Here is a 56735-nt window from a genome sequence, read left to right as displayed (position 1 = left end):
CGGTGAGCAGTTTCGACAGACGTCCCGTTCCGCCTGAACCGAGATCGACCACCACCTGCGGCATCAGCGGGGTACCGCGCCAGAAATGCTCATGGCGCTGCAGACGAATATATTGCCCGGCGCGGTATTCGGCCAGCTGGAACGGACCTGTGCCGACCGGCTGACGATCGATTAACTCCTGACGATCCTTTTTCGTCAGGTTCGCCGCGTATTCAGCGGACATGACCGACGCATAGTGGGTCGCCAGGTGCCAGAGGAAAGAGGCATCCGGGCGCGTCAGCGTAAATTCGACCGTCCGGTTATCGAGCTTACGCACGCTTTTGACGGTGTCGGCAAACTGCAGGCTGTCGAAATAGGGGAAGTTGCTGCCGTTAACGTTATGCCACGGATGGTTGCGGTTAAAGATACGCTGGAACGTGAAGACCACGTCATCTGCGTTCAGCTTGCGCGTGGGGGTAAACCACGGTGTGCGCTGAAACGCGACGTCATCACGCAGATGAAAACGGTAGGTTGCGCCGTTATCCAGCACTTCCCAGCTTTCCGCAAGCTCAGGCACCAGACGGTAGGTATACGGGTCAACATCAAGCAGACGGTCGTATAGCTGTGCGGCCAGGGTATCCACGATCAGGCCGCTGCCCGCTTTTTGCGGGTTGAAGGTATCTACCTGGCCGCTTACGCAATAGACGAAGCCGCTGTCACGAATGTCAGGCTGCGGCGTTAGCCCGGGCGCGGCAAAGGCCAGGCTGCTAAACAGACCGAGTGCAAAAAAGGACGATAAAACCAGACGCATAATTTTTAAGGTTTTTAGGTTCGATCTGCAAAGTGTATCGCACTTACGCATGCTTCGTAAAAATGTCTGCAGGTAAGTGCCGATATTGTCAGCGCATTTGATGCTTTTTAAGCAATGCCCTTAACTGATGGTAGGTCAGACCCAGCAGTTCAGCCGCCCGTTTCTGGTTATATTTCGCCGTCTTCAGGCTTTGTTCCAGCAGCTGTTTCTCCTGGTCGTTCTGAAACTGGCGTAAATCAAGGGGGAGAGAGGGGGCGTCGCCTGAAGACGATGGTGCGGGCAGCGGCGGTGCGCTGCGCTGAAAAGGATCGATAATGATGCTATCCAGCTCCGTTTCGCTGCTGCCGTGGCGATAGACGGAACGCTCCACGACGTTTTTCAGTTCGCGGATATTTCCCGGCCAGTGATAAGCCAGCAGCGTCTCCTGCGCATAATCGCTGAAGCCGGGGAAGAGCGGCAGACCGAGCTCGCGGCACATCTGAATCGCAAACTGGTCTGCCAGCAGCATAATGTCGCTTTTGCGCTCGCGCAGAGGAGGAAGCTGAACGACGTCAAAGGCCAGGCGGTCAAGCAGGTCGGCGCGGAATTTCTCCTCCGCCACCATTTCCGGCAGGTTGGCGTTCGTGGCGCACACCAGGCGCACGTTAACCTGCAGCGGCTGGCTACCCCCGACGCGCTCCAGCTCGCCGTACTCAATCACGCGCAGCAGTTTTTCCTGTACCAGCATGGGCGCGGTGGCCAGTTCATCAAGAAACAGCGTACCGCCGTCGGCGCGCTCAAAGCGCCCGGGATGGCGTTTCTGGGCACCGGTAAACGCACCCGCTTCATGGCCGAAGAGCTCGGTGTCGAGCAGGTTTTCATTCAGCGCCGCGCAGTTAAGGGAAATGAAGGGGCCGTCCCAGCGCCCGGATAAATAGTGCAGACGGTTGGCTATCAGCTCTTTCCCCGTTCCGCGTTCACCGATAATCAGCACCGGTTTATTGAGCGGCGCCAGGCGAGAGACCTGTTCCAGCACTTCCAGAAAACTGTTTGCTTCACCGAGTAAATTGTCTTTGTATCCAGGCATGATGAAATTAACCACTCCTTAGCGATATTCACCAGGGAAGGATAGTTCTTCACTGCATGAAAATCAATCAGTCCCAGTTAAATCAATAAGATAAAAAGTTGGCACGATGTTTGTATTATCTGTACAGCAGGGCATAGCCCGATAACAGAACTATGAGGATTAGATTATGGGTATTTTTTCTCGTTTTGCCGACATCGTGAACGCCAACATCAACTCACTGCTTGAGAAAGCGGAAGATCCGCAGAAGCTGGTACGCCTGATGATTCAGGAGATGGAAGACACGCTGGTTGAAGTGCGTTCTACCTCCGCCCGCGCGCTGGCGGAGAAAAAACAGCTTACGCGTCGTATTGAACAAGCGACCGCTCAGCTGAACGAATGGCAGGAAAAAGCGGAACTTGCGCTGCGCAAAGATAAAGAGGATCTGGCCCGTGCGGCGCTGATCGAAAAACAAAAGCTGGCCGATATGGTCGCGACGCTTGAGCATGAAGTGACGCTGGTGGATGACACGCTCACCCGCATGAAGAAAGAGATTGGCGAGCTTGAAAACAAACTGAGCGAGACCCGCGCGCGTCAGCAGGCGCTGACCCTGCGTCACCAGGCGGCAAGCTCTTCCCGCGACGTGCGTCGCCAGCTGGACAGCGGTAAGCTAGATGAAGCGATGGCGCGTTTTGAATCGTTTGAACGTCGTATCGACCAGATGGAAGCGGAAGCCGAAAGCCACGGTATTGGTAAGCCGAAGTCGCTGGATCAACAGTTCGCCGACCTGAAGGCCGATGATGAAATCAGCGAGCAGCTGGCGGCACTGAAAGCCAAAATGAAGCAAGACAACCAATAATAATTCCTGCGGCACCTGAGCGTGCCGCATCGTAAGACAAGGAGTACACATGAGCGCGCTTTTTCTGGCCATTCCCCTGACAATTTTCGTGCTGTTCGTTTTGCCGATTTGGCTATGGCTGCACTACAGCAACCGTTCTTCACGGGGCGAACTCTCCCAGAGTGAACAACAGCGTCTGGTACAGCTTACTGATGAGGCGAACAAAATGCGCGAACGCATTCAGGCGCTGGAAGCCATCCTGGATGCTGAACATCCAAACTGGAGGGACCGTTAATGTCTGGACTGAATCTGAACAAAAAGTTGTGGCGTATTCCGCAGCAGGGCATGGTGCGCGGCGTTTGTGCCGGGCTGGCTCATTATCTTGATGTTCCGGTCAAACTCGTGCGCGTGGTCACGGTGCTATCGATCTTCTTCGGTCTGGCGTTTATTACCCTGGTGGCATACATCGTCCTGTCGTTTGTCCTTGACCCGATGCCGGAAGGAGAACTGGCTGCGGAAGGTGCCCCCACCAGCAGCGATCTTCTCAATGCGGTTGATGCGCAACTCGCCGCCGGTGAGAAGCGGCTACGGGAAATGGAACGCTATGTCACGTCGGATACCTTTACGCTGAGAAGTCGCTTTCGTCAGCTTTAAGAGAGAGATGAGATGAAACAACGCTGGCAACAGGCCGGTCAGAAGGTAAAACCCGGCCTGAAAATCGCAGGTAAACTGGTCCTGCTGACTGCATTACGATTCGGCCCGGCAGGTGTGGCGGGTTGGGCGATAAAATCCGTTGCCCGCAAGCCGGTTAGAATGGTGCTGGCCGTGGCGCTCGAACCGCTTTTGCAAAAGGTGGCAAAACGGCTTTCACGCCGCTACTTATCCCAATAATTCCCGCTGACGTTAGCCCTTTCCTTTCAGGGAGAGGGACTGGCGGCGGTTAACCGCATTATCTTTTTTCCCATGCTTTCTTTGCGGCAGCTCACAATATTGCGCTGAGCTGCTTTGCAAACACCTTTTTCTCCTCCCCGGTCCGTTGACAGATATTTTTCATGGGAGTAGATTGCCACTCCGTGGGACCGCTACCATGGAAAGTGAGATGAATCCAAAAATTAAAGAACTTATTAATCTTGTTTACGGGGAAACGTTTTCTGAAGCCCATCTTGCTGTGCTGAAGGGAAATATTGAAAAGGCCGCTTCTGTTATTACAGAAGAACGTAAAAAGGCCTGGGATGAAAAAGATGTTGTTCTGATCACCTATGCCGATCAGTTTTCAGCGAAAGGGGAGAAGGCGCTGCCGGTTTTTACACGCTTTTATAACAAATGGCTTTCTCATTCTTTTTCACACGTCCATCTTTTACCTTTTTATCCCTGGTCTTCAGACGACGGGTTTTCTGTTATTGATTATCATGAAGTTGCTCCTGAAACGGGTACGTGGCGAGATGTTGCTGAGTTAAAACAGTCTGCCAGCTTAATGTTTGATTTCGTCTGCAACCATATGTCAGCCAAAAGCAAATGGTTCGCTAATTATCTTAAGCAAACGCCGGGCTATGACGATTTCTTTATTTCTGTCGATCCTGAAACAGACTTATCCGCGGTGACGCGTCCGCGCGCCTTACCGCTTCTTACGCCTTTCACGCTGCATGATGGCAGCGTGCGACACCTGTGGACGACCTTCAGCGAGGACCAGGTTGATCTCAATTTCGCTTCTCCGCAGGTGCTGATCGCGATGGTCGACGTGCTTCTGCATTACCTGATTGAAGGGGCGCGATACATCCGTCTGGATGCTGTAGGCTTCATGTGGAAAATACCCGGAACAAACTGCATTCATCTTGAGCAAACCCACCAGCTTATCCAGCTTTTCCGCGCTATCACCGAGGCCGTCGCCCCGGGGACGGTGATTATCACCGAGACGAACGTTCCGCATAAAGATAACGTTGCTTACTTCGGTGACGGTGAAAATGAAGCGCAGATGGTTTATCAGTTCTCATTGCCCCCGCTGGTACTGCATGCAGTGCATTGTCAGAACGTCCGGACGCTGAGCCAGTGGGCAGCGTCGCTTACGCTGCCTTCCACGAAAACCACCTGGTTTAACTTCCTGGCCTCGCATGACGGGATTGGTCTGAATCCGTTACGCGGCATTTTACCTGAGTCGGAAATCCTCTCACTGGTGGAGAAACTTCAGGCTGAAGGGGCGCTGGTTAACTGGAAAAATAACCCGGATGGTACTCGCAGTCCTTATGAAATTAATGTGACCTATCTGGATGCATTAAGTACGCGTGATAGTCTTGATAGCCATCGGATTGCCCGGTTTATTCTGGCGCATGCCGTCCTCTTAAGCTTCCCCGGCGTACCTGCGGTTTATATTCAGAGTATTCTCGGCTCGCGTAATGATTATGCAGGTGTTGAACGCCTGGGATACAACCGCGCAATAAATCGTGAGAAATACACAGCAGGACAAATTGATAGCGCGCTTGAAGATAAAAAGAGTCTTCGTTATCAGGTCTATTGCGCGTTAAGTCAGCTAATCTCGCTGCGCCGGGCGGAAAAAGCATTCCACCCTGACAGTGAAGCTTATTTTAGCGCGTGTGGTGAACATGTTTTAAAAATCGTTCGCGTGGCGAACTGTGGCGAGAGGATAACGGCGCTGTTTAATTTCAGTGATGGTATTAAAACGGTGGGATCTGATATTCAAGGCGGGACGGAGTTGATTACTGGAGAAGATATTACAGATAAAACGCTGACCCTACATCCATGGCAGGTGTTGTGGATTAAAGAAAACTAAAAAGGACCTTAAAAATGAAAATGCCCAGAATTGTGCTGATATCAGCACTGGTTTCGTGCGCCCTGTTATCAGGCTGTAAGGATGACAAAAAGTCTGCTGTCACCATCGAGTTTATGCACTCATCGGTCGAGCAGGAGCGTCAGGCGGTTATCACGAAGCTGATCGAAAAATTTGAGAAAGAGAACCCTGGCATCACGGTGAAACAGGTGCCGGTAGAAGAGGATGCCTACAACACCAAGGTCATTACGCTCGCCAGAACGGGCGCGCTGCCTGAGGTGATAGAAGTCAGCCACGACTACGCCAAAGTCATGGACAAGGAACAGCTGCTGGATCGCAAAGCGATTGGTGAAGCCATTAAAGCGGTAGGCGAAAACACCTTCTATGACGGCATCTTGCGTGTTGTTCGTACGGAAGACGGTTCTGCCTGGACGGGCGTGCCAGTCAGTGCCTGGCTCTCCGGCGTCTGGTATCACAAAGATGTGCTTGCTGCAGCCGGTATCCAGGAGCCACATAACTGGGAACAGCTGCTGAAAGCCAGCCAGAGCCTTAACAACCCGGCCAAAAAACGTTACGGCATTGCGCTGCCCACCGCGGAAAGCGTGATGACAGAGCAGGCATTCTCCCAGTTTGCGCTTTCCGGTGGCGCGAACGTTTTTGATGCCAAAGGGAACGTCAACATTGAAACCCCTGAAATGGCAAAAGCCCTGGCGTTTTATAAAGCCCTGGCCGCGACCACCATGCCGGGTTCAAACGACGTCATGGAGATCAAAGATGCCTTCATGAACGGTTCTGCGCCGATGGCGGTTTACTCCACCTACATCCTGCCCGCGGTATTTCAGGACGGAAACCCTGCCAACCTGGGCTTCGTTGTCCCAACAGAAACATCTTCTGCTGTTTACGGCATGGTCACGTCCCTGACGATTACCACCGGTCAAACCGAAGAGGAAACTCAGGCGGCTGAAAAATTTGTGACCTGGATGGAGCAGGCTCAAAACGCAACCGACTGGGTCATGATGTCGCCTGGCGCGGCACTGCCGGTTAACAAGCTGGTGGTGGGCACCGATACCTGGAAAAACAACAATGTAATTAAAGCGTTTGGGCAACTGCCTTACGAACTGATTGCGCAGTTCCCGAATGTGCAGGTCTTTGGTGCCGTGGGCGACAAAAACTTCACACGTATGGGCGATGTAACCGGGTCCGGCATTATCAGTTCCATGGTGCATAACGTCACGGTGGGAAAACACGATCTCAGCAACACGCTTAGTGACAGCCAGAAGCGACTGACTGATCTGATTTCACAACGATAGGAGCGCTCTGCGGAAGGAAATTATGAAGACGTTGTTTTCTGGTCGTTCAGATATGCCTTTCGCCATGCTGCTGTTGGCCCCCAGCCTGATTTTGCTGGGGGGCCTGGTGGCCTGGCCAATGATTTCCAATATTGAAATCAGTTTTTTACGACTGCCGCTTAACCCGCGTATTGATGCGGTGTTCGTTGGGCTCGATAACTACATCCGCATTCTCGGGGATGTTGCGTTCTGGCACTCCCTGTGGATGACATTCTGGTACACCGCGCTGGTGGTGATCGGCAGCACGGGGTTGGGGCTGGCTGTTGCGGTCTTCTTTAACCGTGAGTTTCGTCTGCGGAAAACGGCGCGTTCACTGGTGATTTTGTCCTACGTAACGCCGTCCATTTCGCTGGTGTTTGCCTGGAAATACATGTTCAACAACGGCTACGGCATTGTGAACTACCTGGGCGTTGACCTGCTGCATCTGTATGACCAGGCGCCCCTGTGGTTCGACAATCCTGGCAGCAGTTTTGTACTGGTGGTGCTGTTCGCCATCTGGCGGTACTTCCCGTACGCGTTCATTTCGTTCCTGGCGATTTTGCAGACCATTGATAAGTCGCTGTATGAAGCGGCGGAAATGGACGGCGCGAATGCCTGGCAGCGTTTTCGAATCGTTACGCTGCCCGCGATTATGCCGGTGCTGGCAACGGTGGTGACGCTGCGCACTATCTGGATGTTCTACATGTTTGCGGATGTCTACCTGTTGACGACCAAGGTCGATATTTTGGGCGTCTACCTCTACAAAACGGCATTCGCTTTCAATGATTTGGGTAAAGCTGCGGCGATTTCCGTCGTGCTGTTCGTGATCATCTTCGCGGTGATTCTGCTGACCAGAAAAAGGGTAAACCTCAATGGCAACAAATAAACGCGTACTGAGCCGTATTGGTTTTTATCTGGGGCTGGCGGTGTTTCTGGTCATCACGCTGTTCCCGTTCTTCGTGATGCTAATGACGTCATTTAAGAGTGCGAAAGAGGCGATATCGCTTAACCCGACCATATTGCCGCAGGCGTGGACGCTGCAGCATTACGTCGACATCTTTAACCCGCTGATTTTCCCGTTTGTGGACTATTTCAAAAACAGCATGGTCGTGTCGCTGACCTCCTCGGTGATTGCCGTGTTTCTCGGCACGCTGGGGGCTTACGCTCTATCCAAACTGCGTTTTAAGGGCCGCACGACGATCAATGCGAGTTTTTACACCGTCTACATGTTCTCCGGAATATTGCTGGTGGTGCCGCTGTTCAAAATCATCACTGCCCTTGGGATCTACGACACCGAGCTGGCGCTGATTATCACCATGGTGACCCAAACGTTACCGACAGCGGTGTTCATGCTGCGCAGCTATTTCGACACCATCCCGGACGAAATCGAAGAAGCCGCGATGATGGACGGCCTGAACCGCCTGCAAATCATCTTCCGCATCACCGTACCGCTGGCGATTTCCGGGCTCGTATCGGTGTTTGTCTACTGCTTCATGGTGGCGTGGAACGACTATCTGTTTGCGTCCATTTTCCTGTCCAGCGCCAGCAATTTCACCTTGCCGGTCGGGCTGAACACGCTCTTTAGCACGCCAGATTATATCTGGGGTCGCATGATGGCGGCATCGCTGGTGACGGCGCTTCCAGTGGTCATCATGTACGCCCTGTCTGAACGTTTTATTAAAAGTGGTTTGACCGCCGGTGGCGTGAAGGGCTGAGGCGGCCAATTTTAACAAGGAGTCAGTCATGAAAAAATTAGTTGCGACAGCGCCTCGTGTGGCGGCGCTGGTGGAGTATGAAGATCGTCCGGTTGCGGTTCATGAAGTGAAAATTCGTGCCCGCTTTGGCGCGCCGAAACACGGTACCGAAGTGGTGGATTTCCGTGCGGCAAGCCCGTTTATTGATGAAGATTTCAACGCAGAGTGGCAGATGTTCACGCCGCGTGAAGAGGGGGCCGCGCGCGGTATCGAATTCGGTAAGTTCCAGCTGGGCAACATGATTGTTGGCGACATTATCGAATGCGGTGATGACGTCACTGAATATCAGATCGGCGACAGAGTCTGCTGCTACGGCCCGCTGCAGGAAACGGTTATCGTCAACGCGGTGAACAACTACAAGCTGCGCAAAATGCCGCAGGGCGCGTCCTGGAAAAACGCCGTTTGCTACGATCCCGCGCAGTTCGCCATGAGCGGCGTCCGTGATGCCAACGTCCGCGTGGGCGACTTTGTGGTCGTGGTCGGTCTGGGAGCCATTGGGCAGATTGCGATTCAGCTGGCGAAAAAAGCCGGGGCCTCCGTCGTTATCGGCGTCGATCCTATCGAACACCGCTGTGAGATCGCGCGCCGTCACGGTGCGGATCACTGTCTGAACCCCATCGGCACTGATGTCGGTCTGGAAATCAAAAAACTGACCGGGAAGCAGGGCGCGGACGTGATCATCGAAACCAGCGGGTTTGCGGATGCGCTGCAATCTGCGCTGCGCGGACTGGCCTACGGCGGCACCATCTCCTATGTCGCCTTCGCAAAACCGTTCGCGGAAGGCTTTAACCTTGGCCGCGAAGCGCACTTCAACAACGCGAAGATTGTCTTCTCCCGCGCCTGCAGCGAGCCTAACCCGGACTACCCGCGCTGGAGCCGCAAGCGTATCGAAGAGACCTGCTGGGAATTGCTGATGAACGGTTATCTCAATTGTGACGATCTGATCGACCCGGTTGTGACCTTCACCACCAGCGCTGAAAGCTATATGAAGTATGTCGATCAGCACCCGGAGCTCAGTATCAAAATGGGTGTCACTTTTTAAGCTAAGGAGAGCAAATTATGAAAATCGCAACACAAAACCAAGCCTTTTTCCCGAGCACTATCCTGGAGAAATTCAAGTACATCAAAGCAATGGGTTTTGATGGCTATGAAATTGACGGCAAGCTGCTGGTGGAAAACCTCGCCGATGTGAAAGCGGCTATTAAGGCCACCGGCCTGCCGGTGACGACGGCCTGCGGCGGATACGATGGCTGGATTGGTGATTTTATCGAAGAGCGTCGTCTGAACGGGTTAAAGCAAATCGAACGCATTCTGGAAGCGCTGGCCGAAGTGGGCGGCAAGGGCATTATCGTGCCTGCTGCCTGGGGAATGTTTACCTTCCGTCTGCCGCCAATGACCTCTCCACGCAGCCTTGAAGGCGACCGTAAGGCGGTGAGCGCTTCGCTGCGCTGGCTGGATGACGTCGCGGCACGCACCGGGACGACCGTTTATCTGGAGCCGCTGAACCGCTATCAGGATCACATGATCAACACCCTGGCTGACGCGCGCCGCTATATCGAAGAGAACGGCCTGAAGCACGTGCAGATCATCGGCGATTTCTATCATATGAACATCGAAGAAGACTCTCTTACGGACGCGCTGCATCAGCATCGCGATCTGCTGGGCCATGTGCACATCGCAGATAACCACCGCTATCAGCCGGGCAGCGGCAGCCTCGATTTTGCCAGCCTGTTCGATCAGCTCCGTGCGGATAATTACCAGGGGTACGTAGTGTATGAGTGCCGCGTACGCGCCGAGGATCCGGCTCAGGCATACCAGGACTCGCTCACTTATCTGCGTGAATGCTAAGGATGACGAGCGTGATGAGTGCTTCTACACCTTCGCCTCTGCGCGTCGCCATTATTGGTGCCGGGCAGGTCGCGGACAAAGTGCATGCCTCGTATTACGCCACGCGCAGTGATGTTCAGATGGTGGCTGTCATGGACAGCCACCCTGAACAGGCTCGGGCGTTTGCGGAACGTCATGGTATTTCCTCGGCATGGCAGGATGTGCGAGAGATGCTCGAGGCGGTTAAGCCGGATGTGGTGAGCGTCTGTTCGCCTAACCGGTTCCACTTCGAGCACGTCATGGCCGCGCTGGAAGCGGGCTGCCACGTAATGTGTGAAAAACCGCCGGCCATGACGCCGCAGGAGGCCGATAGGATGCGCATGGCCGCGCGCAGGGCGGGAAAAGTGCTGGCGTATGATTTTCACCATCGTTTTGCTCTCGATACGCAACTGCTGCGTGAGGCTGTGATGAAGGGGGCGCTGGGGGAAATTTATTACACCACGGCGCAGGCGCTACGACGCTGCGGGGTTCCCGGCTGGGGCGTCTTTACCAACAAAACGCTTCAGGGCGGTGGGCCGCTGATTGATATCGGCATCCATATGCTCGATGCCGCGATGTACGTGCTGGGGTTCCCGGCGGTAAAAAAGGTGACGGCACATAGCTTCCAGAGGCTGGGAAACCGGAAAAGCAGCGGCCAGTTTGGCGAGTGGGATCCCACGCACTTTACCGTTGAGGATGCCCTGTTTGGCACGATTGAGTTCTGCAACGGTGGCCTCCTGCGTCTGGACACCTCTTTTGCGCTTAACATCCGCGAACAGTCCATCATGAACGTCGCATTCTGCGGTGAAAAGGCGGGGGCAACGCTGTTCCCGGCGCACATCTACAACGATGAAGCCGGTACTTTAGTCACCCTCACGCAGCGTGAAGAAGCTGACGACCAGCGTCATATGCGCAGTATGGATGCCTTTGTACGGCATGTGCAGGGTGAGCCCGTCACGATAGCTGATGCGGAGCAGGGGCTGGTTATCCAGCAGCTTGTCGCCGCGCTGTATGAATCAGCAGAAACAGGGGAAAGCGTGACGCTATGCTAAACGTGTCTGTATTAACCGACCCGGGCTTTTGTCCACACAGCCTGAATAAATACGCCTCCATCATGGCCTGCGGTAACGGCTACATGGGGATCCGCGCTGCGCACGAAGAAGATTACACCCAGCAAACCCGAGGCATGTATCTTGCGGGTCTCTATCACCAGGCGGGGCGTAACGAGAGCACTGAGCTGATCAATCTGCCGGATATCACCGGTATTGATGTTGAGCTGGATGGCGTCAATTTCACGCTCCTGTCAGGCGAAATTCTTGAGTGGCAGCGCGAGCTGGCGTTTGCCAATGGCGAACTTCGTCGCCGCGTCGTCTGGCGCTCGCCTGACGGGAAACGCTATCGTCTGGAAAGTCGTCGTTTTGTGTCGCTGGATCAGCTTCCGCTTGTGGCCATGCAGCTTGCGATCACCCCGCTTGATGATGCCTCGCAGGTGTTGATGAAAACCGGCATTGATGCAACGCAAACGAACAGCGGCAGACAGCATCTGGATGAAATGTCGGTCAGAGTGTTTGACCAGCAATACATGCAGGGCGTGTATGAAACGCAGGACCGTGCGTCAGAAGTTGTTGTTTCTGCGTTTTGCCAGCTTTCCGCGAAGAGCGACAGCTGTTTCACTGCCAAAAATCGTCGTCTCAGCGTTCATCATTCGCTGAAGATTGCGAAGGGTGACACTGTCACGATAGAGAAAATCGTCTGGGTGTCACATCGCAGCGATAAAGCACTGTCGCAGGCGTCTTTCGCTCGCAACGCGCTGGCCGATCTTAAGGTCTGTGCGGCAAGAGGCTACGACGCGTTGCTTGAGAGTTCATCGTATGCCTGGGAAGAGGTCTGGCGTGACGCTCGGGTGGAAGTGGACTCTACGGAGTATCAGGATCAGATGGCGCTGGATTACGCCGTCTGGCATTTGACGACCATGACGCCTGCCCATGATGAGCGAAGCAGTATCGCCGCCAAAGGGCTGACGGGCGAGGGGTACAAAGGCCACGTCTTCTGGGATACCGAAATTTTCCTGCTGCCTTTCCATCTTTTCACTCGTCCGCAAGTGGCCCGCAGTCTGCTGCGCTATCGCTGGCTGAACCTGGCCGGGGCCCGGGAAAAAGCCCGCCGAAACGGTTGGCCGGGCGCGCTGTTCCCTTGGGAGAGTGCCGCGAGCGGCAAAGAGGAGACGCCGGAATTTGCGGCTATCAACATCCGTACGGGCACGCGGCAGAAAGTGGCCTCCGCCCTGGCCGAACACCACATCGTGGCGGACATTGCCTGGGCCGTTGTGGCCTACTGGCAGGCCACGCGCGATGATGCCTTTATGCGTAATGAAGGGCTGACCCTGCTGGTGGAGACGGCAACGTTCTGGATGGGCCGCGCCACGGAGGTCAACGGGCGCCTGGAAATTCATGATGTGATTGGGCCGGACGAATACACCGAGCATGTGAATAACAACGCCTACACCAACTATCTGGCCTGGCACAACGTTGCCTGCGCGCGCCGGTTTATGGCGATGTTTGGGCGCGAGGATGAAGGTTTTACGCAGAATGCCACGCGGTTCCTGACGCGCTTATGGCTGCCGGAGGCCAATTCAGACGGTGTGATCCCGCAGGATGATACCTTCATGGCGAAACCAGCCATTGACCTGAGCCGCTATAAAGCGAAAGCGGGTAAGCAGACCATTCTGCTCGATTATTCCCGCGCGGAAGTGAACGAGATGCAGATCCTTAAGCAGGCTGATGTGGTGATGCTTACCTACCTGTTGCCGGAGCGGTTTACCCCGCAGCAGTGCGCCGCCAACCTGGCGTTCTACGAGCCCCGCACGATCCATGACTCTTCGCTGAGCAAGGCCATTCACGGCATTGTGACCGCCCGCTGCGGTGACACCGAGGGTGCCTACGCCTTCTGGCGTGAGGGTGTCGCCATTGACCTTGGAGACGACCCGCACAGCTGCGATGACGGGATTCACGCCGCTGCGACCGGCGCGATCTGGTCCGGCGTCATTCAGGGCTTTGCCGGCATACAGATTGTGGAAGGGGAACTGCACCTTGCGCCGAGGTTGCCAGCCCACTGGCGAAGACTTACTTTCCCCCTGCGCTGGCGGAACGCAACGCTGCACTTTACCTATGAAAACGAGGTTTTAACCCTTGAAACTTCGGCGCCGGTCACGCTGACGCTGTGGGGCAAAACGCTTCACGTATCGGGGCATAAGGTTTGCGCTTATAAGGACTTTCTTACATCTGTAAATGGGACCGCTACCACGGAGGTGCGGCATGATGCTTAAGGCTGTTGTATTCGATCTGGACGGTGTGATCACCGATACCGCACACCTCCATTTTTTGGCCTGGCGTGCAGTGGCGGAGGAGATCGGCATCGCCTTCGACGACGTGTTTAACGAACAGCTGAAGGGCATTAGCCGCATGGATTCCCTTCAGCGCATCCTGAAGCACGGCGGGAAAGAGGGGATATTTAGCGATGAGCAGTGCCTCGCGCTGGCGACGAAAAAAAACGCGCTCTATGTCCAGTCTCTGGCGTCACTGACGGAAGATTCTCTGCTTCCCGGTATTCGCGACGTGCTGGCGGATATCCGTGCGGCGAACGTCAAAATTGGGCTCGCCTCCGTTTCCCTGAATGCCCCTGGCATATTGCGTGCCCTTGGCATTCAGCAGGCTTTTGATTTTTGCGCTGATGCTTCCCTCATTGTCTGTTCGAAGCCAGACCCGGAGATCTTCCTCGCCGCCTGTGCAGGCCTGAATGTGCGTCCTGAAGAGGCCATGGGCATCGAAGATGCACCGGCTGGCGTTGAGGCGATCAACGCGGCGGGCATGCTGTCGGTCGGGGTTGGATCTGGCCTGACCCATGCGGGATTACAACTTCATTCAACGCGGGAACTGACCTGGAAATGCCTGACCGAGTTTTGGGCATCCCGGACGTATTGATAAGGAATTAACAATGGCTCAACTGTCTCTGAAACACATTCAGAAAATCTATGATAACCAGGTCCACGTGGTTAAGGATTTCAATCTCGAAATCGAAGACAAGGAGTTCATCGTCTTCGTCGGGCCTTCGGGCTGCGGTAAATCCACGACGCTGCGTATGATTGCCGGTCTGGAGGAGATCAGCGCGGGGGAACTCGTGATTGACGGGGTTTGCATGAACGACGTGCCCGCCAAGTCACGCGACATCGCCATGGTGTTCCAGAACTATGCGCTTTATCCGCATATGACGGTCTACGACAACATGGCGTTTGGCCTGAAGATGCAAAAAATTGCGCCTGCGGTTATTGAAGAGCGCGTTAACTGGGCGGCACAGATCCTCGGCTTACGGGAGTACCTCAAGCGTAAACCCGGCGCGCTGTCCGGCGGCCAGCGTCAGCGCGTGGCGTTAGGCAGGGCGATCGTGCGCGAAGCAGGCGTGTTCCTGATGGATGAACCGCTCTCCAACCTCGATGCCAAGCTACGCGTGCAGATGCGGGCTGAAATCAGCAAGCTGCACCAGAAGCTGAACACCACGATGATTTACGTGACCCACGATCAGACGGAAGCCATGACGATGGCGACACGCATCGTGATCTTAAAAGACGGCATTATTCAGCAGGTTGGTGCACCGAAGCAGGTCTATAACGAACCGGCAAACATGTTTGTCGCGGGGTTTATTGGATCGCCTGCCATGAATTTCATTCGCGGCGCTATCGACGAGCGCTATTTCGTCACGGAAACGCTGCGTCTGGCGATCCCGGAAGACAAGCTCGCTTCACTGAATGCTGCAGGGTATCAGCGCAAAGCGGTGGTCTTTGGGATCCGCCCGGAAGATATTCTCACGCTTCAGAGCTGCGGTGAAAACATCGCGGCGAAAGTCAGCGTAGCCGAACTGACCGGCGCAGAGTTCATGCTCTACGCCACCGTTGGCGGTCATGAGCTGGTTGTTCGCGCGGGAGCTGCGAATGATTATGCCGCAGGGGATAATATCGGCATCCAGTTCGATATGAATAAGTGCCATTTCTTCGACGCTGAAACCGAAGCGGCTATTAGATAAGAAAGGTGTTTGCCGGAAATACCCATTTCCGGTTTTTTTGTTTGTTACTTATAAAGGGAATATTTGATGAGTACTCTACTAAAAAGTGCTGCGCTCGTGCTGTGCGCAGGGGTTGGCTGTGCACATGCAACAGAAACGGCTAAACAGTGGGAATTTAATATTGGCGCGATGTATGAAATAGAAAACGTCGAAGGTCAGGGGGAGGATAAAGACGGCTTATATGAACCTTCCGTGTGGTTTAATGCAACATGGGATGCCTGGACTATTTCGCTGGCGATGTATCAGGAAGGTCCGGTTGATTATAGCAGCATGACCCGCGGCACCTATTTTGATCGCCCGGAATTTGAATTGCGCTATCGCTTTATCGGAACCGATAATTTTACGTTCGGTCTGACCGGCGGCTTCCGTAATTATAGCTATCACTTTAAAGATGAACACGGCGCCAGAGACGGCAGCGCAAACATGCAGCGCTACAAAATTCAGCCTGACTGGGATATTAAATTAACCGACGACTGGCGCTTTGGCGGCTGGTTTGCCATGTATCAGTTTGCTAACGATCTGCAAAAAACAGGTTATTCTGACAGCCGCGTTGAAACCGAAACGGGCTTTACCTGGACCATTAACGAAACCTTTGCCGCTAAAGTGAATTACTATTTAGAGCGCGGTTTCAATATGGACGGTTCACGTAATAACGGCGAGTTCTCCACCCAGGAAATTCGCGCCTATCTGCCTGTTTCATTGGGCCAGACTACCTTAACGCCTTACACCCGACTGGGGCTCGATCGCTGGACTAACTGGGACTGGCAGGACGATCCTGAGCGTGAAGGGCATAATTTCAACCGCCTGGGTATGCAGTACGCCTATGACTTCAACAACGGTTTATCTATGACGCTTGAATACGCCTATGAGTGGGAAAACCATGACGAGGGTGAAAACGACCGCTTCCACTATGCGGGCGTTGGGGTAAATTACGCGTTCTGACCTATAGGTTTCCAGGGGCTCCAAGCCCCTGGTTTTAGCGCAGCGAGGCCGCCAGTAAAAAATGGGTATCAACAAGCACTTTTTGCGGGGCGGGCTTGCCCGCAATACGCCTGAAGAGAAGATCGCAGCTCTCTTCCCCGAGTTTTCGGGTGGGGATATCAAAGCCGCCGGGTGCGGGCGTTAAAATGAGAGACAGCATCGGGTCGCTGTATCCGGCTATCACCACCTGTTCCGGAATCATCAGATTCAACTCATCCGCCGCGCGATAAAGGCCGAGTAATTTCATGCTGTCGGTAGCAAATACGGCATCAGGCGGCGTGGGTGAAGAGAGCAATTCCAGAGCTGCCTTAAGCGCACTCTCATGGGTATAACCGCCGTCCATGATCCAGTCCGGGTTCATCGCAATATGGTGCTTTTCCAGACTGGCTTTATAACCCGCCAGGCGATCGATCGAAACATGATAATCAAGCGGCGCATGCAGACAGGCAATTTTTCGGCGACCGTTTTTAATAAAGGTTTCCGTCAGCGTGGCGCTGTCATGGAAATTATCCGTATCGACGGAATAAATATTCTGATACTCACCTTCCACTTTGCCGATCACCACAACCGGTACGCCATAGGCATCCAGCGTGGTGAAAAAGGATTCATTTGCGGGTGAACTCAGCATAATGATCCCTTTGATCATCTTCTGTTTTATTTTACTCACGCATTTCAGCAGATCGTCTTCACTGCTTTTTGAGGTTTGCAAAATAACATCGAATCCTTCTTCTTCCGCTTTTGCCGTAATAGCATGAAGGACATCGGAGAAAAAAGGATTACCGGCAGTGGTTTTGGTTGATCGGGTCGAAATAACCATAATGGCATCGAAGCCTGAAGAGGTCAGGGCGCGTGCCAGTTTGTTGGGCTGATAATTTAATTCATCAATCGCCTTTAGCACTTTGTCACGCGCTTCGGGAGAAATATTCGTTTGTTTATTCAGAACGCGGGAAACGGTTGATTTCGATACGCCCGCAACCCGTGCGATATCATAGATGGTGGGTGACATACACCTTACTCACTCCGGACTGACTGCAATGTCGTTCATCTTACTGGAGAGAAAACGACAATAGCAATAAATAAGAATTGATAATCAACGATCTGCCCCCATTTATTGTATTCTGAAGCCATGCATTCAAGGCTTCCAGGCAACGAAGGACGGCGATGAAGCGACTTAAAAACGAAATCAATTCACTGGTGAACCGTGGCGTTGACCGTCATCTGCGTCTCGCCGTGACGGGGCTGAGCCGAAGCGGCAAGACGGCGTTTATCACCGCGATGGTAAACCAGCTCCTGAACCTGCACGCCGGGGCGCGTCTGCCGTTGCTTAGCGCGGTGCGCGAAGAGCGCCTGCTGGGCGTGAAGCGCGTCCCACAGCGTGATTTTGGTATTCCACGCTTTACCTATGACGAAGGGCTGGCGCAGCTTTATGGCGATCCGCCCACGTGGCCGACGCCGACGCGAGGAGTCAGTGAAATTCGCCTTGCGCTGCGTTTTCGCTCGAATGAATCTATGATGCGCCACTTCAAAGATACCTCCACGCTGTACCTGGAAATCGTCGATTATCCCGGTGAATGGCTACTCGACCTGCCGATGCTGGCGCAGGATTACATTTGCTGGTCCCGCCAGATGACGGGGTTATTGCAGGGGCAGCGCGCCGGGTGGTCGGCCAAATGGCGACAGCTGTGCGAAGGCTTAGACCCGCTTGCCCCGGCCGATGAAAACCGTCTGGCGGCCATTGCCGAAGCCTGGACGGCGTATCTGCACCAGTGCAAACAGGAAGGGTTGCACTTCATTCAGCCGGGGCGTTTCGTTCTGCCGGGTGATTTAGCGGGCGCCCCTGTGCTTCAGTTCTTCCCTTGGCCGGATGTGGATGGGGTGGGCGAGTCGAAGCTGGCGCAGGCCGACAGGCACACTAACGCCGGGATGCTGCGCGAACGTTACAATTACTACTGTGAAAAAGTGGTCAAGGGATTCTATAAAAACCACTTTTTGCGATTTGACCGCCAGATTGTGCTGGTGGATTGTCTGCAGCCGCTCAACAGCGGGCCGCAGGCATTCAACGATATGCGTCTTGCGCTGACGCAGCTGATGCAAAGTTTCCACTATGGGCAGCGGACGCTGTTTCGCCGCCTGTTCTCTCCGGTGATCGACAAACTGCTTTTTGCGGCTACGAAGGCCGATCACGTCACGGTCGACCAGCATGCCAATATGGTATCGCTGCTGCAGCAGCTGGTGCAGGACGCCTGGCAAAACGCTGCCTTCGAAGGGATCGGCATGGATTGCCTTGGGCTCGCCTCCGTGCAGGCGACGCAAAGCGGGCTGATTGACCTTAACGGCGAGAAAATACCGGCATTACGCGGAAACCGGCTCAGCGACGGTGAACCGCTTACCGTGTATCCGGGCGAAGTGCCTGCGCGGCTGCCGGGTCAGGCCTTCTGGCAGAACCAGGGATTCCAGTTTGAAGCCTTCCGCCCGCAGGTCATGAATGTTGATCAGCCGTTACCCCACATCCGTCTGGATGCGGCGCTTGAGTTTTTGATTGGAGATAAATTGCGATGACGGAACCGTTAAAACCGCGCATAGACTTTACCGGAACGCTTGAGCAGGACCCTCAGGAGGCGTTCAAAACCGCGCAGACGTTCAGCGGCACGCAGGCTGATAACTTTGCTCCGGCGCTGACGGAGGAGCCGGGCGTCGAGGAAGGTCCGGCAGAGGCGGTTGTGGAAGCCGCTCTGCGCCCCAAACGCAGCCTGTGGCGTAAGATGGTCACCGCCGGTCTGGCGCTGTTTGGCGTAAGCGTGGTTGGGCAGGGCGTGCAGTGGACGATGAATGCCTGGCAAACTCAGGACTGGGTCGCGCTGGGCGGATGTGCCGCGGGCGCGCTGATTGTGGGGGCGGGCATCGGGTCGGTTGCTACCGAGTGGCGTCGGCTCTGGCGATTGCGCCAGCGTGCGCATGAGCGTGATGAAGCGCGGGATCTGCTCCATAGTCACGGCACCGGCAAAGGTCGCGCGTTTTGTGAAAAGCTGGCCAGCCAGGCAGGTATCGATCAGTCGCATCCGGCGCTTCAGCGCTGGTATGCCGCCATCCATGAAACCCAGAATGACCGGGAAGTGGTGACGCTCTATTCCCATATGGTTCAGCCGGTGCTGGATGCCCAGGCGCGACGCGAGATCGGCCGTTCTGCGGCGGAATCCACCCTGATGATTGCCGTCAGCCCGCTGGCGCTGGTCGATATGGCCTTTATCGCCTGGCGTAACCTGCGACTGATCAACCGTATCGCGAACCTTTACGGCATAGAGCTGGGTTACTACAGTCGGCTCAGACTGTTTAAGCTGGTTCTGCTCAATATCGCGTTTGCCGGGGCGAGTGAACTGGTGCGCGAAGTGGGCATGGACTGGATGTCGCAGGATCTGGCGGCGCGTCTTTCTGCTCGTGCCGCCCAGGGTATTGGCGCGGGATTATTGACGGCGCGTTTGGGGATTAAAGCAATGGAGGTCTGCCGTCCGCTGCCGTGGATCGATGGCGACAAGCCCCGACTGGGGGATTTCAGGCGTGAACTGATCGGCCAGCTCAAAGAGACGCTCAATAAAAAACCTGCTCCGTGAGGTTTTGTTCACTAATCGTGCTGGCTGTCAATATTTGTTGACAGCCATCTTCCGGATCACCGTGTTCTGACATATCATTTTACTGTTATTGGCTTAAAACGGTGAATTTCCCATGCGTCTTGAAGTCTTCTGTGAAGACCGTCTCGGTCTGACCCGCGAATTACTCGATCTTCTTGTTTTACGTAGCATTGATTTACGTGGCATTGAGATCGATCCTGTCGGGCGAATTTACCTCAATTTTGCCGAAATTGAATTTAATACCTTCAGTAGCCTGATGGCGGAAATCCGCCGTATCGCTGGCGTTACGGATGTACGCACCATTCCCTGGATGCCCTCTGAGCGTGAGCACCTGGCCCTGAGCGCGCTGCTGGAAGCCATGCCAGAGCCGTTCCTCTCCCTGGATTTGAAAAGCAAAGTTGAGCGCGTTAACCACGCGAGCTGCCAGCTTTTCGCGCAGAGCCAGGAGAAGCTCAGCAATCATAACGCCGCGCAGCTGATCCCCGGCTTTAACTTCCAGCGCTGGCTGGACAGCAATCCGCAGAACACGCTTAGCGAGCATGTGGTGATTAACGGGCAGAATTTCCTGATGGAGATCACGCCGGTCTATCTGAAAGGGGAAGGGAATACCCGCGTACTGACCGGGGCGGTGATCATGCTGCGCTCGACGTTACGCATGGGCCGTCAGCTGCAGAACATTTCCAGCCAGGATGTTGGCGCCTTTAGCCAGATTATTGCCGTCAGCCCGAAAATGCGCCATGTGGTGGATCAGGCGCGCAAGCTCGCAAGCCTGACCGCGCCGCTGCTGATTACCGGGGACACTGGCACCGGAAAAGACCTGCTGGCTCACGCGGTGCATCTGGCGAGCCCGCGTGCGGCCAAGCCTTATCTGGCACTTAACTGCGCCTCTATTCCGGAAGATGCCGTTGAAAGCGAGCTGTTTGGCCACGCGCCGGAAGGCAAGAAAGGGTTCTTCGAGCAGGCTAACGGCGGCTCCGTGCTGCTGGACGAGATCGGGGAAATGTCGCCGCGCATGCAGGCTAAGCTGCTGCGTTTCCTGAACGACGGAACGTTCCGCCGCGTCGGAGAGGATCACGAAGTGCATGTGGACGTGCGCGTCATTTGCGCCACCCAGAAAAACCTGGTTGAGCTGGTGCAAAAGGGGATCTTCCGCGAGGATCTCTATTACCGCCTCAACGTCCTGACGCTGAATATTCCCCCGCTGCGCGATTGTCCGCAGGACATCATGCCGCTCACGGAGCTGTTCGTCGCCCGCTTTGCCGACGAGCAGGGGGTGCCGCGTCCGAAGCTGTCTGCCGATCTCGGCACGGTGCTCATGCGCTACGGCTGGCCGGGCAACATTCGTCAGCTTAAAAACGCCGTCTATCGTGCGCTGACCCAGCTCGAAGGCTATGAGCTGCGTCCGCAGGATATTCTGTTGCCTGATTACGACGCGGGGACGGTGTCTGTCGGCGAAGAGGCGATGGAGGGGTCGCTGGACGATATCACCAGCCGTTTTGAGCGCTCCGTGCTGACGCAGCTGTACCGCAGCTATCCCAGCACCCGTAAACTGGCAAAACGCCTGGGCGTCTCGCACACCGCGATCGCGAATAAGCTTCGCGAGTACGGTTTGAATCATAAGAAAGGTGACGAATAACAAAAAGCCTCTGTAAAGAGGCTTTTTTATTTTACGTTTATTCCTTCGCCAGAGGCGTGGTCACGATTTCTGTTTTTGTCTCTCCCTGAATCGACGCAATCCGGCTTTCGACGTCTTTCACCTGCTGCGGGCTGTGAAGCAGGGTATAGGTCAGGTCAAACTGCGCGCTGGCACCGGGCTGCAGCTGCTTAACCCGCTTCTGCTCGCGTTCTATTGTGACGGGGTAGGCGTAGCTGGTGCCTGGCTCAATGCCCGTGACGTACCCCTGCTTCAGCGTGTCGGTATTTTTCCATAAGGTCAGAACGGGCAGCTGACGGGTATCAAACTGGATTGACGCGCCTTTATCTCCGGCTTTATTGACCACTGCTGCGAGCGTTTCGTGGTTATTGTCCGCAAGCGGTTTGATATTAAAGACCATCTCATCAAAGCCTTTTGTCGGCCCGGCATAGGTTTGCCAGTCGTTAACGCCCGCTTTGGCGTAGTCATTGAACGGGCTCACGCTCACAGCTGGTGCAAGGAAACGAGCACCTTCTTCGAGGATCGGCGTCCCGAAGTTGCTGTGATAGATGATTTGGTAATCATGAGGGTAATCTGCATGGTTGGTCAGCACATCGTGCAGGCTGAACTGGTTGGTTCCGGGAACGTAGCGCAGTTCGGTCATGGTTTGCAGATCCGATTTTTTAAACGTGCTCTCTTTGATCAAACCCCGAACGCGGATCTCATGCGGAGCGGCATCCGCGATTTCAACCTCGACCTGTGAAACAGGGGTATTACCGGCCCTGCCGTGCAGGGTGTAAATTTGCCCGTCCGCAGTGACCGGGTGCCCTGTCCACTCATAGCCACAGCGCACCATCATCTCGTTGAAACCATCCAGCCAGCCGAGACCGTTGCGGCTTTCTAGATTGATATACGCCGGATTTACGACCTCTTTGACGGGAGAGTTCCACCCCAGCCGGGTGCCAAACCCTTCTACGTGCAGAAGGTTCATCCCGCGGGTTGGGCTCAGGGTAATGGTCAGGCCATCTTTGCTGCTAATAATGATGACTTTGCTGCCTTCCTGTTTACCGCCGTGTAAGACTTTTTGCTCAATGCTGAACATTTGATCTTTAACGTTCAGCTCATTACTGGAAATCTTCCAGTTTCCTTTCTCTATGCTGCTTTCAGCGCTTGTCAGCACCCAGGTTTTAGCCGCTGCATGGCCAGAAGTCAGTACCGCAAGGAGCGTAAAAGCGAGTTTGATCTTCATATTTTATCCTTTTTGCTGAAACGATTATTTTCTTTCGTAAGCAAATCTAATGTTTAGGCAGAAAGGGAAATGTGATGAGCTTCACTGGAGATGAAAATAGGGAATTTTAACGATTATTATGCGTTATTGATCACGCTCATGTTACATATCATCTGTGTAATTGCATGATTAATGTGACTTGTGAGCATTTATGCTTTAACGATTCAGCTTTGGCATAATAAAAAACCCCGCCGCAGCGAGGTTGAGAATTAGCTGTATAGAATGCTAAGTAGTTATTATGCTTTCAGCACGTCCAGCGCGGCAGTGTAATCCGGCTCGGTGGTGATTTCGTTAACCAGTTCGCTGAAGACAACGGTGTCGTTTTCATCAAGAACCAGTACAGCACGTGCTGCCAGACCTTTCAGTGGGCCTTCCGCGATGCTGACGCCGTATTTCTCAAGGAAATCTGCGCTGCGCAGGGTGGAGAGGGTAATGACGTTGCTCAGGCCTTCGGCACCGCAGAAACGGGACTGGGCAAACGGCAGGTCAGCGGAAATGCACAGCACAACGGTGTTGTCCATTTCAGTCGCCAGCTGGTTGAATTTACGCACGGATGCGGCACAAACGCCGGTATCAATGCTTGGGAAAATGTTCAGTACTTTGCGTTTACCCGCAAACTGAGCCAGTGTGACGTCAGACAGATCTTTAGCCACCAGAGTAAAAGCCTGCGCTTTGCTGCCAGCCTGCGGAATGGAACCTGCAACAGCAACCGGGTTGCCCTGGAAATGAACGAGTTGTGACATAGATATCTTCCTGTTTACATATAGTTAACGTCGTGGCTAGTGTATGCCATCAGCGGATAACACGGCAAACCAAATTTTTCGCCTTTCCGGGCCGCAAGGAGTCAGTGATGAGAAGCGTGAAGGTCTATGAAGAAGCCTGGCCATTGCATACCCCGTTTGTAATCTCCCGCGGCAGCCGAAGTGAAGCCAGCGTGGTGGTGGTTGAAATCGAAGAAGAGGGGATTAAAGGCGTCGGGGAATGTACGCCTTACCCGCGCTACGGAGAAAGTCCTGCGTCGGTGATGGCGCATATCATGACCCTGGTGCCTGACCTGCAAAAAGGGCTCACGCGCGAGGCATTACAGCAGCGTTTACCCGCCGGGGCAGCGCGTAACGCCGTCGACTGTGCGCTCTGGAGCCTTGAGGCCGCTAAGCGGCAGCAATCGCTGGCGTCCTTGCTGAGCGTGGTGCTGCCGGAGTCCGTCGTGACGGCGCAAACGGTCGTGATTGGTGAGCCGGAGCAGATGGCCGCCAGCGCAAAAGCGCTCTATGACGCCGGAGCCACGCTGTTAAAAGTGAAGCTCGACGATCGCCTGATCAGCGAGCGGATGGTCGCCATTCGCTCGGCGGTGCCCTCGGCCACGCTAATTGTTGACGCCAACGAGTCGTGGCATCCCGAGGGGCTTGCCGCGCGATGCCAGCTGCTGGCCGATCTGGGCGTGGCGATGCTGGAGCAGCCTCTGCCAGCGAATGATGATGCGGCGCTGAAGAATTTTATCCATCCGCTGCCCGTCTGCGCGGACGAAAGCTGCCATACCCGCGAGAATTTGAGCGCGCTTAAGGGCCGCTATGAGATGGTCAATATCAAGCTCGACAAGACCGGCGGGCTGACAGAAGCGCTGGCCCTGGCGGCAGAAGCGCAGGCGCAGGGCTTTTCCCTGATGCTGGGATGTATGCTCTGCACATCCCGGGCGATCGGCGCGGCGCTGCCGCTGGTCAATCAGGTGCGTTTTGCCGATCTGGACGGCCCGACGTGGCTGGCGGTTGACGTTTCACCGGCGCTTAATTTTACCAGCGGCGTGCTTCATCTTTGAGGCTGCCAGCGCAGAAGCTCCATCATCGCTTTTAGGTATTTTTCGCTGGCTTCGTCGGAGGAAATCGGTGGGAATTCAGCGGTAATACAGGGCAGGCTCAAATCGGCGCACCAGCTTCCGAAGGACCCGGGGGTCTCGTAGCCCACGCTGGTGACGAGCGGCAGGGCGAAAGCCTCCGCCAGCCACGCGCCCAGATCGGAGTGACGCGGATCTTCAATACAGGCCAGCGGGTCGTGGAAGGAGACAATCCAGGAAGGGTGGATCTTATGGATAAGCTGGCACAGCGCCTGCGTTTCCGGCTCGGAGCCGGGCTTGTCTCCCGTCAGCAGGACCACGTCCCGCTCCTCGGCGGAGCTGTTCCAGCGATAAACCGTTTCTCCGGCGCGCCAGTTTGCCGCCGGGAAATTACGGTTCAGGTCGACTCCCCTCGCATTTGCCCGTAATCCAAGCTGACAGCCGTCCGGATTGACGGCAAGAATCACATGGTGACGTCGCAGTGCAGGGGTGAGCGTGCGCAGCGCGCAGGAAAGTGTGACGACGGATGAGTTCTCATCCCCGTGCGTACCGGCAATGATCAAACCGCTGTCTCGATCGGCATCGGGGGCCGGGAACCAGATCAGCGATGCGCCTAAAAATGAGCGGCCATATTGCTCAGCGCCCGGTGGAAAGGCGCCGCGTTCCGCTCGTGGTCGGGTGGTTGCCATACGAAATCCTGATAAAGAAGTCTCTACTGGCAGTGTTGTGCAAAACTCGCTGTTAATCAAATAGTTTCCGTGACGTCTGAGAATTGCCTCAAATCACTATTCCTGACGAAGGTATTTGCATTTCTCTTTGTCGAAACAAATAATTACGCATCTGCTTGTTACCTGAATTCATTAAAGGGGATCTTATGAAGCATCCTGTTTCGCGTCTCTGTGCTGCACTGTACCTGTGCGGACTCTCTACACTTTCGTACGCTGCTGATGTGCCACAGGGCACGGTACTGGCGCAAAAACAGGAGCTGGTCAGGCATATTAAAGACGAACCGGCTTCGCTCGATCCGGCAAAAGCGGTGGGATTACCCGAGATTCAGGTGATTCGCGATCTTTTCGAAGGGCTGGTGAATCAGAACGAGAAGGGGGAACTGACCCCGGGCGTGGCGACGCGCTGGCAGAGCAACGATAACCGTATCTGGACGTTCACACTGCGCGATAACGCGAAATGGTCTGACGGTACGCCCGTCACCGCGCAGGATTTTGTCTACAGCTGGCAGCGTCTGGTCGACCCGAAAACCACCTCTCCGTTTGCCTGGTTTGCAGCGCTGGCGGGTATCAACAACGCCCAGGCCATTATTGACGGTAAAGCGGCACCAGACACCCTGGGCGTGACGGCGGTGGATGCCAGAACGTTACGCGTCCAGCTGGACAAACCGCTACCGTGGTTTAGCAACCTGACGGCAAATTTTGCCTTCTATCCGGTGCAAAAAGCGAACGTTGAAAGCGGTAAAGAGTGGACGCGTCCGGGCGCCCTGGTGGGCAATGGCGCATACGTCCTGAACGACCGCGTGGTGAATGAAAAACTGGTTGTCGTTCCGAATACTCATTACTGGGACAATGCGAAAACGGTCCTGCAAAAAGTGACTTTTATACCGATTAATCAGGAATCATCCGCCACCAAACGCTATCTGGCGGGGGATATTGATATTACCGAATCGTTCCCGAAAAACATGTATCAGAAGCTCCTGAAGGACATTCCTGGGCAGGTGTATACGCCGCCTCAACTTGGAACCTATTACTATGCGTTTAACACGCAAAAGGGCCCGACGGCCGATGCCCGGGTGCGTCTTGCGCTAAGCATGACTATCGATCGCCGCATTATGGCGGAAAAGGTGCTGGGTACCGGCGAGAAGCCGGCCTGGCATTTCACCCCTGACGTGACGGCGGGTTTCACCCCTGAGCCTTCACCGTTCGAGCAGATGTCCCAGCAGGAGCTGAATGCGCAGGCGAAAACCTTGCTTCAGGCCGCAGGTTACGGTCCTCAGCGTCCGCTGAAGTTGACCCTGTTGTACAACACCTCGGAGAACCACCAGAAAATCGCCATTGCGGTGGCCTCCATGTGGAAGAAAAATCTCGGGGTGGATGTCAAACTGCAAAACCAGGAGTGGAAAACCTATATCGACAGCCGTAATACCGGCAATTTTGATGTGATCCGCGCGTCATGGGTAGGCGATTACAACGAGCCCTCGACCTTCCTGTCCCTGCTGACCTCAACCCACAGCGGCAATATCTCGCGTTTCAATGAACCGGCCTACGATAAAATTATCAACCAGGCCACGCTGGAAACCACCGCGAAAGCGCGTAATACGGACTACAACATGGCGGAGAAAATCCTCATGGAGAAAGCGCCCATCGCGCCAATTTATCAGTACACCAATGGTCGTCTGATTAAGCCCTGGGTGAAAGGCTACCCCATCAATAACCCGGAAGACGTGGCGTATAGCCGGACGATGTATATTGAGAAGCACTGATGTTTAACGAGAACTGGCGCATTCGTGCGCCAGGTCTGCAATACGGGGTACTGCTTCATTCGTTCTGCGCGCCCTGATGCCGGGTCTCTATTATTCTAACAGCGCACTAAACTTCGCCAGCCACTGCGGATGCGCGGGCCAGGCGGGAGCCGTCACCAGGTTGCCGTCTACATGCGCCTGATCGATGCCGATAGTGGCGTAGTGTCCACCCGCGAGGCGTACCTCAGGCGCACAGGCCGGATAGGCGCTACAGGTTCGTCCTTTCAGGATACCTGCGGCAGCAAGCAACTGCGGGCCGTGGCATACCGCAGCAATCGGCTTACGCGCGGCGTCAAATGCCTGCACCAGCTTTAACACGTCCTCATTTAACCGCAGATACTCGGGCGCTCTCCCGCCGGGGATCAGCAGCGCGTCGTAATCCTGCTCCTTTACGGTGGAAAAATCGGCGTTGACGGTAAACCGGTGACCGGGCTTTTCGCTATAGGTCTGGGCGCCGTCAAAGTCATGGATTGCCGTCATGATGTAGTCGCCCTTCGATTTATCGGGGCAGACCGCATCCACCTGATGACCAATCATCTGCAAAGCCTGAAAAGGCACCATGGTTTCGTAATCTTCGGCGTAATCACCAACCAGCATCAGGATCTTCTTGCTCATCATTCCTCACCTTTTTCAATAAAGATGATTAAGATATAGCCTGGCATGGCTGAATTGCCGGAAATAAAAAAGCCCGTCAGAGCACGGGCAATATAAGCAAGTGAATAAGTGATTCGTTATCAACGTTGTTGGAGGATAACGCCGCGTATTTTACGCGGCCGCGAGAGAAGCAGATACCTGACATATTCGGTAGGTGAAACAAGCGATTAAACGTGCGTTAGGGCGCATCGAAGGTTGGGTAAAGACTATTTTCAAAAAACTCTACGAGATACCAGATCTCACCGCTAAAAATAAACCAGAAGCCAAATATAATAAGGAGCAAAATAATTAAGGTGAGTATTATTTCTGTTCTTCCCATTGTAGCTTTACCCACCTGAAGCTCATTGATTCGAGGTGGGCATTGTAGCGGGGCTTTCCTGGATACTCCAGTTTCATGCCGCAAGGACCTTATTGCGTCCGTCATTTTTAGCGCGATACAGCGCATCGTCCACCCGCTTAAACAGCTCATCAATACTCTCCCCCTGATCGTGCCGCGCCACGCCAATGCTGACGGTAAATCGCGGTAATCCCGGGATAGTAATACGGGCAACGGCTGCACGGACTGACTCGGCAATCTGCAACGCGGTATCAAGAGAGGTATGCGGCAGCAGGATGACGAACTCTTCACCTCCCCAGCGGAACACCATGTCACCCTCCCGACTACAGGCTTCCAGCGTTCGGGAAAGGGTGATAAGCACCTCATCGCCTTTCAGGTGGCCGAACAGGTCATTAATGTTTTTGAAATGGTCGGTATCCACCAGCAGCAGGCTAAATTGCTGCTGCGCAGGAAGTTTATTCAGGTTGCTTTGATCGGTAATTGCGTAGAACTGTCGGCGGTTGAGTAGCCCTGTCATGGAGTCACGTAACGCCGCATGTTCCAGCTCCTGCTCCAGCCTTTTTTGCTCGGTGATGTCGTGGATGATGCATAGCATCAGCTTGTCACCGTATATCTCAATGGGCCCGGCATACGTTTGAACGTGGCGGGTGGAGCCATCGGCAAGGCGGTGAACAAAATTGAGCGGCTTGTGTCCGCCGGGCAGTGCGGCAATCGCAGTCATAATGGGCATCACATCACGCCCCAGGGTGTTGATTTCCCAGGTATGCTTACTGCACATGTCATCGTGCGAATAACCATAAAAATTGAGCGCGGCCAGGTTAGCATCGACGATTTGACCATCGCGGGCAGGATCGATTAGCAGCATCGGCGCGCTGTTGGTCAGAAAAAAGCGCGCGTAAAAACCCTGTTTTTTCCGCCGGTAGGTGGCGGAACGGCTGGCCTTCAATCCTGAGAGTATCTGTGGGGCGATCCCCTCGAAAACAATCACATTTCCCCAGGGGGCGTAGTGGGCGAGCGAAAGACGACAGCTTAACGCCGTATCCTGTCCCTCCCGGCTTATTGTCCAGATTTCAACGATCTCCTGCTCTGTTTTCAGTTCAGGGACATACATCGACAAGAGGGTTTGCGCACTGGCAGAGTAGATCCCTTTGCGCAGGTCATTGAGTGTTTTATCTCCCATGACCTGCGTTGCGGCCACATTCGCAAAAATGATCTGTTCCGACACGGGTGAAATGAGCCACACGGGTGTTTTAATTACATTCAACGCATCAAAACAAGGTTGTGACATAGGCATTTCCTGTTCATCGGCACAGTGTGCCTGATATTCATGACAGAATTGACTCGCATGTACTCTTTGGAAACATACTCTACAAAATCCTGTCAGGCATGGCTTTTTTGCGAAATAAATGTGGGGTCCGTTTGAATTTTATTAATGGGTATAATTTGCCTGTCGGAGTTTATCTGCAGAAGCAGCCATGGCACCTGGTCGGCAGGTAAGGGGCGGGAGAAAAGATACCCCTGAAGATAGTCGCAGCCGAGACGGGTGAGGACCGCCTGCTGTTCTTCCGTTTCGATCCCTTCTGCCACCACATTCATCTCCATGGTCCGGGCAATGCTGATGATGGTTTCAACCAGCTTATAGCTTTTTTCATTTTCCAGCATCGAGGTTACAAAGCTTCTGTCGATCTTGAGTTCCTTAGCCGGAAGCACGCTGAGCATCAGCAGGTTGGAATAGCCCGTACCAAAGTCATCGATCGAGACCGTGATCCCCGCCTGATTAAACGCATTGAGCAACTCAATGCTGCGGTCGAGATTTTTAAGCGCAGTGCTCTCCGTTACCTCAAGGATCAGCCGGGACGGAGACAGGTTATATTTTTCCAGCATCGACGAAATGATAGGGAAAATGTCCGGCTGCTCGAACTGGACGGGGGAGAGGTTGAGCGACAAGGTCCACTGGCTGAACCCTTGTTCAGTCCAGAAATGAAGCTGTCGGCATGCCGCTTCAATGGCCCAGTTACCTACCGGAATAATTAAGCCGGTTTGTTCCAGCGAAGGGATAAACAGATTAGGCAGCACAACCCCTTGCTCAGGATGTCGCCAGCGCAGAAGGGCTTCAAAACCGTGAATGGTTTTCTCACCCGCATGCCAGGTTGGCTGGTACCACAGTTCAAACTGATCGCGTTCAAGCGCCTGAGAGAGCTCCTGCAGGAAACCGGGTTTCGCCGGGATCGCTGTTGACATCTCGGCCCGGTAAATCACCCAGCCGTTGCGGCCATCTTCTTTAACGCGATGCAAAGCTGCATCCGCCTTGAGCTTCAGCTCGTGCAGCGTTTCGCCATCCTGAGGATAGAGGCTGACGCCCGCGCTGATCGTCGTGCTCAACGTATGTCCACTGATAGACAGAGGGCGTCGTACATCCTCCAGCAACGAGGTGAGCAGGGCGTTGAGCTTGTCGTCATCACATTCCGGCACCAGCAGGATAAAAGCATCCCCTCCCAGCCTTGCCAGGGTCATCTCGCGCGTGAGTCGGGCCGTGATGCGCTGTGCGACGGTGATCAATAGCTCATCACCGACGCTGTGCCCCCACGTATCGTTAACGCGTTTGAAGTGATCGACATTCAGGAAAATAACCGCAAAAGGCTTCTTGCTTAGCAGCGCGCTGCGCAGACAATCCTGCATACGGAGATCCATCTGGTGGCGGTTTGCGAGCCCGGTGAGCGCGTCAAAGCGCGCCTGTAGCTCAAGCTGACGATTGAGCTGCTGCAGATTATCCGTCAGCCGACTGGTGCGCCGGTGGGAATCGATAAGTGAAATGATTAACATCACGCCGAGCAGGCAGAGCGTGGTGACCGAAACCCAGATGGATAACCCTAGCTCCCCAATCCCACCGGGCAGGGTATGCGCCATTTCCTGAAACTGCGCGGCGCTCATGCCGGTATAATGCATCGCACAGATGGCGGCAGCCATGACGAAGGCCGCGAGAATGCGATTGATAAAGACGCCTTTATGTTTATCCCGCAGACGGAAAGCCAGCCACAGCGCCGTACCGGAGGCAACAACGGCAATACCCACGGACACCCCCACAATGCGGCGATCCCAGATGATGCTGCCATCCAGCATCAGGGCCGCCATACCGATGTAGTGCATAGACACCACGCCAGCGCTCAGGATCGCCGTAGCAAAGATCAGTCGAAAGGGAGACAGTTTTTGGCCCGCGACGGCAATATTAAGTGCCGTGGTCGATGCAACCACCGCGACGCCCAGTGATGCAAGGGTTAACCAGAGGTCGTAGCTCATCATCATGGGCATTTGCATCGACAGCATGCCGATAAAGTGCATCGACCAAATGCCAATGCCCAGCGTGACCCCACCGGCAATGCGCCAGAACAGGGCAGCCTTTCGGCTGGAAAGGGGGATCTTTCCGGCGCAGTCCAGCGCCACAAAGGAGGCGATAAACGCCACCAGATAAGAGATAGCGATTAACACAGGGTCCCACGATATATTGAGCATTATGCAATCCCACGCCTGAGAGGGTTACCGGTTTCGCCTGCCGGGTACATCTTTATCGGGCAACGAACATGCGCATTAAAACCATATTAGTTATTTATCGTGAAAAATGACCAGTCATATTAATACTCTAAAACTTATTAAGAATATAAAATATATTCTCTTTGTTAATGTATTAAGCATTGCTAAACCAAAACGAATAACTGTAGCAAAGCTCCTTAAATATGAGGGCGATCGTATCGTCTCACCGCGGGCGATACTATCGCTTAACATGGCCGGAGACCAGTATGACAGCATCCTGAGCAGAACATTTTCACTAATACGCTCTTTTTATCTGACTTAAGACAAATCTCAGGATGCTAACGGCGAAACCAAAAACAAGCGTCGTTTGCGATGAAAAACTTCTGGGCCAATGCTATAAGTCTAAGTGCCGACCAAATATAAAACGTGGGTATTATCATGCTGAAGAATATTAGTGTCAGGACCTTTATTATCGGGTTCCTGTTATCTCTTTTTTTGGTAAATGCGGGTGTCGTTGTTCTATTTTCCAGCAGTCCAGCTCTCTTTATTTCGCTTAATGTCATCAATTTCGTTGCGCTATTTTTACTCTGGGTCTATATGACGAAGTTTCTTGTGACGCCAATCAACACGGTGAAGAGAAGTATTGAAGAGGTGACCGCAGGAAACCTTGGTGTATCTATCCCTGAATTTGGCAATAACTGTGCGGGCCGGCTCATCCCGGGGATAAACAGCCTTTCCGGCAATATTGCGACGCTGGTGCGTGAGATCAGGGCGTCATCGCAGACCGCCATGACCTTATCGGATCAACTCTCGGCACGTAGCGCTCAGCTATCGGTGAAAACCGAGCAGCAGTCTGCGTCTTTGGTGCAAACTGCAGCCAGCATGGAGCAAATGGCCGCGAGCACCAAAAACAATGCCGATAACACCCGCCTGGCGAGCGAGCAGGCAAATGTGGCGACGTTACAGGCGCGTAAGGGGGGCGAGCTGATGGGGCAGGTCGCCAGCAATATGCAGTCCATTACCGAATGCGCGCAGCAGATGACGGAGATTATCTCGCTGATTGACGGCATTGCGTTCCAGACGAATATCCTGGCGCTCAATGCGGCCGTTGAGGCGGCAAGGGCCGGAGATCATGGAAAGGGTTTTTCTGTGGTCGCGGAAGAGGTCAGAAACCTGGCACACCGCAGCGCAGAGGCCGCGAAGAATATCAAAACGCTGATTGACGTCACCAGCAGTAACGTCACGCAGGGAGCCAGCGTTGTGTCACAGGCAGAGAAAAACATGCATGAAATCGTGGCGGGTTCGGGGAATGTCAGCCGCTTAATGGACGACATTTCCGCGTCAACCTCAGAGCAGGAGAAAGGCATTTCTCAGATTACCCTAGCGCTATCGGAGCTGGAGCGGGTTACGCAAAGTAACGTGGCAATGGCAGAAGAACTCAACGGCTCCTCTGATGTATTGCGCAATCAGGTGATTGAGCTGCAGGCCCGAACGCGTAATTTCAGGCTCGATCCGGGTTCCTCTTCCTCATTACCTGGCGGCTCGCCATCCTTTCTTCAGCGGCCCGAGCACTCAATGTGACAGAACCTCAAAGCCTGGCATGCCAGGCTTTTTTACGCCTCTGTCCAATTCCTGAGCGATATCAGCGCGATGGGATACATAGTTGTTGCTTAACCCTTGATGACAGCTAGACTGACACCGAAAGAGCTAAAAAGGTGGAGGTGCTGTGGAAAGCATTAAAGGATCAGAACTTAACGTTCCAGATGCAGTTTTTGCGTGGGTGCTGGATGGTCGCGGCGGTGCCCGCCCGCTGGAAGACAATGATGTGATCGATAGTGCGCATCCCTGCTGGCTACATCTGAACTATACCCACCCGGACAGCGCTGACTGGCTGGCATCGACCCCGCTTTTGCCTAACAACGTGCGCGATGCGCTGGCGGGGGAAAGCCTGCGTCCGCGCGTGAGCCGAATGGGCGACGGTACGCTGATCACTTTGCGATGCATCAACGGTAGTACGGATGAGCGTCCTGATCAGCTGGTTGCGATGCGTGTCTATATGGACGATGGGCTGATTGTCTCCACCCGGCAGCGTAAAGTCCTCGCGCTGGATGACATCGTCAACGATCTGAAAGAGGGCACCGGACCGGTCGACTGCGGCAGCTGGCTGGTGGACGTCTGTGACGCGCTTACCGATCACGCGAGCGAGTTTATTGAAGAGCTGCACGACAAAATCATCGACCTGGAAGATAACCTGCTCGATCAGCAGATCCCGCCGCGCGGTTTTCTGGCCCTGTTGCGTAAGCAGTTGATTGTGATGCGTCGCTATATGACGCCGCAGCGCGACGTGTACGCGCGTCTGGCCAGCGAGCGGCTCGCCTGGATGAATGACGATCAGCGACGCAGAATGCAGGATATCGCCGACAGGCTGGGACGCGGGCTGGATGAAATTGATTCCTGTATTGCCAGAACGGCGGTGATGGCGGACGAAATCGCGCAGGTGATGCAGGAGTCGCTGGCGAGAAGAACCTATACGATGTCCCTGATGGCGATGGTCTTTTTACCCAGCACGTTTCTTACCGGGCTGTTTGGCGTGAACCTGGGCGGAATTCCGGGGGGCGCTTATCGCTACGGCTTTACCGCGTTTTGCGTCATGTTAGTTGTTTTGATTGGTGGTGTTGCATGGTGGTTGCATCGTAGTAAATGGCTGTAAATTTACGCTTTTTTCATCTTTTTCGGGGATCAAAACGCTCTTTTAATTGAGCGAAGTCAATAAACATCTACCCCGTAAGGTGCAATATGACTCCCGCAGGTGAATGCAACGTCAAGCGATGGGCGTTGCGCTCCATATTGTCTTACTTCCTTTTTTGAATTACTGCATAGCACAATTGATTCGTACGACGCCGACTTCATAGTCGGCTTTTTTTTGCCTCCTGATTCTCAGCGTCTACCCTAAAAGGGACGACAGCAAATTCTGGAGGGAATGATGAGCATCCTGAACGCTCTGCTACTGCAACAATCGCGTCAATCCGATCCTATCCCCAGCGATCCGGTGCCAATGCCCGATCCCATCCCGCGCCCGCAGCCGATGCCCGACCCGCCGCCAGACGAAGAACCGATTAAATTGTCGCATCGGACCGCGAGATCTGCGAGGATACGCGCCATCTGACCGCAAAGATGACCACGAGAGACTATTGTGACCGCTTTTTCTACCCTGAATGTTTTGCCTGCCGCCCAACTCGATAACCTCAACGAGTTGGGATACCTCACGATGACGCCTGTTCAGGCAGCCGCGTTGCCCGCTATTCTCGAGGGCCGTGACGTGCGCGTGCAGGCGAAAACGGGCAGCGGGAAGACGGCGGCATTTGGCCTTGGTCTGTTGCAGCACATTGATGCGGCGCTTTTTCAGACCCAGTCTCTGGTGCTGTGCCCGACTCGCGAGCTGGCAGACCAGGTTGCGGGTGAACTGCGTCGACTGGCGCGTTTCCTGCCCAACACCAAGATTTTAACTCTGTGCGGGGGGCAGCCGTTCGGCGCGCAGCGTGACTCACTCCAGCATGCGCCGCACATCATTGTCGCCACGCCCGGACGCCTGCTGGATCACCTCCAGAAAGGCACCGTCTCGCTGGATGCGTTACAAACGCTGGTGATGGATGAGGCAGACAGGATGTTGGATATGGGCTTCAGCGATGCGATTGACGAGGTGATTCGTTTCGCACCGGCCGACCGCCAGACGCTGCTGTTCTCGGCAACCTGGCCAGACGCTATCGCCGCCATCAGCGGGCGCGTGCAAAAAAATCCACTCACCATTGAAATCGACAGCGTAGATGCGCTGCCCGCCATTGAGCAGCAGTTCTTTGAAACCTCGCAGCAGGGGAAAATCCCGCTCCTGCAGAAATTGCTGAGCCAGCATCAGCCTGCGTCCTGCGTGGTGTTCTGTAATACCAAAAAAGACTGTCAGTCGGTCTGTGATACCCTCAATGCCGCCGGACAGAGCGCATTGTCGTTGCACGGCGATCTGGAACAGCGCGATCGCGATCAGACGCTGGTCCGTTTCGCTAACGGCAGCGCCCGTGTTCTTGTTGCAACCGACGTCGCCGCGCGGGGTCTGGACATTAAATCCCTTGAGCTGGTCGTGAACTATGAACTGGCGTGGGATCCCGAAGTGCATGTGCACCGTATTGGCCGTACCGCACGTGCAGGGAACAGCGGTCTGGCGATCAGCCTCTGTGCACCGGAAGAGGCGCAGCGCGCTAATATTTTGTCTGAGATGCTGCAGATTAAGCTGAACTGGATGAATGCCCCTGCTGGCGTAAGCCTGGTGCCGCTGGAAGCCGAAATGGCGACGCTGTGCATTGATGGCGGTAAAAAAGCCAAGATGCGTCCAGGTGACGTATTAGGCGCGCTGACCGGGGATGTGGGTCTGGACGGAGCGGATATCGGTAAGATTGCTGTCCATCCCGCGCATGTCTATGTGGCGGTTCGCCAGGCGGTGGCCCATAAAGCATGGAAGCAGCTGCAAAACGGGAAAATTAAGGGTAAAACCTGTCGTGTACGCCTGCTGAAATAAAGAATGAAGCGTCTCAGATGGTGTTTCTGAGACGCTAATCGCTTACTTCACTTCAAGCACGTTCAGACGTAACTCTTCTAACTGATTGTCATCTTCTTCCGGCTGCCAGCCAGCAGGCTGCATGGGGATATCTTCCCGGTCAAACGCCAGGTCACCGCCATTCACCACGTCTGAGTCATGGTTGATGCCTTTAAAGTCGAACAGCTCCACATCCGCGAGATGAGAAGGGACGACGTTCTGCATCGCGCTGAACATGGTTTCGATACGACCCGGATAACGCTTATCCCAGTCGCGCAGCATGTCGCCAATCACCTGACGCTGCAGGTTCGGCTGAGAGCCGCAGAGGTTACATGGAATGATCGGGAACCCTTTCGCCTGAGAAAAACGCTCAATGTCTTTTTCACGACAGTATGCAAGCGGGCGAATCACAATGTGTTTACCGTCATCGCTCATCAGTTTAGGCGGCATGCCTTTCATCTTGCCGCCGTAGAACATGTTGAGGAACAGCGTTTGCAGGATATCGTCGCGGTGATGGCCCAGCGCAATTTTGGTCGCGCCCAGCTCCGTCGCAGTACGATACAGAATGCCGCGGCGCAGACGAGAGCAGAGTGAGCAGGTGGTTTTCCCTTCCGGGATTTTCTCTTTCACAATGCCGTAGGTATTTTCTTCTACGATTTTGTACTCAACGCCCAGCTTCTCGAGGTATTCCGGCAGAATATGCTCCGGAAAGCCCGGCTGTTTCTGGTCAAGGTTGACCGCCACCAGGGAAAATTTCACCGGTGCACTTTGCTGAAGATTGCGCAGGATCTCCAGCATGGTGTAGCTGTCTTTACCCCCTGACAGGCAAACCATGATGCGATCGCCTTCTTCAATCATGTTGAAGTCTGCAATGGCTTCGCCCACGTTACGGCGCAGTCGCTTTTGCAGTTTGTTCAGGTTGTATTGCTCTTTTTTGTTAATCTCTTGATTCTCTTGCATTGAGTACTACCTTCGGAGCCAGCAGGGGCAAATATTGTATGCCGCGTATGGTACGGATTCCGGCGGCGAATACCAGCACGTTTTGCAGCGGGGTTATATCTGACGTTGCAACTCGCTGTCAGCCTGCGCTGTGGTTTCAAGACCTATAGCATCTTACTCGCACTGGTTTTCCATATTTGTTATATGACGGCAGGGAGCTTATATGGCATAAGATCGTGAAAAGAACATCACAAGGAATGACGTTATGTCGCTTTATGACCTCAAAACCGAAGCACTTGCATTACCAGAGACCTGGCACTCTCGTGTATTAGGCCGCATTGGAACAACGAATCTCAAAGTTTTACGAATGGATGAGCGCTCAGTGATTGAAGAGGTACATGAGTATGACGAGGGGTTACTGGTCATTGATGGACGTCTGGAGCTGAGCGTTAAGGGTAAAAAAATCTCTGTAACGGCTGGACAGCTTTATGTAGCCAAAGCTGGCACTCCCCATACTGTAGAAACAGGCAGTTTTGGCACGCTGGTTATCATAGATTTACCAGAAGCGTAAGTGGCTCGCGATGAAGTCACAGATTGTCTGGGTTGTTCGAGGTGCTGATCCAAACTTTGATTAGACTCAAGGTTATCAACCCCATAACAGCGGCAACAGTGGTTACTATAATATAAGATGTCATAAAATAATCTTTCCTGGTAAGTGTCTTCATTTGACTCATTTCATTTGCATTAGTTCCTGCAAAGAGCAAAATTTTAATGAAAAGAAGTGTCGAGTTTAAGTCTGTATTATGTAAATAAAAGCGAAGTGGCGTTTGGTTGCAGCTTTAATAAAAAAAATGCCTGCATTTAGCAGGCTTTAATAGTTAGGCTTTTTTATTATTTTAATTCAAAAGATAAAGCCTAAAAGCGCTCTCTGAAAATACTGGCGATTTTACTGAGGTTTTATCTTTTCTATTGTGAAGTGGCTGAGATTTAGCCGAAAATGCAGCTCACAAATGGATTTTTGCTGCATCAAGTATTTTCTGCGAGGTGAGTTCTCTATCAGAGGCAACGTAAACAAAGCTGCGATCTCCGGTTAAAGATGGAAAACCAGCAGACATGATCTGAAGGTGTATTTCTTTACCATCCGGATACTCCTGCCTTACGGACGTCGTTCCTTGTTGCACCGTGACAATTTTACCAGGTTTCCCATTGAAAAAAACGATAACATTCTTCATAAACCACCCTGTGTTTTTGGGAGTATTTGAAAACTAAAGCAAGCAATTTTTAGCTTTAACGTGTATTGTAGCAGTCCGTAAAATCAGGAGATGCCTATGTCTGGACGTAAAAATGCACAGTTTCGTCGAAATCATTTAGTCAAATGTCCATGTCCAAATTGCTCAAAAGATTCAGAGCACAGTTTTAATCGCGTGCAAAAGGGCGCTCAACTTGTCTGCCCGTACTGCAACGCTTTGTTTAAATCTACTCAACGATTCTAAATCAAAGTAGTTAACATAAAGAGTTAGCCTTTAGTTTTAGACCATTCACGCAGCAGTTCTGCGCTTCATCACATCGGTTAGCACACTTGTTAAGAAAATATGCTGGCTGTTGATATGAATAACAGTCATATTATCCAGGGCCCGGTTACTCAAGAAAGCTTTTTGGTAATCGCGGGCCATTGATAATTTTATCTATCTAAAAGTATTACATTTGCAGCAGCAGGGCCCTTATCGCCGCTCAGAATCGCAAATTCGACTTTCTGACCTTCAAATAGCGTCTTGAAACTCTCTCCCTGCAGGGCAGAGAAATGAACAGAAACATCTTTACTGCCATCAAGTGGGGAGATAAAGCCAAAGCCTTTATCTTCATTAAACCACTTAACCAGACCTTGAATTCGTGAAGACATGAATACTCCTTTTAAAGACTCTTTAAATGATAAGAAATGACAAAACGTATGGACTCAAAAGGAGGGGATATCAGCGATAGCGCCTGGTTATGAGGACTGCCTGATGAAATATTGCATTCGGTATTGCATCGAACCAACTAAATCATTAAGGCACGGACTGCGTTGATAAGCAAACATTATTTTAGCCATCCAGGTGGTTAAAATAATGTTTCCAGTAACGTTGAATCTGGTACCTACTCTCGATAAAAAGTCGTCGACTTTATGTTCGCCTTTGCGAATCAGGGCATGAAAAAGGGCTGCGCGTATTGACCTTGAGAATATATTTTGATTAGGCTAATTATGTCCAGCACAACGCTTTTTTAGAAATTTTATCCCATTGGAAGGGTTTTACGTGTTCAAGCTTAATTCATCTCTACTGTGCATTTTACTGCTGTCAGGTTGTAGCTCTGATCTGGTTCTCAGTCCACCTCAACAACCCGAATACAAGGCTATGCCTGAAATAACCCAGTCTGTGACGCCATCACAGCAGCGTGCAATCATGGCTGGCGAGAGGCCTGACTGGTCAGAAAGAACGCCAGTCAACACCACAAAGCGCTATTAAAAAAGCGTATCAGCAGGGCTGCCATTCGGTGGCCTTTTTGTTTCCCCTCGATTATGTCGTTTATTGCACCATGGGCGCAGATCAAATATTCGTGTTTGAACGAAAATTTTCGACGCCTGACATGGTAATTATTACGTTATCTACCATGATTAAGACGATGACAATTCAATCACTTCAGCAGCGTTGAAGCGGTAACCTCACTCTAATCGAGAATTCTAAATGCGCCATGCATCTATCCCCGTAGCTGCAGCCACGGCAATATTTTTGCTGGGCGTTTTTATCATCAATTTACAGGTTTGGTATTCTGCACGGGCTGACAGCCTTGAAGGGGCGCACTATGTCGTGCGGAACATTAATGTCATTCTTAAAGAAGCCCGTCATGCGACTCAGCTGGCGAAGCAACTTGCTGAGAATGAGTGTGATGCGGAAGGGCAATATCGGCTAGGCACTGAGGCTGCATTACAGCCTCATCTGAGAACGGTCGTTATCCTGAAAAATGATGCGGTCTGGTGCTCTTCTTTACCGGGAAACCGCGTGTTGTTGGTCAACAGCGCAGTGCTCCCGGAATCATCGTTGCTGCTCGTCCCTGCGGGAAGTACCGTCAACGGCCTGCCTGTGCTTTTATACCAAACCAATCATGCCGGAAGCCGAATCATCGTGAGCATCAGCGACAGCCATATCCGGGATGCGCTGGATATGCCATTAAATGGCGTTGAATATGCACTTCGAGTAGGCAATACCCTTTTGGGCCTGTCAGGCGATGTGGCGACGGCAGGCCATTCGAAGAAAGAGGTTCTGACGGTAAAAGCCTCTAATTATCCTTTCGAGATACAGTTTAACGCGCCAGTCCTTTTCAGCCTTAAGAGATTGTTCAATCGAGCCGGCGGCGTGGTGCTATTTCTGCTGATAATATCGTCTCTTTCTGCTTATATACTTCAGCGATATCTCTCTAAAGATGTTTCACCAGAAGAATCATTGCGCACCGCCATTTACAGAAATGAAATTACGCCGTATTACCAACCGGTTGTTAGCGGCAGGGAGGGAACTTTGCGAGGTGTGGAAGTTCTGGCCAGATGGAAGCATCCGCAGTCAGGGTTTATTTCTCCCGCATCTTTCATTCCTCTCGCTGAAAAATCAGGGTTAATTATTCCTCTGACTCAGAGCCTAATGAAACAGGTTGCAAAACAAATGAACGCTATTTCTACATTGCTGCCAGAAGGGTTTCATGTAGGGATTAACTTCAGCGCTTCTCACATCGTAGCGTCCACCTTTGTGGAAGAGTGTCTCCACTACAAACACAGTTTTATTCAACAGGATCTCAACCTTGTCATTGAGGTAACCGAGCGCGAACCGCTACACATCGATGAACATCTCGTCAGGGCGCTGAATGAACTGCATAACAACGGATTTGCCATTGCGCTGGATGATTTTGGCACGGGATATTCCGGTCTTTCCTATCTGCAAGAACTGCATATTGATTACATTAAAATCGACCAAAGTTTTGTGGCCAGGGTTAACGCCAATGAGGACTCAACCCTGATCCTTGATTCGGTACTGGAATTAGCAAAAAAACTCTCAATTAGCATTGTGGCGGAAGGTGTTGAAACGCAAGAGCAACTTGATTATCTCATCCGTAATAACATCCGGTTTTTACAGGGATTCTTCTTCTACAGACCTCTTGCTTTCAAGGAACTGGTCAAAGTCCTTTTGTCGAAGCCTAAAGTTAAAGTGACGGTGGAATGAGGTTTATCCAGCTATAAGTGTTTCTCCCGAAACATGACGAAGATAACGTATAATGCGTCTTCCAAACCGCTCAACAATCCAGTGACGCATTCAATGACTCTCAATCGCTTTTGTTACTCACTCCTGATATTCGCTGCAATCGGCAGCCTTTTATCATCGAATCCTGTGGTCGTGTGGTTTCTGCTGATCAATGTGCTGACAGTGGTGCTATATGGTGCCGATAAAATGGCGGCGCGGAAGGGGATGAGAAGAGTGCCGGAAGCGACGTTGCTGGTATTTGGCGTGACCGGAGGCTGGCCTGGCGCCATTGTGGGCCAACAGCTCTTTCGCCATAAAACACAAAAGCAGCCTTTCAAAACCTACTTTTTCTTGAGCATTGTCGTCAGCATCGCCGTGATGGCGGCGGTTTACCATTTCTCTCCTGTTTCTTCGTTATGAGCGTATTGACATCAAGTTAACTTGAGCTTTTAAGATGTCAGCACCACGTTGATAAAGGAGTAACATCATTAAAATGAAAGACATTGATGTAGGTTTCACTCATGTCGCGTTTATGGTCAGGGACCTGGAAAAGAGTATTGCCTTCTATCGTCGCTATGCCGGTATGGAGGTCATTCATTTGCGTGAACCCGACATCCCTGATGCAAGAAAAGTAGCATGGCTTAGCGACCATACCCGTCCTTTTGCACTGGTTCTGGTACAGGCCGACACCGTGACCGACACGCCACTGGGTCGCTTCGGGCATCTGGGTATTGCCTGCGCGAACCGCGAAGAAATTGACAGAAAAACCGCGATGGCCACCGCTGAAGGTGTGCTAAGGAAGGCGCCTGAGAATGTAGGCGATCCCGTCGGCTACTATGTCTTTTTTGCCGATCCCGATGGAAATACGTTAGAGTTGTCATTCGGACAGCGCGTCGGTCTGGAAGCGATCCGAATGGCCGGTCGGAATAAATAAAGCGAACATACGTTAGCAACAGGAGACACACCGCATCGCGCATGCGGTAATTAACCCTCCATCACTGCCAATAGTAGTAGGACTATTCTTAAGTTGTTGCTGTTTTTTGCACAATCTGAATAATACGTGCAACACCACGGACGATGACATCCCATGAAAATAGTATCTATTATGCTGGCAGTGTTGGCGTGTTTTACTGCGCCTGCCTGGTCCGCTTTTCAGGAGCGGGAATATAACACCTGGTATATGAAAAATGCGGTGCTTTACGATATGACGCAGACCTCGGCAGGTTATCCCGTCATGGTGAGCGTATTCCAGCCTGGGAGGAAATCCGCTAATTTGCTCGTGTCATATATTACGGAAGGCCGCTGTGGTGAGAATAATCTACCGCTAAATGTCAATGGTAAAGTGCTGCCCGCCAAATATAATTGTGTCCAGATAGGGCAAAACAGAATTGAGCATTTTTCAGTGGTGGATGCGGAAAGCGTCAATGGTATGGTGATGCACCTGAAATCTGATTTCACTATTCTCCTGCAAAATGACATCAAAATTTGGTCGGCAAATATCAACACGCCAAAATATGGACTCACGCCGAGATTCTAACGGCGGACATATATTTTGATGGGCTGGCCTGATGAGAAGTCCATTCAGTTACTTCAATGCTGCAGAAATGTAATGAAAGAAAATTCCCGGCTATTAATTTTTGAGCCACTTATTAAAAAAGAAAATAATGAACAGGGTCGATTTGAAATTGACCTTCTTCTGTTAACAAGCTTTGATGGAGGACGGGCACGAACAGAGTCTGAGTATCAGGCCTTGTTTGAACAGACCAACCTGAAGTTGAACAAAATAATAGACACCCGTTCGTATCTGTCGATTCTGGAAGTCGTACCTGCCTGAACTGTTTAAATAATATTCACAGAGCGTGTGTCCGGCATTCCGTTTTACCGTATTCCTGCTACGCTTGTTTGTTGTACCAGGAGCATGAATATGAAAAACAAAGATGAACAAACCGGATTAGTGGGGCTGGCGATTGGGGCCGCCGTTATTGGGCTGGTTTCTGCGCAGAAACCGATCCATCGCAACAGCATTGTCGATGAGCTGGTCAGGCTCGGCAGGCAAAAAGGCGATGGTGTAGAAGACGAGGTTTTCGTGAAAGCCGCCGAGCTGGTGAGAAAAGGGGTATAGCCCATGGCTGAAAGACGTAATGCGAAGTGCCATTGCGGCGCGGTGGCATTCACCGTTGAGCTTACCGATGGCCTGAACACCGCGCGGCGCTGCAGCTGTTCTTTTTGTCGCATGCGGGGTGCGGTCGTTGTCTCTGCGCCTTTGTCAGGGATTAAGGTGACCAAAGGGGAAGATAAGCTCACCGAGTACCGTTTTAACACGGGCACGGCACGGCATTTCTTTTGCTCAGTGTGCGGAATTTACACGTTCCATCAGAGGCGTTCTAATCCAAATGAATACGGCGTGAACGTCGCCTGTTTTGAAAGCGTTTCTCCGTTTGATTTCCCTCTGGTAACAGTGATGGACGGTGTCAACCATCCCACGGATGGGAAAAGTGGCGTATTTGGCTATCTCTCTTTTCGCGAGAAAGGGGAAGAGCAGGCATGATTGCCGTCTGGCCGCTTTTTAATCAGTATAGTTAACTGCCATCCAGATGGTTTAACAGCGCGCCGAGATGCCCGACAATATCACCAAAATCAAAAATTAACGCCATCCACAGCATAGCTAAAAGGGTAAGTACTGCAAGGGATACACGACTAAACAACGCTGTTATCCTTAGTGACGAAAGGGCTATCACCTGAGTTTAACCAGCTTTCTTTCAACTTACCCTCAACCAACCGCTTTCTGAAACTGTCTTTTGTGACGAGTTTCAAAAAAACGAGCCCGCATCATGATGCGGGCTCTGACAATTAGAACTGGTAAACCAGACCTAACGCGACGACATCATCCGTGCCAATGCCGTTGTTTTTGTAGAAACTGTCATCTTCATCCAGCAGGTTGATTTTGTAATCAACGTAGGTGGACATGTTTTTATTGAAGTAGTAGGTCGCGCCTACGTCAGCGTATTTAACCAGATCCTGATCGCCCTGACCGTTGCCCAGGTCCTTGCCTTTAGACTGCAGGTAGGAAAGGGATGGACGCAGGCCGAAGTCGAACTGGTACTGCGCAGTCACTTCGAAGTTCTGGGTTTTGTTCGCTACGGCGTCGGTGTTATCACCATACGGGGTCATATTGCGGGTTTCAGAATACATTGCCGCCAGGTAGATGTTATTGGCGTCATATTTCAGACCCGCAGTCCACGCATCCGCTTTGTCACCACCCGCTGTGGTGTTCATCACCTGCTCGTTGGTACGGTCAGAAGAGGTGTAGGCGGCACCCGCAGTAATCCCCATGCCAAAATCATAGGTGGTAGAGATACCAAAGCCATCACCATTCTCGTGACGCGTGTCGCGACCATTGTTGGTGCCTTCCTGATTGTTGCTGGCATCTTCATTCTTGCCCTGATACTGCAGCGCAAAGTTCAGCCCCTGCACCAGACCATAGAAGTCGGTATTACGGTAGGTTGCTACGCCGTTGGTACGGCCGGTCATGAAGTTGTCGGCTTTGGTGTAGGAGTCGCCGCCGAACTCAGGCAGCATATCGGTCCAGCCTTCCACGTCGTACAGCACGCCATAGTTACGACCATAATCGAAAGAACCGTAGTCGCCCACTTTGACACCGGCGAAGGCCAGACGCGTCCAGGACTGATTATCAGACCCTTCGGTGTTATTGGCCTGAATGTTGTATTCCCACTGCGCATAGCCGGTCATCATATCGTTGATCTGGGTTTCGCCTTTGAAGCCCAGACGCATATAGGTTTGATCCCCGTCAGCGCCTTTATCGTCGGAGAAATAGTGCAGACCATCTACTTTTCCGTACAGATCTAATTTGTTACCGTCTTTATTATAAATTTCTGCTGCATGTGCAGAACCAGCCATTAACAGAGCCGGAATCATCAGAGCCAGTACTTTTCTTTGCATTGTGATATTCCTTTGCAGTTGTTTTTATTTAATTACCTGTTGAACTTTCAGAATGAGAAAGTTGTCTCATGCTAAATCACTCCCGTGTAAGAGTAATAAAATAGAATTGTTACTAACTAAGTAAAATCTAAACTGAATAAATCAGCGGAAATGATCATTGATCGTATGAATGATTTAAAAGTAAGTATATTAAATTGAAATTATTAATCAGGCGTTAATTAAGGTAATCTTGCTGGCGTTATATGCCTTTAAGATGATTCATCCATAATTAACATGAATGCTATTAAGAGAACTCAATAGATATTCATTGATTATCTGGATTCGCCCGGTGTGAATACGCCGGGCTTTTTTTATGGCAAAAAAATGCCCGGACAAGCCGGGCAGAGGAGTTAGCGCTAGTCGCTGGTCGGTTTTTCGGCTTTACCCGCCATTTGCGCCAGGAAGTCATAACGTTTTTGCAGGTCAGCAGCGGCATCTTTCCAGAGCTGCTCGGCCACTTCCGGCTGCTGCGCGTTAAGGCGACGGAAGCGTTGTTCCTGCATTAACGTCTCGGCCAGGGCGTCTGACGGCGGACGCGAATCCAGCGCCAGCGGTAATTTACCCTCGTCAGCACGACGCGGGTCGAACCGGTACAGCGGCCAGAAGCCGGTCGCGGTCAGCTGACGCATCTGGTCGTGGCTGAGTGCCAGGTCGTAGCCATGCTCTTCGCAAGGGCTGTAGGCAATGATCAGCGACGGGCCAGGATAGGCTTCCGCTTCCTGGATGGCTTTTACCGTCTGGTTTAGCTGAGCACCCAGCGAGATTTGCGCGACGTAAACGTGACCGTACATCATCATGCTCACACCGAGATCTTTGCGCGCCTTGCGTTTACCGTGCTCACCAAATTTCGTCACGGCGCCCAACGGTGTGGCTTTCGACGCCTGACCGCCGGTGTTGGAATAACACTGCGTATCCAGAACCAGGATATTGACGTTTTCGGTCAGGCTCAGCACGTGATCCAGTCCGCCAAAGCCGATATCGTAAGCCCAGCCGTCACCGCCAATCAGCCAAATTGATTTTTCGACCAGGGCGTCAGCGTCGGTCAGCAGCTGTTCCGCTCCCGCCACGCCCTGAAGCGCCTGACGCAGCTCGGCAACCTGCTCACGACGTTCTTCTGGCGTTGCGTCCGCGTGAAGGGCGTCATTGAGCTCAGCAGGGATCTGCCCGGCAAACTGCTCCAGCAGACGCATCACGCGTGCGCGATGCTGGTCGACGGTCAGGCGGAAGCCCAGACCGAATTCGGCGTTATCCTCAAAGAGCGAGTTTGCCCACGCCGGACCGCGACCATTCGCGTCGGTGGTGTAGGGCGTTGAAGGCAGGTTACCGCCATAAATCGAGGAACAGCCGGTTGCGTTGGCAATCAGCATCCTGTCACCGTACAGCTGGGTAAGCAGCTTGATATACGGCGTCTCACCACAGCCGGAGCAGGCCCCGGAATACTCAAACAGCGGCGTAATCAGCTGTGAAGTCCGAATATCAATACGTTCCAGTTTGCTGCGATCGATCTCCGGCAGATTCAGGAAGAAGTCATAATTGACCTTCTCCTCTTCAACGTGCTCGAGACGCGACATCATATTGATGGCTTTGATCTCCGGATCCTGTCTGTCCTTCGCCGGACAGACCTCGACGCACAGGTTACAGCCGGTGCAATCTTCCGGCGCGACCTGCAGAACGTATTTCTGTCCGCGCATATCACGAGATTTCACATCCAGGGAATGCAGGCTGGCAGGCGCGGCTTCCATCTCTTCCGGTGACACCACTTTGGCGCGAATGGCAGAGTGCGGGCAGGCCGCCACGCAGTGGTTGCACTGGGTACACAGCTCTTCTTTCCAGATGGGGATCGCTTCGGCGATGTTGCGTTTTTCCCAGCGCGTGGTGCCCATCGGCCAGGTGCCATCCGGCGGTAGCGCAGAGACGGGCAGGGCGTCGCCCAGACCGGCCAGCATTGCCGCCGTCACGGTCTTAACGAAATCAGGCGCCGCATCGGACACCACCGGAGGGCGATTCGGACTTTCGGTGTTGACCGGCTGCAGCGGCACCTCAAACAGCGATTCGCGCGCCAGCGCCAGCGCCTGCCAGTTGCGCTCGACCAGTTCCTGGCCCTTGCTGCTGTAGCTTTTAGCAATCGCACCCTGCAGTTCCACCAGCGCGCTGTCGCCCGGCAGGATATTGGTCAGGTGGAAGAAGGCCATTTGCATTACGGTATTAATACGCGCAGCAAGGCCACATTCGCGGGCAATTTTCGCGGCGTTGACCACGTAGAAACGGGCTTTTTTCTGGTTCAGCACCGCCTGAACTTCCTGCGGCAGCCGCGCCCAGACTTCGTCCGCGCTGTAAGGCGTATTGAGGAGGAAAATACCGCCGGGTTTCAGGCGCTCAGCCATCTGGTATTTGTCAATGAACTGCAGCTGGTGGCAGCCAACAAAATCAGCCTGAGAAATAAGATACGCAGAGCGAATGGGTTGTTCGCTTACGCGCAGGTGGGAAACGGTCAGGCCGCCTGCTTTTTTGGAGTCGTAAACGAAGTAACCCTGGGCGTACCACGGCGTTGAGTTGCCGATGATTTTGATGTTGTTTTTGGTCGCGGAGACGCTGCCGTCGCTGCCCAGACCATAGAACAGCGCCTCAAGTTTGGCGGTCGAGGGCAGGGTATTTTCCGGCAGCGACAGGGACAGGTTGGTCACATCATCATAAATGCCGACGGTAAAGCGCGCCCTGGGTTTCGCCTCGCTTAACTCGTTGAATACCGCCAGCACGCAGTCCGGCCCAAACTCCTTGGAGGACAAACCGTAGCGCCCCCCGATCACGCGCGGCAGCGTTTCACGTTCGCCCTGATTAAAGGCTTCTGCCAGGGCGGTCATCACATCCAGATAGAGGGGTTCAGCCTGTGCACCCGGCTCTTTGGTACGGTCGAGCACCGCCACGGCGCGCGCGCTTTCAGGGAGAGCCGAAAGCAGATGTTTGGCCGAGAACGGACGATAGAGACGCACCTTAAGCACGCCCACTTTTTCGCCGCGCGTCAGCAGCTCGTCAACCACCTCTTCACAGGTCCCAATGGCTGAGCCCATCAGCACTATTACCCGTTCCGCCTGCGGATGGCCGTAGTACTCAAACGGTTTGTACGCCCGGCCGGTCGCGGCGGCAACGTCATTCATTGCCTGTTCAACATGGTCGTAAACCGCGTTGTACCAGGGGTTCGTGGCCTCGCGGGACTGGAAGTAGGTATCCGGGTTCGCCGATGTCCCGCGAATAACCGGGTGTTCAGGATTCAGAGCCCGGGCGCGATGGGCGTCGATTTCCGCCTGCGGCAGCAGATTCAGGATAGTATCGTCAGCCAGCGGGACGATTTTGTTGATTTCGTGAGAGGTGCGGAAACCATCAAAGAAGTGAATAAACGGCACGCGGCTTTTGAGCGTGGCGATATGCGAAATTAAGGCAAAGTCCTGCGCTTCCTGAACGCTGCTGGCGCATAGCATCGCGCAGCCCGTCTGGCGCACGGCCATCACGTCAGAGTGATCGCCGAAGATAGAGAGCGCGTGGGTGGCAACGGTACGCGCAGCAACGTGCAGAACGAAGGGCGTCAGCTGACCGGCGAGTTTGTACAGCGTTGGGATCATTAACAGCAATCCCTGAGAAGAGGTAAACGACGTGGAAAGTGCACCGGTCTGTAGCGCACCGTGTACCGTGGCAATCGCACCGGCTTCAGACTGCATTTCAACCACTCTCGGGACATCACCCCAGACGTTTTTTAATCCGTTACCCGCCCAGGCATCCGCCTGCTCGGCCATGGTAGAACTTGGCGTAATCGGGTAGATGGCGATAACTTCACTGGTGCGAAACGCGACTGAGGCAACTGCACCATTGCCGTCAATAGTTTGCATAGGACAACACCCTTACATTGCGCAAAAAATAGGGGTCTGTGTTACGGCAACAAACCCTGAATATTATCAGTGTATTCTAGCAAACGAGGGATTTTACGATTTTCGCTTTTGTGTCCTTGGCATTCTTGCCATCAATGAGTAGATCAAGCTTTTGGCGAAAAAATTGCGAGAAATTGTTTCTGGAGCGCATAAATACGCACTTCGACTCTCGACGACACGGGATGTGATGCCTATTATGCATAGGTTTCGCATTATTCATGGGGGAGAGAGCATGCGCTCAGCATTTTTGGTAGGGTGTGCCGCATTATTGTTGTCGGCATGTAGCAATGAACCAGTCCAGCAGGCAACGGCAGCCCACGTGGCGCCGGGAATGAGAGCGGCGATGTCCAGTTCTGGTCAGGCCAACTGCGCAATGATTGGCGGTTCGCTGTCTGTCGCCCGCCAGCTTGATGGTTCTGCTATTGGGATGTGCGCCTTGCCAAACGGCAAACGCTGTAGTGAACAGTCGCTTGCCGTTGGAAGCTGCGGTAACTACTGATTATTCTACACGCTTAAACATCAGCGTTTTATCGGCTGTCGCCAGCGTTAACTGGTCCTCAGTCAGGTCGACCTGCGCCCCTTTGCGCAGCATGTCGCCGATGGTCTGATCCAGCTCATTCAGCTGCGGTTCAGTGCAGAGCTTGCGCGTCATGGCCAGCGTTTTAACCTTAAGCTCGCCTTCGGACAATTTCCCCTGTCCGTTGAAGCGGTTACACATCTGGCCGGAAACGCTGATGTTATTCACCAGGCTGATATCTGGCAGCGCGCTAAAACCGATCTCAGGTTGCGTTGTCGCGGTCTTCACGGCCTTACCGTTTACATTTTCCAGCACAAAGCGGTGGTTTTTAAGTTGCTCCGGCTGAACGGAGGCTTTACCCGGATTAACGCACCCGGTAAGGACAAGACTAATAACACTTAACGCAATGAGCTTTTTCATTTTTCTTCTCAAACTATAAATACCGTGAATCTTTTTCCAGTGTAACGATACTCTGCCGCGCGTTAATGGGGTTTATCTGAAAGTGCGGGGGAAAGTACCGGGCAACGGAGCGGTTGCCCGGAGTGACGTTAATGCGATTTAAACCCTGCCGCCGTCATCAGCATGCGGAAGAGCATACTGACAGCAGCCAGCGCCAGTACGCTGCCGCCCCAGATAATGGCCAGCCACAGCAATCTTTTCCAGACCGGTTGTTGCATCAGTGATAACCCTCCCCATGCTGAACTTTGCCGCGAAATACGTAGTAGCTCCAGAAGGTGTAGACCAGAATAACGGGAATGATCAACAGCGCGCCTACCAGCATAAAGCCCTGGCTTTGCGTCGGTGCGGCGGCCTGCCACAGGGTGATAGACGGTGGAATAATATGCGGCCAGATGCTGATCCCAAGCCCGCTAAACCCAAGGAATATCAGCCCCAACGTGAGGATAAACGGTCGGCTATGGCTGTCGGGATTATTCAGGCAGCGCCACTGGTACAGGCTAAAAATCACCACCAGGGCAGGGACAGGCAGCAGATAAAACAGATTCGGCAGCGTAAACCAGCGCGCAGCGATGGCCGGGTGTGCAAGCGGCGTCCAGAGGCTGATCGCTGCAATAAACGCCAGCAGCACGAGTAACAGCGTTTTTGACACCTCTCGCATCCGCTGCTGCAGCGCGTTTTCGCTTTTCATCACCAGCCAGGTAGAGCCTAACAGCGCATAAGCCACCACCAGCCCCGCGCCGCAAAACAGGTTAAACGCGGTAAACCAGTCAAAGGGGCCGCCGGTATAGGCCCGACCGGTGACGGTAAAGCCGTTAATGACGGCGCCTACCGTTACGCCCTGGGTAAATGTCGCCAGAATGGAACCGCCAATAAACGCCTTGTCCCAAAAGGGACGGTGCGCCGGGGTGGCCTTAAAGCGAAACTCAAATGCCACCCCGCGGAATATAAGCCCGATCAGCATTAACGTCAGCGGAATGGTCAGGGCGTCAACGATCACCGCATAGGCCAGCGGAAATGCGCCGAACAAGGCGGCACCGCCAAGCACCAGCCAGGTTTCATTTCCGTCCCAGACCGGCGCGACGCTGTTGACCATCACGTCGCGATCGTCGGCGTTCTGCGTTGCCGGGAACAGAATGCCAATCCCCAGATCAAAACCGTCCATCACGATATACATCAGCGTGGCAAAGACGATGATCACAAACCAGATAATGGAAAGATCGATACCCATTATGGCTGCTCCTTATGTTCAGCTATGACGGCAGAAAGCGGGCGCGCCGGACGTCCGTCGGACTCGGTGGCGAATGATTCATGCGGCTGCGGGCCTTTTCGGATGAGGCGCACCATATAGCTGTAACCCACGCCGAATACCGAGGTATAGACGACGAAGAAGGCCAGAAGGCTCACGCTCATGTGCAGATCGCCGTGGGCAGACACCGCATCCTTCGTTCGCTGGAGCCCGTAGACCACCCACGGCTGGCGGCCCACTTCGGTGGTGATCCACCCGGCCAGGATGGCAATCAGCCCGGTTGGCCCCATCAGCAGCGCAAACCACAGGAAGGGGCGCGACGAATACACGCGTTTTTTGTAGCGCAGCCAGAGTGCCGTCACCCCGAGCAGCAGCATCAGCATGCCCAGGCCCGCCATAATGCGGAATGACCAGAAGACAATGGTGGAATTCGGACGGTCTTCCTTCGGAAACTCTTTGAGGGCCGGAACCTGTTTATCCAGACTGTGCGTCAGGATTAGGCTCCCCAGCGCCGGGATCTCCAGCCCAAAGCGGGTGCGCTCCTGTTCCATATCCGGCCAGCCAAACAGCAGCAGCGGGGTAGGCTCACCCGGCGGGTTTTCCCAGTGGCCTTCAATGGCGGCAATTTTCGCAGGCTGGTGCTTTAAGGTGTTCAGCCCGTGCATATCGCCAACCATGGCCTGGATGGGGGCGACAATCAGCGTCATCCACAGCGCCATCGAAAACATGGCGCGGATGGCGGGGGTATTATTGCCCCGCAGCAGATGCCATGCCGCGGATGCGCCCACAAACAGGGCGCTGCTCAGGAATGCGGCTATCGACATATGCAGCAGGCGGTAAGGGAAGGAGGGGTTAAACACCACGGCGAACCAGTCCACCGGCACCACCTGACCGTTGACGATCTCATAGCCCTGCGGGGTCTGCATCCAGCTGTTCGACGAGAGGATCCAGAAGGTGGAGATAATGGTGCCCAGCGCCACCATGCAGGTGGCGAAGAAGTGCAGACCCGGCCCGACCTTGTTCCAGCCAAACAGCATCACGCCGAGGAACCCGGCTTCAAGGAAGAAGGCGGTAAGCACTTCATAGGTCAGCAGCGGGCCGGTAATGCTGCCCGCAAACTGTGAAAATCCGCTCCAGTTGGTGCCAAACTGGTAGGCCATCACCAGCCCGGAGACCACGCCCATGCCAAAGTTGACGGCAAAAATCTTCGACCAGAAATGGTACAGCGAGCGCCAGACCGGATTTTTTGTTTTCAGCCACAGCCCTTCGAGCACGGCAAGATAGCTGGCAAGACCAATGGTGATTGCCGGAAAAATAATGTGAAAGGATACGGTAAACGCAAACTGTATCCGCGCAAGGTGAAAAGCATCTAAACCAAACATGCACAGCCTCAATGTCAAACGGTGTGCTGTTATGGTATAGGGGCGAAGTTCGGACTATCAGACGCAGAAAAGTGATTTTTAACCATAACAGTTGGCATAAATCTCATGCTTTAACCATCTGATATACTTCGCGCTGAGGAATAAAAACTGTATTTTTATGATTTTTACGCATAAAACCGCTTGCTTTGTCGTCAGCGCCGTGCGTTAATGGTCTTCTGGTTTTGAGTCCAAATAAATATCTGACGTAGTTTTATAAAGCAGTTCTCATCACGTTGTGCCTCTCCGCAGCCTCTCTTGGGTCTTTATCTACTTTCCGATTCGTTTTGTTTAAAACCATTATTGCCCAATCGGCCCATTAGTAATTTACGTTTTTACGTTCACAGGAGAATCCTATGACTTCTTATATTCATTTCCGCTGCCCATGCTGCCATGGCTCGCAGTACCGTACCTCAGTCTTTGATATGTCTGAGAAAAACCCGCTCGGCGCGAAATGCATCTTTTGCAAATCGTCGATGATTACGCTCGATCACCTGGCCGCTGCGCGTCAGGCGCAAAGCCATGTTACCGAGTACCGTAAGTAATTCATTTCGCGAACCATAACAGTTAGCTAAATCTTCTCTTTTTCTCCTGCTGATATACACTGTCGGTCATAAGGAGAATCTGATGAAAAAGTACCAGCGTCTGGCGCAACAAATTATCTCGCAGATCGAGCTTGGCGTATGGCTGCCGGGCGATAAGCTGCCTTCGCTGCGAGAGCAGGTGGCGAGTAGCGGCATGAGTTTTATGACCGTTGGCCACGCGTATCAGATGCTGGAAAGTCAGGGGCGCATTGTCGCCAGACCGCAGTCGGGCTATTACGTTGCCTCGCGCCCGACCGCACAACAGCCTGCTCCACCTGCCCAGGTGATGCGTGACGAAGCGGTAGATATTAACACCTACATCTTTGACGTCTTGCAGGCCAGCCGCGACCCGTCCGTTGTTCCTTTTGCCTCCGCGTTTCCCGATCCCCGACTTTTCCCGCTGCAGCAGCTCAACCGCTCGCTGGCGAACGTCAGCAAAACCGCGACGGCGATGAGCGTGATTGAGAACCTGCCGCCGGGTAACGTCGATCTCCGCCACGCCATTGCCCGTCGCTACGCGCAGCAGGGGATGAATATCTCCCCGGAAGAGATCGTGATCACCGCAGGCGCGCTTGAAGCGCTCAATCTCAGCCTGCAGGCGGTAACCGAGCCGGGCGACTGGGTGATAGTCGAAAACCCGTGTTTCTACGGTGCGCTGCAGGCGCTGGAACGCCTGAAGCTCAAAGCGTTGTCGATTGCGACGGATGTCCGCGAGGGGATTGACCTGAATGCCCTTGAACAGGCGCTGAAGGAGTACCCGGTTAAAGCCTGCTGGATCATGACCAACAGTCAGAACCCGCTTGGCTTCACGCTGAGCGCGGAGAAAAAAGCGCAGCTTGTCGCGCTGTTAACGCAGCACAACGTCCCCCTGATTGAAGACGATGTCTACAGCGAGCTCTATTTTGGCCGCGAAAAGCCGCTCCCGGCGAAAGCATGGGATCGCCAGGACATGACGCTGCACTGCTCGTCCTTTTCAAAATGTCTGGTAGCCGGTTTTCGCATCGGCTGGGTTGCGGCAGGAAAACACGCGCGACGCATTCAGCAGCTGCAGCTGATGAGCACGCTCTCCACCAGCTCACCCGTGCAGCTGGCGCTGGTGGATTACCTGGCGACGAAACGCTACGACGCCCATCTGCGCCGCCTGCGGCGTACCCTTGCCGAGCGAAAACAGCAGGCCTGGCAGTCCCTTTTGCGCCATATGCCTGCCGGCGTCAAAATCCACCATAACGACAGCGGCTACTTTTTATGGCTGGAGCTTCCGGCGCAGCTGGATGCGGGGCTGCTCAGCGAAAAAGCCTTAACGCACCACATCAGCATTGCGCCCGGAAAGATGTTCTCCACCTCCGACGCGTGGACACCGTTCTTCCGGTTTAATACCTCCTGGGCCTGGGGAGAGCGAGAAGAGCAGGCGGTCATTCAGTTAGGGAAATTAATTAGCACGATGCTGGAATAAACTTTTCTCCGTGATTTAAATAATCAATTCTTATCCTGATGACGGCGCTGCGAATATTTCGCGGTGCCCTGTCATAGGAAATCTGCATACCGCCTCTCGCGGCTAACTCCTTGTCTATAATCCAGTTAACGGGGAATGCGCCCTCGGTCACACCTTGATGAAATTTCCTGAAGCCGTACGGTGCGGCGCATTTGCGCGGTCTACGTTTAATAAGGGAGATATTTTTACGGCACGGCTGCCGCTAAATTTCATTGCGACAGGAGTAACTCTTATGAGCAAACATTTTGCCCGCAGCAGCCTGTGCGCGCTCGGCATGACTATCATGACAGCGCAAGCCTCAGAACCACCAAAGGCCATCGGCGACGGGGAAGGTCGGCTGGATATTATCGCCTGGCCGGGATATATCGAACGCGGACAGACGGATAAAAATTATGACTGGGTTACCCAGTTTGAAAAAGAGACCGGGTGTGCGGTCAACGTCAAAACGGCGGCCACGTCGGATGAAATGGTCAGCCTTATGGCGAAAGGGGGCTATGACCTGGTCACCGCCTCGGGTGACGCCTCCCTGCGCCTGATCATGGGGAAACGCGTTCAGCCTATTAACCCCGACCTTATCCCCAACTGGAAAACCCTCGACGCGCGGATTGTGAAAGGGGAATGGTTTAACGTCGGCGGGAAAGTCTACGGCACGCCGTATCAGTGGGGGCCAAACCTGCTGATGTATAACACCAAAACCTTCCCGACGCCGCCGGACAGCTGGAGCGTGGTCTTTACCAAACAGGATCTGCCGGACGGTAAAAGCAATCAGGGACGCGTGCAGGCGTATGACGGCCCGATTTATATCGCCGATGCCGCGCTGTTCGTTAAAGCCACGCAGCCACAGCTGGGTATCCAGGACCCGTACCAGCTCACCGAAAAACAGTATGCCGCTGTGCTCAAGGTCCTTCGCGACCAGCATGCGCTGATCCACCGCTACTGGCATGACACCACCGTTCAGATGAGCGATTTCAAAAACGAGGGCGTCGTGGCCTCCAGCGCCTGGCCGTATCAGGCGAATGCCCTGAAGGCCGAGAACCAGCCCGTTGCCACCGTCTTCCCGAAAGAAGGGGTGACCGGCTGGGCGGACACCACCATGCTGCACGCGCAGGCAAAACACCCGATGTGCGCCTACAAATGGATGAACTGGTCGCTGACGCCGAAAGTGCAGGGCGATCTGGCAGCATGGTTTGGATCCCTGCCCGTGGTTGCAGAAGGGTGTAAGGCCAGCACGCTGCTGGGTGATAAAGGCTGCGAAACAAACGGTTATAACGAGTTCGACAAAATCTTGTTCTGGAAAACCCCCATCGCAGAAGGCGGTAAATTTGTCCCTTACAGCCGCTGGACGCAGGATTACATCGCCATCATGGGCGGTCGTTAATTGCCCGGGAGCA

General features: G+C 53.4%; 57 protein-coding genes (1 of these 57 cut by a window edge). 37 read left to right on the top strand and 20 right to left on the bottom strand.

Annotated features, from left to right (window positions below; genetic code table 11):
- Together sapA and pspF are read right to left on the bottom strand one after the other, a co-directional pair.
- Window positions 1–790, bottom strand: the start of a protein-coding gene (gene sapA, locus L370_RS03225) for an ABC transporter substrate-binding protein SapA (protein ID WP_023335928.1). The gene continues 851 nt to the left of window position 1, outside the view; only the first 790 of its 1641 coding nucleotides appear in the window; it begins with the start codon at window positions 788–790; its stop codon lies off the left edge, out of view.
- 88 nt (window positions 791–878) lie between these two features.
- Window positions 879–1856 carry a phage shock protein operon transcriptional activator gene (pspF, locus tag L370_RS03230; RefSeq protein ID WP_023335927.1) on the bottom strand — a complete coding sequence of 326 codons (978 nt, stop codon included), beginning with the start codon at window positions 1854–1856 and terminating at the stop codon, window positions 879–881.
- Window positions 1857–2022: 166 nt separating this feature from the next.
- On the opposite strand from pspF, the gene pspA reads away from it, so the two are divergent.
- The 15 genes from pspA to L370_RS03305 all read left to right on the top strand — a co-directional run bounded on the left by pspA (window position 2023) and on the right by L370_RS03305 (window position 16457).
- The gene (gene pspA / locus L370_RS03235) at window positions 2023–2691 is read left to right on the top strand and encodes a phage shock protein PspA (RefSeq protein WP_023335926.1); all 669 of its coding nucleotides are present in this window, start codon (window positions 2023–2025) and stop codon (window positions 2689–2691) included.
- A 49-nt stretch (window positions 2692–2740) separates the two neighbouring features.
- On the top strand, window positions 2741–2965 hold the full coding sequence (gene pspB, locus L370_RS03240; RefSeq protein ID WP_023335925.1) for an envelope stress response membrane protein PspB: 225 nt from the start codon (window positions 2741–2743) through the stop codon (window positions 2963–2965).
- On the top strand, window positions 2965–3324 hold the full coding sequence (gene pspC / locus L370_RS03245) for an envelope stress response membrane protein PspC (protein ID WP_008501237.1): 360 nt from the start codon (window positions 2965–2967) through the stop codon (window positions 3322–3324). Before pspB ends, pspC begins: the two co-directional genes overlap by 1 nt.
- 12 nt (window positions 3325–3336) lie before the next feature.
- Window positions 3337–3561 (top strand): phage shock protein PspD, encoded by a 225-nt coding sequence (gene pspD, locus L370_RS03250; protein WP_023335924.1) that lies wholly within the window; start codon window positions 3337–3339, stop codon window positions 3559–3561.
- Between the two features lie 196 nt (window positions 3562–3757).
- A complete protein-coding gene (locus L370_RS03255; protein ID WP_023335923.1) occupies window positions 3758–5455 on the top strand; it encodes a sugar phosphorylase in 1698 nt (565 codons plus the stop codon).
- Window positions 5456–5469: 14 nt separating this feature from the next.
- Complete coding sequence (locus L370_RS03260; RefSeq protein WP_023335922.1) at window positions 5470–6762, top strand: ABC transporter substrate-binding protein; 1293 nt, start codon at window positions 5470–5472, stop codon at window positions 6760–6762.
- A gap of 22 nt (window positions 6763–6784) precedes the next feature.
- Entirely contained in the window at window positions 6785–7666 is an 882-nt protein-coding gene (locus L370_RS03265) for a carbohydrate ABC transporter permease (protein WP_023335921.1), read from the top strand.
- The gene (locus L370_RS03270; protein WP_023335920.1) at window positions 7653–8495 is read left to right on the top strand and encodes a carbohydrate ABC transporter permease; all 843 of its coding nucleotides are present in this window, start codon (window positions 7653–7655) and stop codon (window positions 8493–8495) included. Before L370_RS03265 ends, L370_RS03270 begins: the two co-directional genes overlap by 14 nt.
- Before the next feature lie 28 nt (window positions 8496–8523).
- On the top strand, window positions 8524–9576 hold the full coding sequence (locus L370_RS03275) for a zinc-dependent alcohol dehydrogenase (RefSeq protein WP_023335919.1): 1053 nt from the start codon (window positions 8524–8526) through the stop codon (window positions 9574–9576).
- Window positions 9577–9593: 17 nt separating this feature from the next.
- Window positions 9594–10382 (top strand): sugar phosphate isomerase/epimerase family protein, encoded by a 789-nt coding sequence (locus L370_RS03280; RefSeq protein ID WP_023335918.1) that lies wholly within the window; start codon window positions 9594–9596, stop codon window positions 10380–10382.
- Between the two features lie 11 nt (window positions 10383–10393).
- Window positions 10394–11452 (top strand): Gfo/Idh/MocA family protein, encoded by a 1059-nt coding sequence (locus L370_RS03285; RefSeq protein WP_155858055.1) that lies wholly within the window; start codon window positions 10394–10396, stop codon window positions 11450–11452.
- Window positions 11446–13725, top strand: coding sequence for a glycoside hydrolase family 65 protein (locus L370_RS03290; RefSeq protein ID WP_023335916.1), 2280 nt, complete (start codon window positions 11446–11448; stop codon window positions 13723–13725). The genes L370_RS03285 and L370_RS03290 overlap by 7 nt, the downstream gene beginning before the upstream one ends.
- The gene (gene pgmB, locus L370_RS03295; RefSeq protein WP_023335915.1) at window positions 13715–14380 is read left to right on the top strand and encodes a beta-phosphoglucomutase; all 666 of its coding nucleotides are present in this window, start codon (window positions 13715–13717) and stop codon (window positions 14378–14380) included. Before L370_RS03290 ends, pgmB begins: the two co-directional genes overlap by 11 nt.
- 13 nt (window positions 14381–14393) lie before the next feature.
- Complete coding sequence (locus L370_RS03300) at window positions 14394–15476, top strand: ABC transporter ATP-binding protein (RefSeq protein ID WP_023335914.1); 1083 nt, start codon at window positions 14394–14396, stop codon at window positions 15474–15476.
- A gap of 66 nt (window positions 15477–15542) precedes the next feature.
- Complete coding sequence (locus L370_RS03305) at window positions 15543–16457, top strand: OmpG family monomeric porin (protein WP_023335913.1); 915 nt, start codon at window positions 15543–15545, stop codon at window positions 16455–16457.
- 34 nt (window positions 16458–16491) lie between these two features.
- Here the strand turns inward: L370_RS03305 and L370_RS03310 are convergent, their stop codons facing one another.
- A complete protein-coding gene (locus tag L370_RS03310; RefSeq protein WP_023335912.1) occupies window positions 16492–17502 on the bottom strand; it encodes a LacI family DNA-binding transcriptional regulator in 1011 nt (336 codons plus the stop codon).
- Window positions 17503–17657: 155 nt separating this feature from the next.
- Between L370_RS03310 and L370_RS03315 the strand changes: the two genes are divergently transcribed.
- The 3 genes from L370_RS03315 to tyrR all read left to right on the top strand — a co-directional run bounded on the left by L370_RS03315 (window position 17658) and on the right by tyrR (window position 21758).
- Complete coding sequence (locus L370_RS03315) at window positions 17658–19055, top strand: YcjX family GTP-binding protein (protein WP_023335911.1); 1398 nt, start codon at window positions 17658–17660, stop codon at window positions 19053–19055.
- Entirely contained in the window at window positions 19052–20104 is a 1053-nt protein-coding gene (locus tag L370_RS03320; protein ID WP_023335910.1) for a YcjF family protein, read from the top strand. The genes L370_RS03315 and L370_RS03320 overlap by 4 nt, the downstream gene beginning before the upstream one ends.
- Before the next feature lie 112 nt (window positions 20105–20216).
- On the top strand, window positions 20217–21758 hold the full coding sequence (gene tyrR, locus L370_RS03325) for a transcriptional regulator TyrR (RefSeq protein WP_023335909.1): 1542 nt from the start codon (window positions 20217–20219) through the stop codon (window positions 21756–21758).
- A 37-nt stretch (window positions 21759–21795) separates the two neighbouring features.
- On the opposite strand, the gene L370_RS03330 is transcribed toward tyrR, so the two are convergent.
- The gene (locus tag L370_RS03330; protein ID WP_023335908.1) at window positions 21796–23004 is read right to left on the bottom strand and encodes an aldose 1-epimerase family protein; all 1209 of its coding nucleotides are present in this window, start codon (window positions 23002–23004) and stop codon (window positions 21796–21798) included.
- A 275-nt stretch (window positions 23005–23279) separates the two neighbouring features.
- Window positions 23280–23786, bottom strand: coding sequence for a thiol peroxidase (gene tpx, locus L370_RS03335; RefSeq protein ID WP_023335907.1), 507 nt, complete (start codon window positions 23784–23786; stop codon window positions 23280–23282).
- Window positions 23787–23893: 107 nt separating this feature from the next.
- Between tpx and ycjG the strand changes: the two genes are divergently transcribed.
- Entirely contained in the window at window positions 23894–24859 is a 966-nt protein-coding gene (gene ycjG / locus L370_RS03340) for an L-Ala-D/L-Glu epimerase (RefSeq protein WP_023335906.1), read from the top strand.
- Here the strand turns inward: ycjG and mpaA are convergent.
- Window positions 24850–25563: a murein tripeptide amidase MpaA gene (gene mpaA / locus L370_RS03345; protein WP_023335905.1), complete on the bottom strand. Its 714-nt coding sequence runs from the start codon at window positions 25561–25563 to the stop codon at window positions 24850–24852. The genes ycjG and mpaA overlap by 10 nt on opposite strands.
- 185 nt (window positions 25564–25748) lie before the next feature.
- Between mpaA and L370_RS03350 the strand changes: the two genes are divergently transcribed.
- A complete protein-coding gene (locus L370_RS03350) occupies window positions 25749–27365 on the top strand; it encodes a peptide ABC transporter substrate-binding protein (RefSeq protein ID WP_023335904.1) in 1617 nt (538 codons plus the stop codon).
- A 90-nt stretch (window positions 27366–27455) separates the two neighbouring features.
- On the opposite strand, the gene L370_RS03355 is transcribed toward L370_RS03350, so the two are convergent.
- The 4 genes from L370_RS03355 to L370_RS03365 all read right to left on the bottom strand — a co-directional run bounded on the left by L370_RS03355 (window position 27456) and on the right by L370_RS03365 (window position 31905).
- Entirely contained in the window at window positions 27456–28019 is a 564-nt protein-coding gene (locus L370_RS03355; protein ID WP_081706868.1) for a DJ-1/PfpI family protein, read from the bottom strand.
- 217 nt (window positions 28020–28236) lie between these two features.
- Window positions 28237–28377 (bottom strand): Ecr family regulatory small membrane protein, encoded by a 141-nt coding sequence (locus L370_RS23495; RefSeq protein ID WP_032642423.1) that lies wholly within the window; start codon window positions 28375–28377, stop codon window positions 28237–28239.
- Window positions 28378–28450: 73 nt separating this feature from the next.
- Entirely contained in the window at window positions 28451–29683 is a 1233-nt protein-coding gene (locus L370_RS03360; protein ID WP_023335902.1) for a sensor domain-containing diguanylate cyclase, read from the bottom strand.
- Between the two features lie 92 nt (window positions 29684–29775).
- Window positions 29776–31905: a putative bifunctional diguanylate cyclase/phosphodiesterase gene (locus L370_RS03365; RefSeq protein WP_023335901.1), complete on the bottom strand. Its 2130-nt coding sequence runs from the start codon at window positions 31903–31905 to the stop codon at window positions 29776–29778.
- A gap of 456 nt (window positions 31906–32361) precedes the next feature.
- On the opposite strand from L370_RS03365, the gene L370_RS03370 reads away from it, so the two are divergent.
- The 4 genes from L370_RS03370 (at window position 32362) to dbpA (ending at window position 36490) form a co-directional block, all read left to right on the top strand.
- Window positions 32362–33504 carry a methyl-accepting chemotaxis protein gene (locus L370_RS03370; protein ID WP_023335900.1) on the top strand — a complete coding sequence of 381 codons (1143 nt, stop codon included), beginning with the start codon at window positions 32362–32364 and terminating at the stop codon, window positions 33502–33504.
- 145 nt (window positions 33505–33649) lie between these two features.
- Window positions 33650–34633, top strand: a complete 984-nt coding sequence (gene zntB, locus L370_RS03375; protein WP_023335899.1) for a zinc transporter ZntB — start codon at window positions 33650–33652, stop codon at window positions 34631–34633.
- 282 nt (window positions 34634–34915) lie between these two features.
- Window positions 34916–35089: a proline-rich small protein YnaL gene (locus L370_RS23720; protein WP_316326207.1), complete on the top strand. Its 174-nt coding sequence runs from the start codon at window positions 34916–34918 to the stop codon at window positions 35087–35089.
- Window positions 35090–35116: 27 nt separating this feature from the next.
- Window positions 35117–36490 carry an ATP-dependent RNA helicase DbpA gene (dbpA, locus tag L370_RS03380; protein WP_023335898.1) on the top strand — a complete coding sequence of 458 codons (1374 nt, stop codon included), beginning with the start codon at window positions 35117–35119 and terminating at the stop codon, window positions 36488–36490.
- A gap of 42 nt (window positions 36491–36532) precedes the next feature.
- Here dbpA and ttcA read toward each other — a convergent pair whose 3' ends face one another.
- Entirely contained in the window at window positions 36533–37468 is a 936-nt protein-coding gene (ttcA, locus tag L370_RS03385; protein WP_023335897.1) for a tRNA 2-thiocytidine(32) synthetase TtcA, read from the bottom strand.
- A 244-nt stretch (window positions 37469–37712) separates the two neighbouring features.
- Between ttcA and L370_RS03390 the strand changes: the two genes are divergently transcribed.
- Window positions 37713–38018, top strand: coding sequence for a cupin domain-containing protein (locus L370_RS03390; RefSeq protein WP_023335896.1), 306 nt, complete (start codon window positions 37713–37715; stop codon window positions 38016–38018).
- A gap of 16 nt (window positions 38019–38034) precedes the next feature.
- Here the strand turns inward: L370_RS03390 and L370_RS23830 are convergent, their stop codons facing one another.
- Complete coding sequence (locus L370_RS23830; protein WP_353655983.1) at window positions 38035–38142, bottom strand: YnaM/YnfT family protein; 108 nt, start codon at window positions 38140–38142, stop codon at window positions 38035–38037.
- Window positions 38143–38451: 309 nt separating this feature from the next.
- The gene (locus L370_RS03395) at window positions 38452–38679 is read right to left on the bottom strand and encodes a hypothetical protein (RefSeq protein WP_023335895.1); all 228 of its coding nucleotides are present in this window, start codon (window positions 38677–38679) and stop codon (window positions 38452–38454) included.
- Between the two features lie 90 nt (window positions 38680–38769).
- On the opposite strand from L370_RS03395, the gene L370_RS23625 reads away from it, so the two are divergent.
- The gene (locus tag L370_RS23625) at window positions 38770–38940 is read left to right on the top strand and encodes a YnfU family zinc-binding protein (RefSeq protein ID WP_316043716.1); all 171 of its coding nucleotides are present in this window, start codon (window positions 38770–38772) and stop codon (window positions 38938–38940) included.
- A gap of 188 nt (window positions 38941–39128) precedes the next feature.
- On the opposite strand, the gene L370_RS03400 is transcribed toward L370_RS23625, so the two are convergent.
- Window positions 39129–39347 carry a cold shock domain-containing protein gene (locus L370_RS03400; protein ID WP_023335894.1) on the bottom strand — a complete coding sequence of 73 codons (219 nt, stop codon included), beginning with the start codon at window positions 39345–39347 and terminating at the stop codon, window positions 39129–39131.
- Between the two features lie 820 nt (window positions 39348–40167).
- On the opposite strand from L370_RS03400, the gene L370_RS03405 reads away from it, so the two are divergent.
- From L370_RS03405 to L370_RS03435, 7 genes are all read left to right on the top strand, one after another.
- A complete protein-coding gene (locus L370_RS03405; protein ID WP_023335893.1) occupies window positions 40168–41691 on the top strand; it encodes an EAL domain-containing protein in 1524 nt (507 codons plus the stop codon).
- Window positions 41692–41784: 93 nt separating this feature from the next.
- Window positions 41785–42129, top strand: coding sequence for a DUF1294 domain-containing protein (locus L370_RS03410; protein WP_032666729.1), 345 nt, complete (start codon window positions 41785–41787; stop codon window positions 42127–42129).
- 73 nt (window positions 42130–42202) lie between these two features.
- Entirely contained in the window at window positions 42203–42643 is a 441-nt protein-coding gene (locus L370_RS03415) for a VOC family protein (protein WP_023335891.1), read from the top strand.
- A gap of 153 nt (window positions 42644–42796) precedes the next feature.
- Window positions 42797–43246, top strand: coding sequence for a hypothetical protein (locus L370_RS03420; protein ID WP_023335890.1), 450 nt, complete (start codon window positions 42797–42799; stop codon window positions 43244–43246).
- 18 nt (window positions 43247–43264) lie between these two features.
- A complete protein-coding gene (locus L370_RS03425) occupies window positions 43265–43543 on the top strand; it encodes a methyltransferase (RefSeq protein ID WP_023335889.1) in 279 nt (92 codons plus the stop codon).
- A 90-nt stretch (window positions 43544–43633) separates the two neighbouring features.
- A complete protein-coding gene (locus tag L370_RS03430; protein ID WP_023312007.1) occupies window positions 43634–43831 on the top strand; it encodes a hypothetical protein in 198 nt (65 codons plus the stop codon).
- Window positions 43832–43834: 3 nt separating this feature from the next.
- A complete protein-coding gene (locus tag L370_RS03435) occupies window positions 43835–44257 on the top strand; it encodes a GFA family protein (protein ID WP_023335888.1) in 423 nt (140 codons plus the stop codon).
- Between the two features lie 302 nt (window positions 44258–44559).
- Here the strand turns inward: L370_RS03435 and ompC are convergent, their stop codons facing one another.
- Both ompC and nifJ read right to left on the bottom strand, forming a co-directional pair.
- On the bottom strand, window positions 44560–45669 hold the full coding sequence (gene ompC / locus L370_RS03440) for a porin OmpC (RefSeq protein WP_023335887.1): 1110 nt from the start codon (window positions 45667–45669) through the stop codon (window positions 44560–44562).
- A 395-nt stretch (window positions 45670–46064) separates the two neighbouring features.
- Window positions 46065–49589, bottom strand: coding sequence for a pyruvate:ferredoxin (flavodoxin) oxidoreductase (gene nifJ / locus L370_RS03445; protein WP_023335886.1), 3525 nt, complete (start codon window positions 49587–49589; stop codon window positions 46065–46067).
- Window positions 49590–49860: 271 nt separating this feature from the next.
- On the opposite strand from nifJ, the gene L370_RS03450 reads away from it, so the two are divergent.
- Window positions 49861–50127, top strand: a complete 267-nt coding sequence (locus L370_RS03450; RefSeq protein WP_023335885.1) for a putative hemolysin — start codon at window positions 49861–49863, stop codon at window positions 50125–50127.
- On the opposite strand, the gene hslJ is transcribed toward L370_RS03450, so the two are convergent.
- The 4 genes from hslJ to L370_RS03470 all read right to left on the bottom strand — a co-directional run bounded on the left by hslJ (window position 50128) and on the right by L370_RS03470 (window position 53232).
- A complete protein-coding gene (gene hslJ / locus L370_RS03455; protein WP_023335884.1) occupies window positions 50128–50565 on the bottom strand; it encodes a heat shock protein HslJ in 438 nt (145 codons plus the stop codon).
- Between the two features lie 128 nt (window positions 50566–50693).
- Window positions 50694–50822 (bottom strand): DUF2474 domain-containing protein, encoded by a 129-nt coding sequence (locus L370_RS03460; protein WP_008501283.1) that lies wholly within the window; start codon window positions 50820–50822, stop codon window positions 50694–50696.
- A complete protein-coding gene (cydB, locus tag L370_RS03465; RefSeq protein WP_023335883.1) occupies window positions 50822–51832 on the bottom strand; it encodes a cytochrome d ubiquinol oxidase subunit II in 1011 nt (336 codons plus the stop codon). Before cydB ends, L370_RS03460 begins: the two co-directional genes overlap by 1 nt.
- Window positions 51832–53232: a cytochrome ubiquinol oxidase subunit I gene (locus L370_RS03470; protein ID WP_023335882.1), complete on the bottom strand. Its 1401-nt coding sequence runs from the start codon at window positions 53230–53232 to the stop codon at window positions 51832–51834. Before L370_RS03470 ends, cydB begins: the two co-directional genes overlap by 1 nt.
- Window positions 53233–53624: 392 nt before the next feature.
- On the opposite strand from L370_RS03470, the gene L370_RS03475 reads away from it, so the two are divergent.
- The 3 genes from L370_RS03475 to ydcS all read left to right on the top strand — a co-directional run bounded on the left by L370_RS03475 (window position 53625) and on the right by ydcS (window position 56722).
- Window positions 53625–53813, top strand: coding sequence for a cold shock small protein YmcF (locus tag L370_RS03475; protein WP_023335881.1), 189 nt, complete (start codon window positions 53625–53627; stop codon window positions 53811–53813).
- An 82-nt stretch (window positions 53814–53895) separates the two neighbouring features.
- Window positions 53896–55305, top strand: a complete 1410-nt coding sequence (locus tag L370_RS03480; protein WP_023335880.1) for an aminotransferase-like domain-containing protein — start codon at window positions 53896–53898, stop codon at window positions 55303–55305.
- A gap of 271 nt (window positions 55306–55576) precedes the next feature.
- Window positions 55577–56722, top strand: a complete 1146-nt coding sequence (gene ydcS, locus L370_RS03485; RefSeq protein WP_023335879.1) for a putative ABC transporter substrate-binding protein YdcS — start codon at window positions 55577–55579, stop codon at window positions 56720–56722.
- Window positions 56723–56735: the final 13 nt, after the last annotated feature.

Origin of the sequence: Enterobacter sp. MGH 24 (genome assembly GCF_000493015.1) — a bacterium.
Lineage (GTDB): Bacteria > Pseudomonadota > Gammaproteobacteria > Enterobacterales > Enterobacteriaceae > Enterobacter.
The sequence above is the reverse complement of the archived record's forward strand: the minus strand, read 5'-3'. Positions and strand labels throughout refer to the sequence as shown.

What these genes read in the sequence shown, in the direction of transcription:
- L370_RS03330 (WP_023335908.1), bottom strand. Translation starts at nt 23,004, where the DNA reads ATGAAGATCAAACTCGCTTTTACGCTCCTTGCGGTACTGACTTCTGGC.
- L370_RS03475 (WP_023335881.1), top strand. Translation starts at nt 53,625, where the DNA reads ATGACTTCTTATATTCATTTCCGCTGCCCATGCTGCCATGGCTCGCAG.
- mpaA (WP_023335905.1), bottom strand. Translation starts at nt 25,563, where the DNA reads ATGGCAACCACCCGACCACGAGCGGAACGCGGCGCCTTTCCACCGGGC.
- L370_RS03400 (WP_023335894.1), bottom strand. Translation starts at nt 39,347, where the DNA reads ATGTCTTCACGAATTCAAGGTCTGGTTAAGTGGTTTAATGAAGATAAA.
- pspD (WP_023335924.1), top strand. Translation starts at nt 3,337, where the DNA reads ATGAAACAACGCTGGCAACAGGCCGGTCAGAAGGTAAAACCCGGCCTG.
- L370_RS03430 (WP_023312007.1), top strand. Translation starts at nt 43,634, where the DNA reads ATGAAAAACAAAGATGAACAAACCGGATTAGTGGGGCTGGCGATTGGG.
- L370_RS23495 (WP_032642423.1), bottom strand. Translation starts at nt 28,377, where the DNA reads ATGGGAAGAACAGAAATAATACTCACCTTAATTATTTTGCTCCTTATT.
- L370_RS03265 (WP_023335921.1), top strand. Translation starts at nt 6,785, where the DNA reads ATGAAGACGTTGTTTTCTGGTCGTTCAGATATGCCTTTCGCCATGCTG.
- L370_RS23830 (WP_353655983.1), bottom strand. Translation starts at nt 38,142, where the DNA reads ATGACATCTTATATTATAGTAACCACTGTTGCCGCTGTTATGGGGTTG.
- L370_RS03420 (WP_023335890.1), top strand. Translation starts at nt 42,797, where the DNA reads ATGAAAATAGTATCTATTATGCTGGCAGTGTTGGCGTGTTTTACTGCG.
- L370_RS03370 (WP_023335900.1), top strand. Translation starts at nt 32,362, where the DNA reads ATGCTGAAGAATATTAGTGTCAGGACCTTTATTATCGGGTTCCTGTTA.
- L370_RS23625 (WP_316043716.1), top strand. Translation starts at nt 38,770, where the DNA reads ATGCCTATGTCTGGACGTAAAAATGCACAGTTTCGTCGAAATCATTTA.
- L370_RS03360 (WP_023335902.1), bottom strand. Translation starts at nt 29,683, where the DNA reads ATGTCACAACCTTGTTTTGATGCGTTGAATGTAATTAAAACACCCGTG.
- L370_RS03350 (WP_023335904.1), top strand. Translation starts at nt 25,749, where the DNA reads ATGAAGCATCCTGTTTCGCGTCTCTGTGCTGCACTGTACCTGTGCGGA.
- pspA (WP_023335926.1), top strand. Translation starts at nt 2,023, where the DNA reads ATGGGTATTTTTTCTCGTTTTGCCGACATCGTGAACGCCAACATCAAC.
- tpx (WP_023335907.1), bottom strand. Translation starts at nt 23,786, where the DNA reads ATGTCACAACTCGTTCATTTCCAGGGCAACCCGGTTGCTGTTGCAGGT.
- L370_RS03355 (WP_081706868.1), bottom strand. Translation starts at nt 28,019, where the DNA reads ATGAGCAAGAAGATCCTGATGCTGGTTGGTGATTACGCCGAAGATTAC.
- L370_RS03275 (WP_023335919.1), top strand. Translation starts at nt 8,524, where the DNA reads ATGAAAAAATTAGTTGCGACAGCGCCTCGTGTGGCGGCGCTGGTGGAG.
- L370_RS03410 (WP_032666729.1), top strand. Translation starts at nt 41,785, where the DNA reads ATGACTCTCAATCGCTTTTGTTACTCACTCCTGATATTCGCTGCAATC.
- L370_RS03260 (WP_023335922.1), top strand. Translation starts at nt 5,470, where the DNA reads ATGAAAATGCCCAGAATTGTGCTGATATCAGCACTGGTTTCGTGCGCC.
- L370_RS03460 (WP_008501283.1), bottom strand. Translation starts at nt 50,822, where the DNA reads ATGCAACAACCGGTCTGGAAAAGATTGCTGTGGCTGGCCATTATCTGG.
- L370_RS03255 (WP_023335923.1), top strand. Translation starts at nt 3,758, where the DNA reads ATGGAAAGTGAGATGAATCCAAAAATTAAAGAACTTATTAATCTTGTT.
- L370_RS03435 (WP_023335888.1), top strand. Translation starts at nt 43,835, where the DNA reads ATGGCTGAAAGACGTAATGCGAAGTGCCATTGCGGCGCGGTGGCATTC.
- L370_RS03320 (WP_023335910.1), top strand. Translation starts at nt 19,052, where the DNA reads ATGACGGAACCGTTAAAACCGCGCATAGACTTTACCGGAACGCTTGAG.
- L370_RS03315 (WP_023335911.1), top strand. Translation starts at nt 17,658, where the DNA reads ATGAAGCGACTTAAAAACGAAATCAATTCACTGGTGAACCGTGGCGTT.
- L370_RS03280 (WP_023335918.1), top strand. Translation starts at nt 9,594, where the DNA reads ATGAAAATCGCAACACAAAACCAAGCCTTTTTCCCGAGCACTATCCTG.
- L370_RS03365 (WP_023335901.1), bottom strand. Translation starts at nt 31,905, where the DNA reads ATGCTCAATATATCGTGGGACCCTGTGTTAATCGCTATCTCTTATCTG.
- L370_RS03450 (WP_023335885.1), top strand. Translation starts at nt 49,861, where the DNA reads ATGCGCTCAGCATTTTTGGTAGGGTGTGCCGCATTATTGTTGTCGGCA.
- L370_RS03290 (WP_023335916.1), top strand. Translation starts at nt 11,446, where the DNA reads ATGCTAAACGTGTCTGTATTAACCGACCCGGGCTTTTGTCCACACAGC.
- pspF (WP_023335927.1), bottom strand. Translation starts at nt 1,856, where the DNA reads ATGCCTGGATACAAAGACAATTTACTCGGTGAAGCAAACAGTTTTCTG.
- nifJ (WP_023335886.1), bottom strand. Translation starts at nt 49,589, where the DNA reads ATGCAAACTATTGACGGCAATGGTGCAGTTGCCTCAGTCGCGTTTCGC.
- ydcS (WP_023335879.1), top strand. Translation starts at nt 55,577, where the DNA reads ATGAGCAAACATTTTGCCCGCAGCAGCCTGTGCGCGCTCGGCATGACT.
- L370_RS03300 (WP_023335914.1), top strand. Translation starts at nt 14,394, where the DNA reads ATGGCTCAACTGTCTCTGAAACACATTCAGAAAATCTATGATAACCAG.
- ompC (WP_023335887.1), bottom strand. Translation starts at nt 45,669, where the DNA reads ATGCAAAGAAAAGTACTGGCTCTGATGATTCCGGCTCTGTTAATGGCT.
- pgmB (WP_023335915.1), top strand. Translation starts at nt 13,715, where the DNA reads ATGATGCTTAAGGCTGTTGTATTCGATCTGGACGGTGTGATCACCGAT.
- tyrR (WP_023335909.1), top strand. Translation starts at nt 20,217, where the DNA reads ATGCGTCTTGAAGTCTTCTGTGAAGACCGTCTCGGTCTGACCCGCGAA.
- ttcA (WP_023335897.1), bottom strand. Translation starts at nt 37,468, where the DNA reads ATGCAAGAGAATCAAGAGATTAACAAAAAAGAGCAATACAACCTGAAC.
- L370_RS03305 (WP_023335913.1), top strand. Translation starts at nt 15,543, where the DNA reads ATGAGTACTCTACTAAAAAGTGCTGCGCTCGTGCTGTGCGCAGGGGTT.
- L370_RS03415 (WP_023335891.1), top strand. Translation starts at nt 42,203, where the DNA reads ATGAAAGACATTGATGTAGGTTTCACTCATGTCGCGTTTATGGTCAGG.
- L370_RS03310 (WP_023335912.1), bottom strand. Translation starts at nt 17,502, where the DNA reads ATGTCACCCACCATCTATGATATCGCACGGGTTGCGGGCGTATCGAAA.
- L370_RS03405 (WP_023335893.1), top strand. Translation starts at nt 40,168, where the DNA reads ATGCGCCATGCATCTATCCCCGTAGCTGCAGCCACGGCAATATTTTTG.
- L370_RS03270 (WP_023335920.1), top strand. Translation starts at nt 7,653, where the DNA reads ATGGCAACAAATAAACGCGTACTGAGCCGTATTGGTTTTTATCTGGGG.
- L370_RS03395 (WP_023335895.1), bottom strand. Translation starts at nt 38,679, where the DNA reads ATGAAGAATGTTATCGTTTTTTTCAATGGGAAACCTGGTAAAATTGTC.
- pspC (WP_008501237.1), top strand. Translation starts at nt 2,965, where the DNA reads ATGTCTGGACTGAATCTGAACAAAAAGTTGTGGCGTATTCCGCAGCAG.
- L370_RS03390 (WP_023335896.1), top strand. Translation starts at nt 37,713, where the DNA reads ATGTCGCTTTATGACCTCAAAACCGAAGCACTTGCATTACCAGAGACC.
- L370_RS03470 (WP_023335882.1), bottom strand. Translation starts at nt 53,232, where the DNA reads ATGTTTGGTTTAGATGCTTTTCACCTTGCGCGGATACAGTTTGCGTTT.
- cydB (WP_023335883.1), bottom strand. Translation starts at nt 51,832, where the DNA reads ATGGGTATCGATCTTTCCATTATCTGGTTTGTGATCATCGTCTTTGCC.
- ycjG (WP_023335906.1), top strand. Translation starts at nt 23,894, where the DNA reads ATGAGAAGCGTGAAGGTCTATGAAGAAGCCTGGCCATTGCATACCCCG.
- L370_RS03425 (WP_023335889.1), top strand. Translation starts at nt 43,265, where the DNA reads ATGGGCTGGCCTGATGAGAAGTCCATTCAGTTACTTCAATGCTGCAGA.
- L370_RS03480 (WP_023335880.1), top strand. Translation starts at nt 53,896, where the DNA reads ATGAAAAAGTACCAGCGTCTGGCGCAACAAATTATCTCGCAGATCGAG.
- pspB (WP_023335925.1), top strand. Translation starts at nt 2,741, where the DNA reads ATGAGCGCGCTTTTTCTGGCCATTCCCCTGACAATTTTCGTGCTGTTC.
- hslJ (WP_023335884.1), bottom strand. Translation starts at nt 50,565, where the DNA reads ATGAAAAAGCTCATTGCGTTAAGTGTTATTAGTCTTGTCCTTACCGGG.